The 44,996-nt window shown below is 51.6% G+C and carries 40 protein-coding genes and 1 tRNA gene (1 of these 41 cut by a window edge); 32 read left to right on the top strand and 9 right to left on the bottom strand.

Translation table 11 applies throughout. The features are described from left to right. Positions 1–932 carry the 5' portion of a threonine aldolase family protein gene (locus KJB30_RS09340; protein WP_214298384.1) on the bottom strand. It extends 145 nt beyond the left edge of the window, so only the first 932 of its 1,077 coding nucleotides appear in the window; it begins with the start codon at positions 930–932; the stop codon falls past the left edge of the window. A 186-nt stretch (positions 933–1,118) separates the two neighbouring features. Here KJB30_RS09340 and KJB30_RS09345 point away from each other — a divergent pair, with 186 nt between their 5' ends. Then, complete coding sequence (locus KJB30_RS09345) at positions 1,119–2,000, top strand: L,D-transpeptidase (protein ID WP_214298386.1); 882 nt, start codon at positions 1,119–1,121, stop codon at positions 1,998–2,000. A gap of 103 nt (positions 2,001–2,103) precedes the next feature. On the opposite strand, the gene hemB is transcribed toward KJB30_RS09345, so the two are convergent. Further along, on the bottom strand, positions 2,104–3,078 hold the full coding sequence (gene hemB, locus KJB30_RS09350; RefSeq protein ID WP_214298388.1) for a porphobilinogen synthase: 975 nt from the start codon (positions 3,076–3,078) through the stop codon (positions 2,104–2,106). 220 nt (positions 3,079–3,298) lie between these two features. Here hemB and KJB30_RS09355 point away from each other — a divergent pair, with 220 nt between their 5' ends. After that, the gene (locus KJB30_RS09355) at positions 3,299–4,594 is read left to right on the top strand and encodes an OmpA family protein (RefSeq protein WP_214298390.1); all 1,296 of its coding nucleotides are present in this window, start codon (positions 3,299–3,301) and stop codon (positions 4,592–4,594) included. An 84-nt stretch (positions 4,595–4,678) separates the two neighbouring features. Here KJB30_RS09355 and KJB30_RS09360 read toward each other — a convergent pair whose 3' ends face one another. From KJB30_RS09360 to KJB30_RS09370, 3 genes are all read right to left on the bottom strand, one after another. Then, the gene (locus KJB30_RS09360) at positions 4,679–5,938 is read right to left on the bottom strand and encodes a lactate racemase domain-containing protein (protein WP_214298392.1); all 1,260 of its coding nucleotides are present in this window, start codon (positions 5,936–5,938) and stop codon (positions 4,679–4,681) included. A gap of 115 nt (positions 5,939–6,053) precedes the next feature. Next, on the bottom strand, positions 6,054–6,296 hold the full coding sequence (locus KJB30_RS09365; protein WP_214298393.1) for a YtxH domain-containing protein: 243 nt from the start codon (positions 6,294–6,296) through the stop codon (positions 6,054–6,056). Positions 6,297–6,392: 96 nt separating this feature from the next. Further along, a complete protein-coding gene (locus KJB30_RS09370) occupies positions 6,393–9,365 on the bottom strand; it encodes an NAD-glutamate dehydrogenase domain-containing protein (RefSeq protein ID WP_367618958.1) in 2,973 nt (990 codons plus the stop codon). A gap of 191 nt (positions 9,366–9,556) precedes the next feature. Here KJB30_RS09370 and KJB30_RS09375 point away from each other — a divergent pair, with 191 nt between their 5' ends. The 14 genes from KJB30_RS09375 to KJB30_RS09440 all read left to right on the top strand — a co-directional run bounded on the left by KJB30_RS09375 (position 9,557) and on the right by KJB30_RS09440 (position 20,022). After that, entirely contained in the window at positions 9,557–10,324 is a 768-nt protein-coding gene (locus KJB30_RS09375) for an enoyl-CoA hydratase/isomerase family protein (protein ID WP_214298395.1), read from the top strand. Position 10,325: 1 nt separating this feature from the next. After that, positions 10,326–10,850: a cob(I)yrinic acid a,c-diamide adenosyltransferase gene (gene cobO, locus KJB30_RS09380; protein WP_214298397.1), complete on the top strand. Its 525-nt coding sequence runs from the start codon at positions 10,326–10,328 to the stop codon at positions 10,848–10,850. Positions 10,851–10,912: 62 nt separating this feature from the next. Then, a complete protein-coding gene (locus KJB30_RS09385) occupies positions 10,913–11,317 on the top strand; it encodes a cobalamin B12-binding domain-containing protein (protein WP_214298399.1) in 405 nt (134 codons plus the stop codon). Between the two features lie 57 nt (positions 11,318–11,374). Continuing rightward, entirely contained in the window at positions 11,375–12,118 is a 744-nt protein-coding gene (locus KJB30_RS09390) for an enoyl-CoA hydratase/isomerase family protein (protein ID WP_214298401.1), read from the top strand. Positions 12,119–12,132: 14 nt separating this feature from the next. Beyond that, complete coding sequence (gene meaB / locus KJB30_RS09395; RefSeq protein ID WP_214298403.1) at positions 12,133–13,092, top strand: methylmalonyl Co-A mutase-associated GTPase MeaB; 960 nt, start codon at positions 12,133–12,135, stop codon at positions 13,090–13,092. A gap of 41 nt (positions 13,093–13,133) precedes the next feature. Next, positions 13,134–13,847: a cobalt ECF transporter T component CbiQ gene (cbiQ, locus tag KJB30_RS09400; protein WP_214298405.1), complete on the top strand. Its 714-nt coding sequence runs from the start codon at positions 13,134–13,136 to the stop codon at positions 13,845–13,847. A gap of 2 nt (positions 13,848–13,849) precedes the next feature. Continuing rightward, positions 13,850–14,701 carry an energy-coupling factor ABC transporter ATP-binding protein gene (locus tag KJB30_RS09405; protein ID WP_214298407.1) on the top strand — a complete coding sequence of 284 codons (852 nt, stop codon included), beginning with the start codon at positions 13,850–13,852 and terminating at the stop codon, positions 14,699–14,701. Between the two features lie 104 nt (positions 14,702–14,805). Then, on the top strand, positions 14,806–15,201 hold the full coding sequence (locus KJB30_RS09410; RefSeq protein WP_214298409.1) for a DUF948 domain-containing protein: 396 nt from the start codon (positions 14,806–14,808) through the stop codon (positions 15,199–15,201). Position 15,202: 1 nt separating this feature from the next. Continuing rightward, a complete protein-coding gene (locus tag KJB30_RS09415) occupies positions 15,203–15,517 on the top strand; it encodes a YtxH domain-containing protein (RefSeq protein WP_214298411.1) in 315 nt (104 codons plus the stop codon). 337 nt (positions 15,518–15,854) lie between these two features. Then, entirely contained in the window at positions 15,855–17,345 is a 1,491-nt protein-coding gene (locus KJB30_RS09420; RefSeq protein WP_214298413.1) for a lytic transglycosylase domain-containing protein, read from the top strand. A gap of 54 nt (positions 17,346–17,399) precedes the next feature. Continuing rightward, positions 17,400–18,134 carry a tetratricopeptide repeat protein gene (locus KJB30_RS09425; protein ID WP_214298415.1) on the top strand — a complete coding sequence of 245 codons (735 nt, stop codon included), beginning with the start codon at positions 17,400–17,402 and terminating at the stop codon, positions 18,132–18,134. 61 nt (positions 18,135–18,195) lie between these two features. Further along, positions 18,196–18,756 carry a nitroreductase family protein gene (locus KJB30_RS09430; protein ID WP_214298417.1) on the top strand — a complete coding sequence of 187 codons (561 nt, stop codon included), beginning with the start codon at positions 18,196–18,198 and terminating at the stop codon, positions 18,754–18,756. Between the two features lie 138 nt (positions 18,757–18,894). Next, a complete protein-coding gene (trxB, locus tag KJB30_RS09435; protein ID WP_214298419.1) occupies positions 18,895–19,845 on the top strand; it encodes a thioredoxin-disulfide reductase in 951 nt (316 codons plus the stop codon). A 3-nt stretch (positions 19,846–19,848) separates the two neighbouring features. Then, positions 19,849–20,022, top strand: a complete 174-nt coding sequence (locus tag KJB30_RS09440) for a hypothetical protein (protein ID WP_214298421.1) — start codon at positions 19,849–19,851, stop codon at positions 20,020–20,022. 73 nt (positions 20,023–20,095) lie between these two features. Here KJB30_RS09440 and KJB30_RS09445 read toward each other — a convergent pair whose 3' ends face one another. Then, positions 20,096–21,649: a cytochrome c3 family protein gene (locus KJB30_RS09445; RefSeq protein ID WP_214298423.1), complete on the bottom strand. Its 1,554-nt coding sequence runs from the start codon at positions 21,647–21,649 to the stop codon at positions 20,096–20,098. A 271-nt stretch (positions 21,650–21,920) separates the two neighbouring features. On the opposite strand from KJB30_RS09445, the gene KJB30_RS09450 reads away from it, so the two are divergent. Genes KJB30_RS09450 through KJB30_RS09465 form a run of 4 tightly spaced genes read left to right on the top strand, consistent with a single transcriptional unit; the run spans position 21,921 to position 26,333 of the window. Next, positions 21,921–22,418 carry a cytochrome C gene (locus KJB30_RS09450; protein ID WP_214298425.1) on the top strand — a complete coding sequence of 166 codons (498 nt, stop codon included), beginning with the start codon at positions 21,921–21,923 and terminating at the stop codon, positions 22,416–22,418. After that, positions 22,415–23,200, top strand: coding sequence for a 4Fe-4S dicluster domain-containing protein (locus tag KJB30_RS09455; protein ID WP_214298427.1), 786 nt, complete (start codon positions 22,415–22,417; stop codon positions 23,198–23,200). Before KJB30_RS09450 ends, KJB30_RS09455 begins: the two co-directional genes overlap by 4 nt. Before the next feature lies 1 nt (position 23,201). Beyond that, entirely contained in the window at positions 23,202–24,455 is a 1,254-nt protein-coding gene (gene nrfD, locus KJB30_RS09460; RefSeq protein ID WP_214298429.1) for an NrfD/PsrC family molybdoenzyme membrane anchor subunit, read from the top strand. Between the two features lie 6 nt (positions 24,456–24,461). Beyond that, positions 24,462–26,333, top strand: a complete 1,872-nt coding sequence (locus tag KJB30_RS09465) for a DUF2339 domain-containing protein (protein ID WP_214298431.1) — start codon at positions 24,462–24,464, stop codon at positions 26,331–26,333. Between the two features lie 128 nt (positions 26,334–26,461). Here KJB30_RS09465 and KJB30_RS09470 read toward each other — a convergent pair. Next, positions 26,462–26,548, bottom strand: a tRNA-Leu gene (locus tag KJB30_RS09470). A 129-nt stretch (positions 26,549–26,677) separates the two neighbouring features. Between KJB30_RS09470 and KJB30_RS09475 the strand changes: the two genes are divergently transcribed. Then, the gene (locus tag KJB30_RS09475) at positions 26,678–29,164 is read left to right on the top strand and encodes a TIGR03960 family B12-binding radical SAM protein (RefSeq protein ID WP_214298434.1); all 2,487 of its coding nucleotides are present in this window, start codon (positions 26,678–26,680) and stop codon (positions 29,162–29,164) included. A 23-nt stretch (positions 29,165–29,187) separates the two neighbouring features. Continuing rightward, on the top strand, positions 29,188–30,708 hold the full coding sequence (locus tag KJB30_RS09480) for an Rne/Rng family ribonuclease (RefSeq protein ID WP_214298436.1): 1,521 nt from the start codon (positions 29,188–29,190) through the stop codon (positions 30,706–30,708). Between the two features lie 91 nt (positions 30,709–30,799). On the opposite strand, the gene KJB30_RS09485 is transcribed toward KJB30_RS09480, so the two are convergent. Then, positions 30,800–30,985 (bottom strand): ribbon-helix-helix domain-containing protein, encoded by a 186-nt coding sequence (locus KJB30_RS09485; RefSeq protein ID WP_214298438.1) that lies wholly within the window; start codon positions 30,983–30,985, stop codon positions 30,800–30,802. A 433-nt stretch (positions 30,986–31,418) separates the two neighbouring features. On the opposite strand from KJB30_RS09485, the gene KJB30_RS09490 reads away from it, so the two are divergent. Beyond that, a complete protein-coding gene (locus KJB30_RS09490) occupies positions 31,419–31,778 on the top strand; it encodes a hypothetical protein (RefSeq protein WP_214298440.1) in 360 nt (119 codons plus the stop codon). Between the two features lie 17 nt (positions 31,779–31,795). Here KJB30_RS09490 and KJB30_RS09495 read toward each other — a convergent pair whose 3' ends face one another. Then, positions 31,796–34,066, bottom strand: a complete 2,271-nt coding sequence (locus KJB30_RS09495) for a sigma 54-interacting transcriptional regulator (RefSeq protein ID WP_214298442.1) — start codon at positions 34,064–34,066, stop codon at positions 31,796–31,798. Positions 34,067–34,295: 229 nt separating this feature from the next. Here KJB30_RS09495 and rplU point away from each other — a divergent pair, with 229 nt between their 5' ends. The 9 genes from rplU (at position 34,296) to KJB30_RS09540 (ending at position 44,800) form a co-directional block, all read left to right on the top strand. Further along, the gene (rplU, locus tag KJB30_RS09500) at positions 34,296–34,604 is read left to right on the top strand and encodes a 50S ribosomal protein L21 (RefSeq protein WP_214298444.1); all 309 of its coding nucleotides are present in this window, start codon (positions 34,296–34,298) and stop codon (positions 34,602–34,604) included. Positions 34,605–34,631: 27 nt separating this feature from the next. Beyond that, positions 34,632–34,886 carry a 50S ribosomal protein L27 gene (gene rpmA, locus KJB30_RS09505; RefSeq protein ID WP_214298446.1) on the top strand — a complete coding sequence of 85 codons (255 nt, stop codon included), beginning with the start codon at positions 34,632–34,634 and terminating at the stop codon, positions 34,884–34,886. 189 nt (positions 34,887–35,075) lie between these two features. Beyond that, entirely contained in the window at positions 35,076–37,163 is a 2,088-nt protein-coding gene (locus KJB30_RS09510) for a methyl-accepting chemotaxis protein (protein ID WP_214298448.1), read from the top strand. Positions 37,164–37,266: 103 nt separating this feature from the next. Further along, positions 37,267–38,094, top strand: a complete 828-nt coding sequence (locus tag KJB30_RS09515; protein ID WP_214298450.1) for a response regulator — start codon at positions 37,267–37,269, stop codon at positions 38,092–38,094. A gap of 51 nt (positions 38,095–38,145) precedes the next feature. Further along, positions 38,146–40,149 carry a proton-conducting transporter transmembrane domain-containing protein gene (locus KJB30_RS09520; RefSeq protein ID WP_214298452.1) on the top strand — a complete coding sequence of 668 codons (2,004 nt, stop codon included), beginning with the start codon at positions 38,146–38,148 and terminating at the stop codon, positions 40,147–40,149. A gap of 25 nt (positions 40,150–40,174) precedes the next feature. Further along, positions 40,175–41,083: a respiratory chain complex I subunit 1 family protein gene (locus tag KJB30_RS09525; protein WP_214298454.1), complete on the top strand. Its 909-nt coding sequence runs from the start codon at positions 40,175–40,177 to the stop codon at positions 41,081–41,083. 4 nt (positions 41,084–41,087) lie between these two features. Further along, a complete protein-coding gene (locus tag KJB30_RS09530; RefSeq protein WP_214298456.1) occupies positions 41,088–41,729 on the top strand; it encodes an NADH-quinone oxidoreductase subunit K in 642 nt (213 codons plus the stop codon). A gap of 114 nt (positions 41,730–41,843) precedes the next feature. Beyond that, entirely contained in the window at positions 41,844–43,295 is a 1,452-nt protein-coding gene (locus KJB30_RS09535) for a proton-conducting transporter transmembrane domain-containing protein (RefSeq protein ID WP_246545602.1), read from the top strand. Then, on the top strand, positions 43,292–44,800 hold the full coding sequence (locus tag KJB30_RS09540; RefSeq protein WP_214298458.1) for a hydrogenase large subunit: 1,509 nt from the start codon (positions 43,292–43,294) through the stop codon (positions 44,798–44,800). The genes KJB30_RS09535 and KJB30_RS09540 overlap by 4 nt, the downstream gene beginning before the upstream one ends. Positions 44,801–44,996: the final 196 nt, after the last annotated feature.

Below are 44,996 nucleotides of genomic sequence, written 5' to 3' on the forward strand. Positions count from 1 at the left end.
GAAACTACTGGCGGCATTTCCACAAAGAGTGAGTTGGACTGGCAGGGATGCATGATACGAATGCCCTTGATGTCGGCCAGTTCTTTCTCCAACAAACGAGCGCAGCTGTTGGCATGGCGTGCATTGTCCAGCCAGGCTCCACTCTCGAGCATCCCATTCCAGGGAGCAGCCATGAAACGCATCTTTGAGGCGAGTTGGCCTGACTGCTTGCAACGATATTCAAACTCGTCCGCCAATTCCCGGTCGAAAAATACCACCGCCTCACCGAGCGCCATACCGTTTTTGGCTCCCCCCATACAAAGCACATCAACCCCGGCTTTCCAGGATATGTCGGCTGGATGACAGTCAAGAGAGACTACGGCGTTGGCAAAACGCGCACCATCCATGTGCACCCGCAGGCCGTGGCGCCTCGCCAGATCCGTGGCAGCAGCTACTTCTTCCGGGGTGTAGACTGTCCCCAGTTCCGTACTCTGGGTCATACTGAGCACACGCGGCTTGGGATAATGGATATCAGTACGACGGATAATTAACTGCTCGACTGCCTCCAGGTCAAGTTTGCCGTCGACTCCGGATGCAAGCATGATCTTGGTACCATTGGAAAAAAATTCTGGAGCACCGCATTCATCTGTCTCGATATGAGCCATTTCATGACAGACAACACTGTGGTAAGACCGGCAGAGTGCGGCCAGGGCCAGGGAATTTGCTGCGGTGCCGTTAAAAACGAAAAAAACCTGACAGTCGCAGGCAAACAGCTCGCGGATATTCTGACAAGCTCGTTCTGTCCACTTGTCGTTTCCATATGAGGGAACAAAACCTCTGTTGGCTTCATTCATAGCCTGCAAGGCCTGGGGACAGATACCGGCATAGTTATCACTTGCAAATTGGTTGAAGATTGGTATCTCAGGAACTGAAGTAGCGAGTGTGTCGGTCATAAATGGTCCTCATACTGAAGTGTATTGAATTATGCACAGACTGCAGAAAGTCAGAAAGGCCCTTACCGTACCACGCAAGCAGCTGATATGCCAAGCATTATGGGATGTGCACGGACTAATGCTTGATCAACTTCGCATTAATGAGTAAAGTACTTCTTTTATTTTCTGCAGCAAGAGGATTTTTTAATGCGATACAGTCGGATGCGGCTCTCTCACAGACTCGTCCTGATCTTTTTTGTAACAACTCTGCTTGTCTCAGTAACTGTCCTGCGAGCACCATCACTTACCTCAGAACCGGCTGCATCTCCACTGGACAAGGCGAGGGAAGATCTCTCACGCGTCGAATATCCCAGCCTGCAATCAATAAAATGGCATCCTCATTTTATCAAGCCACATGAGACGCTTGAATCTCTTTTTGGCGAGGATTGGATCTGGGTAGCCCGCTTCAATCGCATCGATCGCCGCCATGTCTATCCGGGCATGACCATCAAGGCTCCTGATTCGATCGACGATATCCGTGACTATACCCCCTTACCTCTTCGTTACGAACCTGCCCGGCGCCATGAGAAATATATCCTGGTGGACATAACCGAGCAGTGGATGGGAGCCTATGAACGTGGCAAGCTGGTATTTTCCGCGCCCGCGGCTACCGGCAAAGCAGGCACCGAAACACCGGTCGGCATTTTCCACATCGACGCACGACACCTTACCCACACCTCATCGCTCTACAAAACCGCAAACGATGAAGACCAGTACCCGATGGACAACGCCATGCGTTTTCATATCGGCAGCGATAATGTCTCCTATTGGCTGCATGCACGGGATCTTCCCGGGCGCCCGGCATCCCACGGCTGTATCGGCCTCTACGATGAAGAGATGCAAAACCGGATGTTCGGCACCCCATCACGTCCGGTGCTGCTTGACTCGCAGAAACTTTATGAGTGGGCCGCCGGAGAGTCCGAGTACGGCGATGATTATGGTGAACTTGACGAATTGGAGGATGGGCCCGTGGTCGAAGTGCGTGGTACCCTGCCCCGCTACCTGAACCCGGGATTGCCGGCGACCTGAGATAAATAGCAGCAGTTGATGTCAACCTTTTTATCATAATAAAAAGCCCCGTTTAACCTTGTGAGCAAGGGTAAACGGGGCTGAAGTAAAATGTAAAATAGGCTTATTTTTTAAGCCAGCGTGCCACATCCTTGGCGTGATACGTAATAATGATATCAGCACCCGCCCTTTTGAAGCCTGTCATCGTTTCCATCACAACACGCTCTTCTTCGATCCAGCCATTGGCTGCCGCTGCTTTGATCATGCTGTACTCCCCCGAGACGTTATAAACCGCCAGAGGCAGATTGTACTCATTGCGCAGATCGCGCAGGATATCCAGATAGGGCAGTCCAGGCTTAACCATTATTATGTCTGCGCCCTCCTCGATGTCTGAAGCCGCCTCCCGCAACGCCTCCAACCGATTACCCGAATCCATCTGGTAGGAGCGGCGATCCCCAAACTGGGGGGTTGATTCGGCCGCCTCCCGGAATGGGCCGTAATATCCCGAGGCGTATTTAACTGCATAGCTCATCACCGGAATAGCATCATAGCCATTTTCATCGAGTACTTCACGAATGGCAGCCACCCTTCCATCCATCATATCCGAAGGCGCTACCATATCGGCACCTGCCTTGACATGTGAAAGTGCCTCCTTTGCCAAAAGCTCCAGAGTAGAGTCATTGTCCACGTCACCGTCGATGATCAGACCGCAATGACCATGATCCGTGTACTCGCAGAGGCAGACATCGGTGATCACAGCCAGACCGGGAACCTCTCGTTTTATGGCACGGATGGTTTCCTGAATAATACCGGTATCCGAGTAAGCGTCACTCCCTACGGAATCCTTTGTTTCGGGTATGCCAAACAGCAAAACCGCTGGAATGCCGAGTTCCTTTACTTCTTTAGCCTCTTCTACAATATGTTCAATAGATTGCTGGTAGATTCCGGGCATGGAAGAAATTTCTTTTTTGATCCCAGTGCCAAAGGCTGAAAACATGGGGTACACCAGATCATTAACAGAGAGGGTGGTCTCTCTAACCATCCGCCGAAAGGTCTCATTTCCACGGATTCTACGGGCCCTGAATTGCGGAAAATACATTTTACATCCTCCCTCGTAAGACTGATTGAACTTTTAAAAGTGTAATGCATGCTGCCTGTAAAAAGCAAGCGCCCCAGACGCAAGCATGCCATGTTTTGGCTACTCGACGAGCATGGACTTTCTCTCCGGCCGTTTCAGGCTTGAATTTAAAAAAGTAAAATGGTAAAAACAATTTCATTTTAACTGCAGATGTACACATCAACTAAAACAGGAGGAAAACATGAAGAAGAAATTAACACTGCTTTTAGCTGGCTCTCTCATGGCTGTCGCAACCGCTGCAACAGCAGCCAACATGCCGGAAACTTTTTACTTATCACCCGTCGTAGGTGGTTATACCTTTGAAGGCAAGCAACATATCAAGACTGCTCCCGTCTACGGCCTCAAACTCGGCTACAATTTCACCGAGCATTTCGGCCTTGAAGGTGCATTTGATTATGCCGCCACAGAAACCACCCGGACCAACAAGGACCTTTCATTTTACAAATACGGCGCTGACCTCATCTACAATTTCAGACCTGCCACAAACCTCGTACCATTTATCGCTGCAGGTTATGGCGGGTACAATTTCAGCGGCGCTGGCCTGGACAAAAAAGCACGCCCTGCTTTCGACTACGGTCTGGGCTTGAAATACTTCCTGAACGACAATTTTGCGATTCGCGGAGATGTGCGCCACGTCATTGCCTCTCTGAATAACGAAGTTCACAACAGAAACGCACAAAACATCGAGTACACTTTGGGCGCTTATATTCCCTTTGGTGGTACACAGCCTGTTGCCAAGGCAGTTGCTGCTCCGGCAGTTGAGCCTGCTCCTGCTCTCAAACCGGTAGTCGTGCCTCCTCCAGCACCGGCTCCCCCTGCTGACAGTGACCGCGATGGCGTTATCGACGAGAAAGACAAATGCCCCAACACGCCTCAGGGCGTAGTAGTTGATGCAGATGGCTGCCCTGTGGATGCAGACAAGGATGGCGTTGCCGATTACCTTGACAAATGCCCCGGCACTCCTGCAGGAGCGAGCGTAGATACTAATGGCTGTCCGCTGGATTCTGATAAGGATGGCGTGTTTGACTATCTGGACAAATGTCCTGATACACCGGCCGGCGTAAAAGTAACTGCAGATGGATGCCCAGTGCCTGTTGCAGCGCCCCAGAAACCTGCTGCTGAAAAATATTGCAGCAAACCGGCTGTAGTTGATGTTCGGTTCGCAACCGGCAAGGCTGCTGTTGATCCCAAGTTTCAGGATGATCTCAAAGCTCTGGCCGATTTCCTGAAAGAATTCCCAAAAGCTAAAGGTGAAATTTCAGGCCATACCGACAATGTTGGCGGAAAAGCCATGAACCAGAAGCTTTCCCAGCAGCGCGCAGACAGCGTCAAGAAGTTCATCGTAGACACCTACGGAGTTGACGCCAATCGCATTACCACCAAAGGATACGGTTTTTCCAAGCCGATTGCCGACAACAAAACTGCAGCAGGCAAAGCAAAGAACCGTCGCATCGAAGCAAACTTCACCTGCGAATAACTCGCACCGCCTAGAATGCAAAAAGGCCCTTCCTGAATTTTCTGGAAGGGCCTTTCTAATTGATGGACCAACTGAAGTAACGACCTACCTGCAGACCGGAAGAATGCTGCCACCTTCAGGCATCACCAGCACCTTCCACCCCTCCGGCAACATTCCCTCAGCCATATTCAATGCCTCATCCAGGGAAGTGGCGGGCATCATCCCCATCGACTCTACCTGATGACTACTTAAACGTGACACCAGGATTACCTTGAAGCGCTGAGCTTTTTGCAGTGTGGAATAGGCTGTCTGACCGTTGATTTCGTAGCAGGCCCGTAAAGCAGCCTCAAATTCATCCAACCGCTTGTGCTGAAACCAGTTGAAAAAAGTTTCATTACCAAAACCATCCCGGCATTCAGCCAAAAGGATCATCACTCCACCATCACAAAGCGCCTGGGAAGCATATTCCATGGATTTATGTGCCTGAATGAAGTTGATATCTTTGGGAAACCCGCCACAGGAGACAATAACCATATCCGCTTTGGAGTCTACCGGATAGGCAAAGTGCTTTTGATAGAACCTGCATCCCGCTTCGTGGGCGGTCTGCCAGTGGCCCGCGTAGGCGGCAATGATTCTTTTATCCAGCGAAAGAACTGTATTAAAGATAAAAGCGGGCTTGGCCATGGCACATGCCTCAAGCATGGCATGGTGCACCGGGTTGTTCTCTAGAGTGCCGGTGGTGGCCAAAGGATTCTTGCCACTTCCAGGTAGAGGATTGAGAACTGCAAAATGACTGGCCATGCAGGCCTGTCGACTGGCAATACCAGGCATCACCGATTTTCTGCCACCACCGAAACCGGCAAAGTAATGAAAGCCGATCACCCCGGTCAAAATCAGCCTGTCAGCCTCCACAGCACGGCGGTTGATGCTGACCTCAATACCATTACCGGTTTTGCCCAGAACAACAAGATTTCTCGGATCATCGCAATCATGATCAATGACTTTGACACGACCATAAAGCGGTCCAAGAATCTTTTCATGCTCATGAGAAGTTTGGCTGCGGTGGATTCCAAGAGCGATCAGAACCTGGATATCCTTGTCCGGGATACCTTGTCGATTGAGACGCTCAACCAGCAGGGGAAGATAAATTTCACTGCCTGTGTAACGAGTGATGTCGGATGTAACAATCACTACTTTTTCGCCAGGATTAAAACCGGCAATGATTGCCTGGCATTCATCCAGTGCACGTGAAATGATTTCCCGCGGGGAAGTCGACGGCAGGTCAAGAGCCGGTTCTATAACCCCGGCCAGACGGTGAGAAGGAAGGTTTAGCGGAAACGAGGCAGAGCCATATTTAAGGTACATGATGTACACCCTTATTCGTCAACCGGTAATAAAACGGGGATGCACAAGATAAGGATGCTGCAGCAATCCTCCCGTACATCCCCGTTAGATGATACGCCATCTGAAACCGGCGGGATCAGATCCAGGCATCTCCGCCATCATACTCAAACTCTTCCGGCTTGGACTTTGATGCTACTTTAAACTTTGCTTCGCGGGCAAGGCGCTTCACCTTTTCCGCAGCGCTTTCCCCGATCTCTGAAAGTTGTTCACGGACCTCACGGCCTGATTTGGGGGTCAGCAGAAGTGCGGCGGCAGTACCGAGAACGGCGCCGGAGACAAAAGCTATCACAGCTGCTGCGGCATTATCGTTGGAAGACATGGCAAACTCCTTTAACTGTGGTGTTTATGGTGTCAGACTTCAGTATACAAGGATTTGTTTCTAGCACAGCCGGACATGGTAATAAAAGCACTTTTTTCAAAGAGTCCGTGCCAAATGCCTCCTGACCATCTCCTCAAAATCCGCATCACGATTACCTGTGTACACCAGAGAGGAACCTATTTCAGCGGCAAGAATTGCACACAGATACTTGATCGGCAGTTTTCTGATCCGCCTCCTGAATGGAGACTTCTGCAACAGGGCCGGCAGATGGCTGAGTACGGTCTGTCGGAAAGGTCGCTGCAGGCATAACTCCGGTCGTGCTGAAAAAAATTCGAAAAGACGAGTATAGAAGCCATTGATGTTGTGGCTGATTGTATCGGAGATCTCGGTATATAGTAGCGTTCCTCCATTCTCGCGGTAGCGCTGCAGGATAAGGCGTGCTTCATCCTCGGCCCTTTTTTCCAGGATGGTCAGCACATCCCTGACATATTGCTCCTTGTGCTCCAGGAACTCCCGTTCAGAAAGCAGCAGATTGGCAATAATTTCGTAGGAGGAGGAGATCACGCCACACTTGTTAGCCGAGGCATCCCGCATGATCACAACGCCCTGTTTCTGGAGTTGCACTCTCGCATCAGGCGTAACGTACGAGTTGGCTCCTTCAACGATGACCCGGGAGGTGGCTTTACCCCGCTCATCCAGAAAAAGGTTCCAGTTTTGACTGTCGATAGTTTCCGGCCGACCGCCGGCTGGAATAAACAGGTCTGCCTTGGTAGTAAAGATCAGGCTGTTATACTCGCGATAGAATTCATCGATATCCAGCCATTCCTCAAGCAGCACGCCGCCAGTACGGGTGACCTTACGATGGGTTTCTCTAAGTCCTTCCATGCGTCTACCGGTGCGGTAGAGAATAAAATCTCCCTCACCGAGAGACTCGGGGCTGAAAGCATCGAGATCGTGAGCCAGGCACAGGCGCTGCAACTCACTGCTCTGTATACCGCGGGAGGAATACACAGCAGCAGTGCCATCAAGGATCAGGCGCACCTGCAGACCTGGAGCTGATTCAAGCAATATGCGCAGAGAATTGCCTGCCACATCGCCATTTGGGCCACCTGTCATCTTGAGTGAAAAAACATCGCGTGTGAGATCTATACCTGCCACATCTGCCATGGTGATACGGGCAAAAGCAACCACGCCGGTTGAGGTCACGCCATATTCCTTGTGATTGATGCCGATACGCTTGCTGGACATGATGCCGATACCGAGGATATAGCCGCGCTTTCGGGAGAGATGGGCAATAGCTTCAATCATGGCATCGTGCATGTTTTCATCAGGCCCAAGCTCGATCGGCTCGTCATCACGGTAATAATCAACCACGCGCGGATCCCGAACGTGACCTTTTTCAGTCACAAAAATATCCAGAAATGCATTGATAATGCCGTACTGCAATTTATAAAGCCGGCAGGTTTCCTCTTCACTGTTCGCTTGATCGAGATCCGAGGCATCAAGCACCAGCCCCATTTTGGAGCCCCCCTCATAAATATCCTTATTCTTGAGGTGCTGGGTGTTAGCCAGAACGTAAACTTCACGGAAAAGAGTATTGGCCGCGGTAATAAAATCGTCTGCACTACGCGCAATGATAGTTCTCCATCCCCCCCTCGCAATATCAGAAAACCCAACATGATAACCTGAGCCAAAACGGCTGAAAAAGAATGTGACCCGGAAAGGAAGTGCTTCGGGCAAATCGGCAGTAAATTCATTACCCAGCTTGCGCAAATAGGCCGGATCCAACCTGAAAGCCAGCGCCTGTTTCTCAACAACAAAAAAGTTTGTTTTAAGGCAGTGGGTGATCATCAACAGAGAGCAACGGTAGACCGTGCGGCGGATATCATCCAGCCAACGATGCCCGGTATTGTAACCCTCCACCATCGCTTCTGTTTCAGCGAGCAATGGCGCGTAAAGGGACTCACGGTTCTCCAGTTGAGGAGTGAATCGTGTCCGGAACAGACGAACCATGAGTTGCCCCATCTCGGGATGATCGTAAAAGGCACGCTGCACATCCTCCAAGCCAAAACGCTCAGGCTGGTTATGAGCCAGACTGGTATGACAAAAAGCAATGAAGGCGTTGATCAGAGCGGCATCTTCACCCGACAGCAGCCCCACTGTCACGAAATCACGATATACGGCTGAATTGGTGGCAATGATCTGGGTGGTGCAAAGCTCACTGGTGAGACGTGCTGCCAAATCACTGCCAGGCGTCAGATCCTCCCCCTGACGACTGACCACGAAGAAGGAACCAAGAAAATAGGGATGGATCCCATTGGAAATGGTCTGGCAATAAGCCCTGCGAATGCCGATATCCAGACGGTTAAAAACCTCAAGCACCTGCAGCAGAAAGTCCTCCTGATGTGGATTTCCCACCGCAAAGAGCACTCGTGTTTCCGATCTCCCCTCCCGCTTGATTTCACTGATGTCCAGAAATAGACCACCGGTGGCATTGCCACGGTCAAAGAGCCAGATCAGCCAGGCAATGCGTGATGGAGGTGACATCAGCAAGTAATTTTCATTATTCAACCAGAGTATTTTCAGCAGCATCTCAAGCCGGGTCAGATCAAAATCGGGAAAGGTGGTGCGAAGTTCCGCACGTATTCTGCGCACCAGAGCGGCCGGGATGGCAACTTCCCGCTTCAGATCTATTTCGCTGTTCGGCCGGCGGTCGAACTCGAAACGCTGCACCTCCAGTTCTTCCTCCATACCGGGCATGGGGGCGTTGGAATGAGAGAACATGGCATAGGATATTTTTCTTTCACCGACGCGGCGCAAGGTGTCGTAAAGGGAGCCGGGAAGATTCACACAGGCCAGAACGAGCAAGGTGTCACGATCCACCAGTATTACCCTTTGGTTCAGTCGCAAACGGGACATGCCACGCGCCAGCCAGGCCAGCGAATCCTGTTCATCGGCCATGGCTTGAAAAAAATAAGGGCTCATGTGCTGTTGAAGCCATGATGCATTGGCCTCGGCAACCTTGCGTTCCTGGCTGGCAGTACGTCGAATGATTGCAGGCAGATCCACGTTAACCTCCTGATGAAGAGAGAATGAAAAACACCGCCTACCTAGTGTCGCATGCCCTCATGTTATACTCACAACGCATGCCCGGCAATGACAGAAATGGCATTTGACGCCGCTAAAGCTTTGCTTGACCCTCTCGGGCCGAATTTGGTATACACAAGAACTCTGTTTTACTTTTTTAATCAGGATACAGGATGCCGCAACGACTCTGCAAAATTGAATTAAAGGAAAAGGGAATCGCCATTCTGGAAATTCCGGGGAGCGAGGCCACAACAGAACGGCAACTACTGGAAGCGATCCGGCGCCAGATCACCCACATTACCGATACCAGCGAGATTAAAGGTGTCATCGTAACCTCCAGCGACTCTCATTTCTGTACATGTGGAATTCAGGAGTACCATCCATCTCCCTATACTGCTGCAGAACTGTCCTCCTTTGGGCAGCAGGTCACGTTCCTTCTGGAAAAAACAGGTAAACCGTGTATCGCAGCAATTGCAGGTGAATGTACCGGAGTCGGTCTTGAATTGGCTTTGGCATGCGATTTCATTGTGGCAGAGAGTTCCGCCCGCTTCGGCTTCCCCGGTATAGAGGAAGGCAGGCTCCCCTTCTGTGGAGGCACGCAACGGCTGTCGCGACTGGTGGGTAAATCCAAGGCAAAGGAAATGGTTTTCGGAGGTGAACTGCTTTCAGCCGAGGAAGGTCTGGCTATTGGACTCATCAATCGCCTGTACGATGACAACCTGCTGTCCCATGCACAGGCACTACTGGAAAAAATCTGCACCCGCAGCCCGCTGGCTATTCGTATCGGTGGCGAAGTGATCAATGCGGGTTACGACATCGATCTGCAGACAGCCTGCATGCTGGAGCGAGACGCCTTTGCCCTGATCTTCTCCAGCCACGATCAAAGCGAAGGAATGCAGGCCTTTCTGGACAAGCGCAATCCTGATTTTAAAGGAAACTGATATGCTGGAGCGGGGATGCATACAGGTGTACACCGGAAACGGTAAAGGCAAGACCACCGCTTCCCTGGGCTTGGCACTGCGTGCAGTCGGACGAGGCCTGCGCGTCTGCGTGTTCCAGTTCATCAAGGGTGGCGGCCCCTATGGCGAGCACCTGATTGCCGAAAAACTGGCCCCATTTCTGACTGTGATCCAGACAGGCCGACCCGGCTGGGTCAACACCAACGATATCAGCGAAGATCGCCGGCTGGCCCAAGACGCACTCCAACAAGCCACTTCCTTGCTGAGCAGCGGGGAATACGATCTGTTCATTCTGGATGAGATCAATGGAGCCGTCGGCTTTGGATTAATCGATGTCGAACAGGTGCTGGAGCTTATCAAACGAAAACCCGGCAATGTCGAGCTGGTTCTGACAGGCCGCAATGCCCATGAACAAATAATCGAGGCAGCCGATCTGGTAACGGAGATGCGCGAGATAAAACATTACTACAAGTCAGGGGTACCGGCCAGGACAGGCATAGAAATGTAGGACACACAAAACCTTATTACAGCAATATAATATAATCATTTAAATTTCCGGAGGTATAACACATGTCTGAAAGAACATTGCGAATCCTGGTTGGCAAACCTGGCCTGGATGGTCATGATCGCGGAGCAAAAATAATCGCGCGAGCGTTTCGCGATGCAGGATTTGAGGTAATTTACACCGGTCTTCATCAGACTCCGGAGCAGATCGTTTCTGCAGCAATCCAGGAAGATGTCGACTGCGTCGGCCTGTCAATCCTTTCCGGTGCCCATAACACACTTCTACCCAGAGTCTGTCAACTGCTTGGTGAAAAGGGAGCTGACGACATCAAAGTATTTGGTGGCGGCGTGATTCCTGAGGATGATATTGCTGGCCTGAAGAGTGCCGGCATCAGTGAGGTTTTTACCCCAGGAACCTCAACCGAAGATATCGTCAAATGGATCGGCACCAACATCAGGCCACGGGCGTAAACAGGAGCGGGCCCATCCCTGGGAAAACTTTCCCGGGCTGGCCTGACCGGATTCCACATGCCGTTCAAGCACCTTCATCTAGAAACGGAAAACCAGGTAGGCTATCTCCTACTAGGCGCAGGCACTCGCTTTAACAAACTGAGCGTTACCACCATCCGTGAGCTCAAGCGTGCTCTTGGCCAAATGGAGCAGGACGGTACGATAAATACCATCGTTATCTCCGGCTACCCTGGTGAATCTTTTGCCGTGGGTGCAGATATCGGGCAGATGCTGCACTTTTCTCCAACCGATGCCCTTCGCTTTGCACAGCTGGGGCAATCCCTCTTTGACCAGATCGAGTCCTGCTCAAAGCCGGTTATCGGTGCCCTGAACGGGATTACCATGGGAGGCGGTTGCGATCTGGCCATGGCCTGCGACATCCGCATTGCCGTTGACACTCTGCAGATAGCCCATCCCGGAGCACGCATTGGGATCATCACCGGCTTTTGCGGCACCCGTAAACTTCCCCGCATTGTGGGTAAAAATGCCGCCCGTGAGATCTTCATGACCAGCGAACCGTACACCGCCTCCGAAGCGCTCCGCATGGGACTGGTGGACCGGGTGCATCCGGAAAAAGACTTCTGGCCAATGGTCAAACAATTTGCAGCACGGATCGCCGCCCATCCTGCAGAAACGCTTAGCACAGCCAAGAAAGTACTGAACGCCAGTGAAGATATCGATCTCAAGAGCGGCTGTGCACTGGAAGCTGCCCTTAACGGTACCCTCTGGAATACTCGCTCAACCTCCAACCCTACTCCCTGAACAGGATTAACCCAATGTCTCTCTCAGAAAAAGTCCTCACTGGCGATGTTCGCGCGGCGGCCCGTCTCATGCGGGATATCGACGACAATCGTCCATCAGCTGTTACTGAGCTTAAACAGATTTACGCCCGCACCGGCAATGCCTACATCATCGGCATCACTGGTCCGCCCGGTGCGGGAAAATCGACCCTTGTGGATCAACTGACCGCCTCCTTTCGCAAACAAGGTAAAAAAGTAGGTGTAGTTGCCATTGATCCAACTAGTCCCTTTACCGGAGGCGCAATTCTGGGCGACCGCATCCGCATGAACCGCCACGCCACTGATGACGGAGTCTTTATCCGCAGCCTGGCGACCCGCGGCGCCCTGGGGGGCTTGTCGCGCTCTACCTCTGATGTCGCCCTTGTTTTGGATGCACTGGGCATGGATATCATCATCATCGAAACCGTTGGCGTCGGCCAGGATGAGGTGGATATTGTCAAAGCCGCTCACACCACGTGCGTGGTAATGGTTCCGGGAATGGGTGATGATATACAGGCCATAAAGGCTGGTATACTTGAGATCGGCGACGTTTTTGTGGTCAATAAGGCTGACAGGGAGGGTGCCGACAGAACTGCCCGCGAATTGGCTGCAATGCTGGAAATGCGTGACACCCCCCAAGGGGACTGGCAGCCGCAGGTATTTAAAACAGAGGCACAACGCGGTACAGGAATTGATGAACTGGTGGGCGAGATCCTGACACACCGGGATCACCTCTTTTCCAGCGGATTGATCGAGACATTTCTGAGAGAGCGCAACGAACGGCACTTTGTGGATATCCTGCGGGACAGCCTTTACAAGCATGCCATGGCCTTCATGGACCGCACAGCCACACTGCCCCGCGTACTTGACGGCATGGCGGACAGCAGCATTGACCCCTATTCCGCTGCAGAAGAGGTGATTGCAGAAATGCTGGGATACGACCCGCAATCAGTATGAGACATTCTCTTCAACACCAAAAATCCAATACAGTTGTGGCTATGATAGATCCGCGCGTTAGGTTCCTAGCGGCTCTCCTGCTGCTCCTTCTGGTTATCAGTTCAACCGGCATTGCATTTCCATGGTTGATCGTCAGCGTGTGTCTTCCGGTTGCACTGGTCACCGGGATTCAGTTCCGCACTCTCTGCCTGCGCATGCTGCATCCATTGTTTCTATCCCTGATCATACTGCTGTTCAAGACCTTCCTTGGTACCGGCAGCTCATCGGCACTTCAGGTTATCGGTGATTACACCATCATGGTTCATCAGGCAGGACTTAGCGAAGGGATTCTTATTACCTCCCGTATCATGGGGGCCGTTTCAATAGTTATCGCACTTGGCCAGATACTGACTTTTACCGAAGCCATGGCGGCCTTGTCCTGGCTGAGAGCTCCACGTGGACTGGTGGATGTCTCGCTTTTTGCATGGCGTTCGCTGTTCATGCTTTATGACGATGCCGGCGTGGTTTACAGCGCCCAGAAAAACCGTTTAGGGTACTGCGGATTTGGTCGCAGTCTCCGTTCCTTTGGCGCTATGGCAGGCATGCTGACTGTCAGAGCCCTTGACGACAGCCTTTCCATGACCACAGCCATGAGCCAGCGCGGCTATGACGGCTCCTTACCGCTTTTGCGAAAATCACCTCTTACCGCTGCCCAGATCGCGGGTCTTGCTGTTTTCATGCTGGCAGTCGGCCTCGTCTGGAGACTGCAGAACTGACCATGCCTCCAGCCCGCCTTTCAGCGCAGATCAATTCATTCCAATATCCTGATGGCACTGCAGCCCTTTCCCAGGTAACCCTGGACATCGAGCAAGGAGAATTTTGCGGCATCCTCGGCTCTAACGGCTCGGGCAAAACCACTTTGCTCAGGCTACTGGATGGCATGATCAAGGATTTCTCCGGCCAGATGCTTCTGGATGGAGAAGATATCCGTCGCCTCTCTCCCCGTGAAATCTACAGTAAAATCGGATTGGTTTTTCAGAATCCTGATGATCAGCTTTTTGCCCAGTCGGTTTATGAAGATACTGCCTTTGGTCCCCGCAATATGGGGTTAAGCGAAACCGAAGTGTCACGCCGCGTAGAGAGTGCCCTGGAAGCTGTAGAAATGCATGAACTTGCGTCCAAGAATATCCACAATCTGAGTTACGGTCAGAAAAAGCGAGCCTGCATAGCCGGATTGCTTGCCATGGGTCACGAAATCCTGTTGTTGGACGAACCCACCGCCGGCCTCGACCCAATGGGCGAATATCGCATGATGGAGCTTCTTACGCGCCTGAATCGAGACAACGGTGTAACGATCGTCATGGCGACACACAGTGTCGATCTGGTGCCGGTTTTCCTTAGCCGTCTGCACATTCTCAGCAAGGGCCGGCTGGTGCGTAGCGGCTCTCCGGAGGAGGTCTTCAACTCAGGAGAAGAACTAGCCAGCGTAAAACTGCGTCTGCCCTACATTGCTGAACTCATCCACCGTCTGAGAAGCGGAGACAACCTCCCATTCAAACGCCTGCCCTTAACAATCGGTGAAGCACGTCGCGACATACTGGAAGCCTTTGGCCGAAACGGCAGCCTGTGAGTCGGTGCGGCACCCCTCGTGCAGTTTATTCTTTTGAATTACCGGCATTCTGTTTTATAATCAAATCGTTTGAAGCCCTTAACTGATCCTATTGGAGACACAAGATGACTCTCACCGGAATTGCCCTGCTTTTTGTTGTGATTGCTTTTGGAGCTTTGGTACTCGTACTGATTCCGACTCTGCTTACCGTCAAGCGTACGGCAGCCTCGGTCGGTTCACTTGCTGAAATGGTTACTACAGAGCTTCGACCTACTCTCAAGGAACTGACTTCTGTCCTTGTGGAACTTAGGTCTGTTGGTGAGGGAGTTGCCGATCACACCGAAGACGTCAAACGCTTTATGGCAGCCTTGGGAGAAAGCGGCGAAAAATTGCATACTATTAACCGCACAGTTGGAGCAGTAACCGGTGTACTGAATACCACCTCAGTTTGGGCAACGGGTGCCAAGGTGGCAGGAAGATATTTGTTGGAGCGTTATACTAAGAAAAGAGGAGGGAAATAACATGTCTGAAGAAAAAGGTATTTCCACTGGTACAGTACTTGTTTCTTTCGTAGCTGGTGCTGCCATAGGTGCTGGGTTGGCCTTGTTATATGCGCCCAAAAGCGGTGAAAAAATGCGTGAAAACCTGACTGATCTGGCTGAAGACGCGCTGGACAAGATCAAGGAATACACGAAGGAAGCTCAGGAAAAAATCAAATCAGCTATGGAGGACGGCAAGGAGATCCTTGGAGAGAAAAAATCAATCCTTGCCTCGGCAATTGAAGCAGGTCGCGAAGCCATGCAGAAAGAGAAAGATCGGACCCCATCATCGCTCTAGAATCCTGTCATTCGTGTTTTCAAAAAACCCACCTCTCTCGGTGGGTTTTTTTTCGGGAGACAGTTCAGAGCATTTAAAAATGGCAGCATCGAAAGATTCCATAGGTTGCATTGGCGCGAAAACTGCCGATCTGGAAATGGTTAAACGATTTTTGCGTCGCTATACAAGATGGACAATGTCCTCGGAAATTGGAAGTCGTTCATCATCCCAGATCATTCAGCCACAGCCGCAATATCATACACAGGCCCCACCCACAAGCTTCTCCCCGGGACCCCGCGCCAGAGAAGGAGAGCTAAGATTGACTTTGGGGGGTAACCCCGTTATACTGCAATAACTTATGCCAATAAATCCTGCCATTAAATATGGAGTAATCGTTACCTCAGTGTTGCTCAGCAGTCTTCAGGCGCATGCCGTAGAACCGGCCCAAGCATTGCTTAATGAATTGGCTAGACCTAATGTAGCACTGCCTGCAGGGTCCGGAGCACCTGCTCTTGCAGCGTTGGATGATGAATTGAAGGCTGAAGAGGACCTTCCTCCAGCAGACTTTTTCACTCTCGAAGAAGCCAGGGAAAATACAGAGAGAAATACAGAGCTCGTACTGCCTGACATTGATCTTCCCCTGTCTGATATCCCTCTTACGCTCAACAATAAAGTCGAATACTTTATTTCCTATTTCCAAACATCAGGAAAACAATCTTTTTCTCGCTGGCTCTCGCGCTCATCGCGCTACATACCGATGATGAAGGAGATCCTCAAGCGTCAGGGCATGCCTGAGGATCTTGTTTACGTAGCTATGATTGAAAGCGGTTTCCATATGCATGCTAAATCCTGGGCAAATGCAGTGGGACCTTGGCAATTTGTATCCGGCACTGGACGACGTTACGACTTGCGGATTGATCAATGGATCGACGAGCGTAAAGATCCGGTCAAAGCGACTACCGCTGCGGCCCTGTACCTGAAGGAACTTTATGGCATGTTCAAGGGCGACTGGTATTTGGCAGCAGCTGGTTACAATGCAGGTGAGAACAAGATCCTACGTGCTATAAACATGTATAACACAAGCGACTTTTGGGAAATTTCACGCGGTTCTTACCTAAAACGGGAAACCAAAGAATATGTCCCCAAACTGCTGGCCGCAGCAATTGTCGCAAAAGATCCAGCACGTTATGGCTTCTCCGACATCGCCTATCTACCACCAATAGAATTTGACACAGTAATAATACCATCTCGTACCGACCTGGAGTTGGTAGCCAAACTGGCTGGTACCACCTATGACGCGGTTCGTGATCTCAACCCAGACCTTCGTCACTGGAGCACTCCGCCTAATTACCCTGATTATGAATTAAAAATCCCTAAAGGGACTAAAAACCTTTTTGAGATGGAATATGCCAAAATACCGGCTGATAAACGTTTTACCGAAAAGGTTCTCTACACTCGCTATGCAGTACGGAAAAAAGACTCGCTAAAATCGATTGCACGTCGCTTTGGCACCACTCCTGAAATGCTATCCGAATTAAACGGCCTCTCTCAAAAAAGCCGTATCGTCGGAAAATCATTGGTAGTTCCGATTAGGAAAACTGTCGATTTCAGCAACGAAGGACGCACTGCGCGTCGTTCTACACCTGGAGAAGCGTTTGCCAAATATTATGTCGTGAAAAAAGGGGATACCCTGACATCACTCTCCAAACAGTTCAACATCTCTCCCAAGCTTCTGTCTGCCTGGAACAACATTAAAGGCAAATTAGCCCTTAAACCAGGCAGTCGCATCATCATTGCCCGTTTTATTGAAAAAAACGGTGAAATGATCCCCGCTGGAGAAAAAAGCTGACTTCCTCATAACACATCATCTCTCAATGCAATGTTAACGTGAAAGGATGGACCGATGTACAACATACTTACAGCAGCAGGGGCTGCACTGGCAGTTCTGCTGATCTTGCTTTTCGGATTCAAACTCGCCTGGTGGGGCTCTATTTTAATTTCACTTGGTGTTTTTGCCGCTGTATTCGTTTTATTTTCACGCATTACCATGAAGAAAGTCATGGCAGCAATCGAGACAGCAGGCAAAGATCTTCAAGCCCAGCGATTCGAAAAAGCTATTCGTGAACTAAAAGAAGTGCTTCACTACGGCAAGTGGCAAGTCTATGTCGGCCCACAGATCAACTCCCAGATCGGCATGATTTATTACATGAAGCGGGATTTCTCAAATGCATTTCCACACCTTGAAAAATCCTTCTTCAAAAACTGGGTTGCAATGGCAATGCTGGCTATCTGTTACATGAAGCGCCAGAAAAAAGATAAAATGATCGATACTTTCGATAAAGCGGTCCAGTGGAATTCAAAGGAACCGTTGCTTTGGAATATCTATGCCTACTGTCTTGTAGAAACTGGTGAACCGACCAAGGCTCGTGAAATTCTTGAAAAAGGTCTTAAAAAGGCCTCGGATAATGCAAGCTTGCTCGAAAACCTGGAAAATCTGAAACAGGGCAAGAAGATGAAAATGCGCTCCTTCGGCGATATGTGGTTCCAATTTCATCTTGAAAGTATTTCCGCTATCCAGAAGCACCAAATGGCCTCCATGGGTGGACGAATGCAGCACCGCAGAACAGTTCGGAAATAGTCTGAACTTCGGATTTATCCCCGCTTTTAATGGAAAGTACCGTGCGGTACGGGAGTTTCTCATGGAAACACTACAGGCAATCATTACCAGGCACAGCGTGCGCAGGTTTTCTGACCGACCGGTGGAGCCGGAAAAACTTCAGATAGTATTGGATGCTGCGAGTCGTGCCCCATCATGGGCCAATTTACAATGTTGCCGATTCATCGTAGTACAAGACCCTGCCACCAAACGCAGGATCAGTGAACTGTCCTATGTGGACTCTTTTTTTGCTGCAAAAGGCTACAAAACCAATCCTTCCCAACTCGCACTGGCTGAAGCACCTGTCGTAATCGTTGCCTGTGCCCTCCCCAATAGTTCGGGAGACATTCGGGGACAGCAGTACTACATGACCGACATCGGCCTCGCGGCAGAGAACCTTATGCTTGCGGCACATGACCAGGGACTTGGTTCCGTTTTTGTCAGCATTTTTGAAGAAAAAGTGCTGGCGGATCTTCTGGATATTCCTGCCTATGTAAGCATAGTCGGATTATTCCCCATTGGCTATCCGCTGCAGGAATCGGTCACAGGTGCTCCTCGTAAGCCTCTTGAAGAGATAGTCTTCCATGACCGCTGGAACGCCTAACGAGTCCCCTCCTCTGCGCATCATTCACTTCAAGACTCCTTGACACTCAGCCCTCGGGCCTCCTGCGCACTATCACCTTTGTATTGGCAAACGTGCCCTTTACTGGTACATTTACCCATTATTTTCAAGGGGGAATGCATGGAAACACAGCATCACAAGCTAATCATTCTTGGTGCAGGACCGGCAGGATATACTGCGGCAATTTATGCAGCACGGGCAAATCTCAAACCCGTAGTTATCACTGGCCTTCAGCCGGGGGGCCAGCTTACAACTACAACAGAAGTTGACAACTGGCCGGGAGCCCACGAAGGGGTGCAGGGCCCGGAACTTATGGAGCACATGCGCCTTCACGCGGAGCGCTTCAATACTGAACTTATATATGATGTCATCACCAAGGCTGACCTCAAGCAACGACCATTCCTACTAAAGGGCGATGCCGCGACATACACCTGTGACGCATTGATCATTGCAACCGGAGCCACTGCCAAATACCTCGGGCTTCCGTCAGAGGAGGCTTTCAAGGGCAAGGGTGTGTCTGCCTGTGCCACGTGTGACGGATTCTTTTATCGCGGCAAAGCAGTTGCCGTTATTGGCGGTGGCAATACCGCTGCAGAAGAAGCACTTTACCTTGCCAATATTGCCAGCCATGTAACCGTAGTGCATCGCAGAGACCAGTTCCGTTCTGAAAAAATACTCTCTGATCGCCTGATTGAGAAAACACGAACCGGGAACGTAAGTATTGAATGGCACCATGAACTGCAGGAAATATTGGGCGACGAGAGCGGAGTAACTGGAATCCGGATACGCCACACCAGCGGTTCAACCAAGGATATACCTGTTCACGGAGTTTTCATTGCCATTGGACATACACCAAATACGCATATCTTCCAGGGACAGCTTGAAATGGAAGGCGGTTATATCACAACAAATTACAGTGTCGAAGGCAATGTAACCGCCACGAATGTTCCCGGAGTATTTGCTGCAGGTGATGTACAGGACAGCGTCTACCGCCAGGCAATTACCTCTGCCGGCACAGGCTGCATGGCTGCACTGGATGCTGAACGCTACCTTGAGATGCAGCACCCCTAGCGCATGTCAGCCCAACCTGACCAGGAGCTTGAAAAGCTTCTAAGTGAAGTTCGCAAAACCATAAGCGATAATGATCGGTTCCTTAAAAGTTTGATTTATGATTCTGCTGGTGCAGATGATGAACAGGAAGAGGATGTCGTTGAAGTTGAAAAGGAAGAGGAATTTGAGGAGCTATAGCATTCTTTGAGCTACATGATGGAATATAAAAAAAGGGCCCCGGGAATTTCCCGGGGCCCTTTTCCATTGGCTATTAATGTTTTTTGTTTGAAGCATGCTTTCCTTCAGCAGGTGCTTCATGCACAGCGGCAGAGTGGCACTCGCTGCAGTTCGTCTTATAGAGTTCATCGCCGATGTCGACAGGATGAACAAACTCTCTGACATCCTTGCCGGCAGGGATGTTTTCCTGAACCTGGCCCAGCATGTCATGGCATATCTTGCAGTCTTTGGAGATGACCTTGCCAGTGGCAGTCTTGTGCTTGCCGTCATGGCAGCGGAAACATCCTGGTGTATAGAAGTGACCTATATGATTGGGGTAGGTATTCCACTGTACTTTCATTTTAGGGAAGAAGTTGCGTGAATAGATATCCTTGACCTGTTCTACGGCCTGGTTGATGGCAGCACCTTTTTCCTGTGCAACCTTGGGATAATTTTTGGCATAGTATGCAGGAATATCCTTAGTAATGGTGGCAAAAGCCTCTTCCTTGGTCTTGTAAGGACGATTCAAAATTTCTACAGCTACTTTCTTCATGAAAGGAAGGTTTCTGTCAATGCGATTGGACACGAAGTTAAGATCCATCTCCTCATCAGGAGAATGATAGATATGGGTCGGACGGTTGTGGCAGTCGGTGCAATCCATGAGACGTTTTTCTGCTTTTGCGATCTCATCCTTGGTGAGCGTCTTGTCGGTGCTCATATATTCTACAAGACTGCCGTCCTTCTCCTTGACGACAACATATGGTATATCGAGCCGTTTTTTGTCGTTGGCGATGAAACGGACTTCCTTGCCTATGTGCCAGTGAATACCACTCGAAGTTGGTGACTTGGGGTTGCTTCCGATATGAATCAGCATGTCGACCTTGCGCGGAGAGTTCTGCTCATTGGGCGCAAAATGATAGAAAAGTTTCTGGCGACCAGCATAAAATTTCTCGGGCCAGTGACAATGTTCACAAGTTTCCCGTGCAGGACGAAGATTTTCGATAGGTGTGTGTATCGGCGTGGGGTATGTATTGAAGGCAACTGCATACAGCTGACGCATACCTGAGATCTTGGCCTTGACGTACCAGGCTGCGCCGGGACCAACATGGCACTCAACGCACTTCACCTTGGCATGAGGCGAGTTTCTCCAGGCAGTGTGTTCCGGTTCCATTACCGTATGGCAGACTTCACCGCAGAAGGTGGTGGATTCGGTAAATTCAAAACCTTTGATCGATGCCAGTGCCACAACCACGACAAAGACAAACGAAGCCAGGATGAAGAAAATAAACATACGACGACGGTTAGGGTCGTTCAGGTCAAGGCGTGGAAACTTGGGGATCTCCTCATCGAGGGAGAGCATTCCCTCCAAAACCGCTTTGCGACGCTGGGTACGGACCCTGTAAGCCCCGATGGGAACCAGAACCAGACCGAATATGAGCATGCCCGGAAAGAGGAAATAAGTCATCAGCCCCAAATAGGGGTGGTCGATGCCGGTAATCATCTCAAAGGCAGCAAAGGCAATAATCAGACCTGTGGCTGTCAGCGCTAGAATGATACCGATAAGACTGATAAGGTTCCAGGCGTACCCGGCGGTTTTACGAATGGCCATGTGAACTACTCCTTACGATCGATGTGACTGGGAAAAATGGTATGTTATTAAACCTGATAACTTACAGCAGCAACACGCCTTTGTCAAAAGCTTTTTTAAAAAGAATCCGAGTTTTTAAGAGGAGGTGAATACTCTTGCAGCAAAAACTTTTGTTGACAAAAACGATAGTGATGCTAATTTAAACAACGTTATAAAAACCTCGCGGCTAGCTACACCTATCAGCAAATAAAAATAAAAGCAAATATACTCGCAGCATAAGGAGGTGCATACTTTGAAAAACCATGTGTGGCGTCCCTTGTTCCTTGTGGTAGCAATCGTGGCCGGAATTCTTTTTACTAGAACACTGTTAGTTCCATCCGATTTTGGCGTGTATGAGCGCGGTTACATGTACGGATGGCATCGTAAATCCAATGAGGATGACTGGAAGAAAATACGCGTCAAATACAAGACTTCCAGCGGTTGCCCCGAATGCCATAAGGACAAGTATGATGACATTAAAGCCTCGCCTCATGCCATCATCAGCTGCGAGAACTGTCACGGACCTGCCTATGACCATCCCAACGATCCGCAAGGTCTGCACATCGACCGTTCCCGCGAATTATGTATCCGCTGTCATGCCTATCTTCCTTACAAGAACAACGTTCGGGGCAACATCCCCGGGATTGACCCGCAAAATCACTACCCCCAGGCGCAATGCATCATGTGCCACTATCCACACAATCCCGTTAAACCGAATCTGAAATACAAGAAAACGGAGGTGAAGCCATGATAAGCCGCAGGTCATTTTGTAAAAAGGCGATGATCGCGGCCGGCGGAATAATGATTCCCCTTGCTGCACTGGAAGTTTTCAATCCCCAAAGACTGGCAGCCGAGAAGGACGGCACAGGAAAAGTGCGCTGGGTGTTTCTCGTCGATATTCACAAGTGTGTTGGCTGCGGCTTCTGCGTGAAGGCCTGCAAAACCGAGAATGAAGTGCCCTATGAAGCCAATGTTACCCGCACCTGGGTGGAGAGGTATGTCGTCACCAAAACGGGAAAAACCCACATTGACTCACCCAAGGGGGCCCGCGACGGATTCACCAGCCAAAAAATCGATCAGGCACATCATGGGCTGTTGGAGGTTAAAGAAGAGGAGATTGCCAAGGCTTTTTTTGTGCCGAAGCTCTGCAATCAGTGTGAGAATCCCGCCTGTGTTCAGGTCTGCCCGGTCGGCGCAACCTATCAGGCTGCTGATGGCGTTGTACTGATAGACCGCTCCTGGTGTATCGGCTGCGGTTACTGCGTCATGGGGTGCCCCTATGGGGTGCGCTTTTTTCATCCTGTCTACCACGTGGCCGAAAAGTGCAACTTCTGTTATCACCGCCTGGCCAAGGGGATGAAGAGCGCCTGCGTGGATGCCTGTCCATTTGGGGCACGCAAAATAGGCAATATTCGGGACCCGGAAGATCCGGTCACCAAGATCATCACTACCGAGCAGGTAAACGTGCTCAAGGAAGAATTCGGAACCAAACCGCAGGTGTTCTATATAGGACTCTCAAGGGAGGTGAAGTAACATGGTACATGGTGAAGCCTGGACACTGAAAGAATTCTTCGTCTATCCCAACGAATACATCTACTGGTCTATCCAGATCGTGATGTACCCGTTCATGACCGGTCTGGTGGCAGGGGCCTTCGTGCTTTCATCCCTGTACCATGTCTTCGGCGTGAAGCAATTAAAAGATATAGCGCGCTTTTCGCTGGTTTTTTCCCTGGCCCTGCTTCCGGTGGCCATGATGCCGCTGATGCTTCATCTGCAGCAGCCCCAGCGGGGCATCTACGTCATGATGACACCCCATTTCACCTCTGCCATTGCCGCCTTCGGCATCGTCTTTACCACCTATGCCATGATCGTATTATCCGAGATCTGGTTTGTTTATCGCCAGTACATCGTAGAAATGGTGCTGGACCTGCGGGAAAAACGCAGGCGTAAGCCGCTCGACTCGGTGCGACTGGCATTGTACAGCGTGCTCTCAATGGGTGCCATGGATCTCAGCCCCGAAGCGCTGCACAAGGATGAACGGGCAGTGGGAATACTGGCCGGAATCGGCATCCCGGTAGCATGCTTCCTTCACGGCTATGCCGGCTTCATCTTTGGTTCCGTTAAGGCCAATGCCCTCTGGATGACCCCCCTCATGCCGGTCATCTTCATCTGTTCAGCAGTAGTCTCAGGTATCGCCCTCTGCATCGTTACCTACATCATCGTGATGGAACTCCGCAAATTGATCCTTGCCTGGAAGCGCAAGAACAATCCCCGGCTTCCCTCCAGCGAGGAAATCAAGAGCGCAGAGATCCATACTGTTACCATCACCGCTAAATATCTGATCATGTTCATGGTCCTGGCACTCACCCTGGAACTACTGGACCTCATCTTCCGTAACTACACTGCCGTCAAATCGTGGGATATCCTGCGCAGCGTGATCTACGAAAAAGACTTTTTCAAAATATTTATACTGCAGTATGGGTTGGGCAATATTGTTCCATTCATCATCTTCCTGTTGCCTGGGCTGACCATCAGGCGTGCGCTCCTCGGCGGTTTGCTGGTTTTGATGGGTGTATTCATGATGCGCTGGAATGTCGTTATTGGAGGACAAGCTTTCTCAGCATCCTTCTCCGGGTTCATGGAATATCAGCTTCCCATCTGGCCTGACAACATGGAGACCTTCAAGGAAGGGTTGTTCGGTGCGCTGACTGTTATCATCACCCCCTTTGTACTCTTCTTCTGTGTCACAAGAGTCCTGCCGGTGATCGGCGTGAAGGATTCGCATTGACCATTGGTGGAAAAAGCGGAAGTAGCCGACGTGGAGGTGCTGCAGATGACGGCAAAAGGGCAGACCCTTGAAGATCAGGTACAGGAACTGGCACTCCGGGTACAAGCACTGGAAGGCAGCCTCGAGAAGTTGACCGCCCGGCTCGCTCAGGCCACACCAGTTGAATTAGCATCCGCACAAACTGAGGTAAAAACCAGACTGCCTCCGGTGCTGGACGAACCGGCCGACGTATCTGAGGAAATGCTGAGCTGGGCTGGCCGCAACGCCCTCCTGCCGCGTGTATCCACCATCTGTTTTCTGCTCGTTGTGGCGCTGATCCTGAGAACCATCACGGACAGCGGAATGATCAACAAGCTTTTCGGTTCTGCCCTTGGGATGGGTTTTGCTGCCACCCTGATGATTGTGGGATGGCAGAGATATGCTCGTTCCAGCCCGCTTGCTCCGGTGTTTGCGGCCTGCGGCGCCATCCTCATGGCCACCATAGTGGTAGAGACCCACACCCACTTCAAATCGTTGCCCCTGGTACCTGCTTACCTTACTCTCATGGTTACGGGCATCGGTATGGCTTTTATCAGTCGCCGATTCAACGCATTCACCCCCATCTCATTCGGTATCCTTGGCATGTGCCTGGCCGGTGCGGCCATTGACTATCCTCATCCACATTTTCCCTATCTCTCCCTGGTACTATGGACGGCAAACCTGCTCGGCTTCATGGCCGCCAGACTCAAACGCTGCTCCTGGCTGCGCTGGATCGTAATGCTGGTCAGCATGGTCATGCTGCAGCTGTGGGCATTTCGCATAGGAGTGGCTCTACGCCAGGGAATCCAGCCACCTCCCGAACTGGCGGCTTCATTGTTTTTGCCGGTCCTGGGAGTGTTTGCCCTGACCTACCTGCTGCTTGCATTGTTCGGCATCATTCAGAGCGGGACCGAGCGGGTTTCACGCTTTGATCAGTCCCTGCCGGTCATCAACGTACTCTGGGCTTTTTCATCAGCCTTTTGTGCCATGTATACCAAGGACACCCCTCTTCTTGCACTCGGGATAGTGGGAATTATGGTAGCACTTCTCCATCTGGGAGCAAGTTTCTGGCTGGCCCGGCGCGCTGTCATTGGTGTACCGGGAACCGCTGCGTTTACCTTTGCCTGCGGCGCATTGCTGGCACTGGCTCTCCCGGTGGCAACGGGCAAACTCATTCTTTCACTGCCCGCGCTCTCTCTGATTGGCATCTTCATGGCCATCTTTTCACGGGAGTGGAATAACGGCTCGGTGCGCGCAGTCACCTATCTCTTCCACATCTACTCTTGCGCCGCACTCTTCGTAGCGGTGCGAGGCGATAGCCCCCAACAGATGGATGCCGTCAACATCCTGCCGGCCATCCTGCTTTCCTGCATCATGGTGTACCAATATCTATGGTGCCGCTGGTGGCCCCCTCCCCCCGGCTCATCCATCCTCTTCAAGCTGGATGAAGAAGATCGCAGCGCTGTGATGCTGTTGCTTGCCGGTTTACTGTGCGGCTTCCTTGCCATGCGCATTGGAATTTTTCAGGTGGTACAGCTTACTGCCGGAGCAGGTCGTGAAGAGATTTTCCGGTGCGCCCAGTCGGTGCTGATTAATGGGGCTGCCGTGTTCCTGATGGTGTGGGGGTTTATGCGACGGGACCGGGAAATCCGGAATGTAGCGATAATGGTGACATTAATAGGGGCGGGAAAAGTTTTCCTGTACGATCTGCTTGGCACCCACGGGCTGCCGCTGGTCTGCAGTGTCTTTTCCTTCGGTGCGGCAGCGGCGGTGGAATCGGTCGTGCTTGGCAAGTGGCCAAAAACGGAGATAAAACCAGTACAGGATCTGGCGGCCGCCAATGAGACGGTGAACGAGTAGGCAATTTGTAGGGTGAAATATACAGGCTACTGCGAATAAATCGCACAAAAAAAGCCCTTGAGTTCTCAAGGGCTTTGCTTCTTCGATGGACACCTACGGACTATCCCGGAAGGTCCTTTGCTATTTAGTGGTGCCGAGAACTGGAATCGAACCAGCACACCCTTTCGAGTACCAGAACCTGAATCTGGCGCGTCTACCAATTCCGCCACCTCGGCAACGAAGAAATTATATAACATTGACCTGATACTAATGCAAGAAAAAAATCAGGTTATTCCCTTGCCATATTCAGTTGTGATTTGGTACAGTTAGAACTTAACTTTAATTATAGGAATACAGCACAATATATGAATTTGCTTGCCGTTGAAAAACCAGCCCGCTACATGGGCGGAGAAATGGGTTCTGTCAGAAAAACCGTAGCGGAACTCCGTATTGCCCTTGCTTTTCCCGATGTATATGAAGTCGGCATGAGTCATCTTGGACTGCGCGTCCTGTATCAGATACTTAACTCAGCCGAAGACATTGCTGCAGAACGTGTTTTTGCCCCCTGGCCCGATATGGAACGCCAGATGAAGGCGGACGGCGATCGCCTAGCCACTCTGGAAACAGCGACTCCTCTCGCTGAGTGCGACCTGGTCGGATTCACTCTTCAGTACGAACTTTCCTACACCAATATCCTCTCCATGCTGCGTCTTGCCGCCATACCCCTGCTGGCAGCCGAGCGCAACGCCTCTCACCCACTGATTATTGCCGGCGGTCCCTGTGCCTATAACCCCGAACCACTGGCACCTTTTTTTGATGCAGTGCTGCTGGGTGACGGTGAGGAAGCGATTCTGGAAGTAGCTGCCGCCGTACTGGAGTCCAAGCGACTCGGAGAGGACCGGGCAGCCCAACTGGAACGCCTGGCTGCCATTGAAGGAATGTACATCCCCGCCTTCTTTGTGCCGAGCTACAATGATGACGGCACGGTATCGAAGATCATCCCTGTCAAGCCGGAACAGGCCAGAGTGCGCCGCCGTTTTTTGAGTAACCTGGACGAAGCCCCCTACCCGACCGAGCCGGTCGTCCCTTTTATGAAGACGGTTCATGATCGTGTTGCGGTGGAGATCGCACGCGGCTGTACTCGCGGGTGCCGCTTCTGCCAGGCCGGTTATATCTACCGTCCACTCAGAGAGCGTTCCCCCGAGACGATTCTGAGCCATGTACAAAAATCGCTGCGCGCCACCGGTTATGACGAAATCTCGCTCCTCTCGCTTTCCACCGGCGACTACTCCTGTATTTCGCCGCTGATCAGCGAAATGATGTCCCGTTATGCCCATAACCGGATTGCGGTATCCCTTCCGTCGCTACGGGTCGGCACACTGACCGAGGGCTTGATCGAAGACATCAAGAAAGTTCGCAAGACCGGCTTCACCCTGGCACCCGAGGCGGGCAGCGAAAGAATGCGGCGAGTAATCAATAAAGGTATTACAGAGGAAGATCTTCTGGAAACTGCCTTTAACGTTTATCAAGCTGGCTGGCGGACCATCAAGCTCTATTTCATGATTGGGTTACCCGGAGAAACAGTCGAGGATGTTACCCAGATTGCCGCGCTGGCCCGCCAAGTAAAAAACCAGGGTAAACTCTCCGGCAATCCGGGTGAAGTCAATGTTGCGGTCAGCACTTTTGTCCCCAAGGCCCATACCCCTTTTCAGTGGGAGCCCCAGATCTCAACGGATGAGGTACTGGACCGCCAGTACCAGCTGCACACAGAGCTAAAGCAGCGCAAGCTTCGCTTTAAATGGCAGGATGCGCCGCTCTCTTTCCTGGAGGGCGTCTTTGCCCGCGGCGATCGCCGGCTGGCAGCAGTGTTGATCCAGGCCGTTGATCTCGGCTGCCGCTTTGATGGCTGGAGAGAACATTTCTCTCAGGAACGCTGGCAGCAGGCATTCCAAAAATGCGGCGTGCAGCCGGAATGGTACCTGCGCCGCCGGGAAACCAGTGAAATTCTCCCCTGGGACCACCTGGACTGCGGCGTGACACGCGATTTTCTGCTTGCTGAGCGCGAAAATGCTCTCAAGGAAGCTGCAACGCCGGATTGCCGTTTTGGCCGGTGCAGCGCCTGCGGCGTCTGTGATTTTACCAGTGTGACCAACAAGCTCTCAACTGATGCAACTATTTCTGCAGAAACCGCTTCGGAAGCAGCTGATGAGAATGCAGTTCGGGTACGCCTTCGTTTTTCAAAAACAGATGCCATGCGTTACCTGAGCCACCTGGAACTTTTAACTGTTTTCACCCGCGCGGTCAGTCGTGGTGAGGTGCCCATCCTCTTTTCACAAGGATTCCATCCTCACCCTCGTTTTTCTTTTGCCACCGCCACCTCGGTAGGAGTTGAATCCACCGCCGAATACATGGATATGGTAGTTGCTGCGGGCATGGGCGCCGACGAAATAAAATATCGCCTGAATGAAGCTCTTCCTGCGGGCATTGCGATAATGGAAGCAGCTTTGATCGACGTTAAAACACCAGCGCTTTCCACCCTCATTGAAGCGACTCGCTACCGAATAATCTTTGATTCACTATGGTCTGAGAAACTCCCGGACCTATGTGTGCAATTTATGGCACATGACAGTTTCGTCATACAACGGACCAAGAAAAAAGGTGAAGTTCAGACCGTTGATCTGCGCAAGGAAGTTTTTTTACTAAGCGCGTCCGGCTCCGCACTTGACTTGGTAGCAGGCAGAGGTAAACCTTTGGAGTTTGCCAGAGCCATATCCGGTAACCCGGAACTCCAGTCAGATGATGTTCGCATCCAAAAACTGGAAGTGCACTTTACTGCCGTTCATACTATTTAATTTTATATACTAGGGGCTTAACCATGGGTACTGAACTGGTCATCAATGCCACTTCTCATGAGACACGCATAGCGTTGATTGAAAATGGCACAATCGCCGAGCTCCACATCGAGCGGACTCGGGAAAAAGGAATCGTCGGCAACATCTACAAGGGGCGCGTCATCAGGGTTCTTCCTGGAATGCAGGCGGCCTTCGTGGATATAGGCTTGGAAAAGGCTGCTTTCCTGTACGTAGCCGATGTTTTTGACGCACTTGAAGAATACGAATCACTGCTTTATGACGGCAAGAAAGAGCATGAGCCAGGAGGCGAACCACACGCGACCCACCCGGACTTCAAGCCTCTGCACCCAATCGAGGAACTGCTGCAGGAAGGTCAGGAGCTGCTGGTCCAGGTATCAAAGGAGCCGATTGGCACCAAAGGTGCGCGCATCACCTCCCATATCTCTTTGCCGGGACGACACCTTGTTTACATGCCGACAGTTGACCATGTAGGGATTTCACGTCGAATTGAGGATGAAGTTGAGCGCGAACGTTTGCGCGAGGCAGTGGAACGGCTCAAGCAGCCCGGCTCCGGTTATATCGTCAGGACCGTGTCAGAAGGTAAGAGCGAAGAGGATCTTCTCTCTGACATGCAGTATCTGTCCACCCTATGGGATGAAATCGTAAAACGCAGGGAAAAAAGCGCAGTTCCTTCTCTGATCCATTCCGACCTGGACGTGATTCAAAAGGTAGTGCGGGATATCGTTACCGAGCAGGTCGACAAGATCATAGTTGATTCAAAGCCGGATCATGACCGTATCGTGCAGTTCATCACCACGTTCATGCCGAAGATGAAATATTCAATCGAACTCTACGAAGACGAAGAACCCATCTTTGATCATTACGGGCTGGAAGTTGAGATCAGCCGTGCCCTGGGGCGCAAGGTATGGCTCAAGTCGGGCGGCTACATAATCATTGAACAGACCGAGGCACTGACTGCTGTCGACGTCAACACCGGGCGCTTTGTCGGTAAGCACAACCTGGAAGATACCATCCTCAAGACTAATCTCGAAGCTGTCAAAGAAATTGCGTACCAGTTGCGGTTGCGCAATATTGGCGGCATCATCATTATTGACTTTATTGATATGGAAAAAGAGGTCAACCGCGAAAAGGTTTTTGGCGCCTTGGAAGAGGCGTTGAAATCAGACAAATCCAAAACAAATATCTTAAAGATATCCGAGCTCGGACTAGTAGAAATGACTCGTAAACGGGTGCGGGAAAGCATTGGCCGCATGATGTGCGAGCCCTGCCTCTATTGCGAAGGACGAGGATACATCAAATCAAAAACCACGGTATGCCATGAAATTTTCAGGGAACTTCGCCGGGAAATGCTGGATATACGTGGCGTCAAGGCCACCGTATCGGTGCATCCGCAAGTGGCTGACCTTCTCTATGACGAAGAGCGGCGTGGGCTGGAAGAACTAGAAAAAAAATTCAAGAAGCGGATTACGGTGCGGGCCAAGCCTGGTTTCCATCAGGAGCAGTTTGAAATTCTGATCAACTGATCGGCTCTTAAAATGACTAAACGACAAGAGGCGGGAGAATTTATTTCTCCCGCCTCTTGTCGTTTACTTCACTCAATTGAGCCTGAGCGAATCAGGCAGCCTTACGCTCGCTGTCGATGCGATCATAATTTGCCGCAAAAAATTCCATCGCTTCACGCATGATATCAGAGATACTCAAATGAGTCCTCTCCATGATGTTTTCCAGATGTTCACGCTCTTCGTCGCTGATTCTCATCGAAATAACATTGTACCTCGGATTCTCTCTCATTCTTCCCATGACTGTTTCCTCCTTTTTTATTGACTTGTATGATTTTTGTGCTGTTCATTTTGAACATTGATTCTGCTTATTATGCCACAACCATGCCAAGCCGAATAAAAAGAAGTTTATGTAAAAAATTCAACAACTTATTAAATAAGATAATATTAATCTTTTAAAGTATACGGAAAATATGTGCTAAATTTGGCACACATGTGGCCAAAAGTATACACAATTTTGTAACAACCAAAGATGACTTACACCCTCCTTCAGGAATGTACGAAATACCTATAATCCAGTTCCCCGGTAATCCCTTTCGCAGGCCCCTTGAGAGTCCCCCTCTTGGTGCGACCAACGCACCCCGACCTTCGTTCCTGACTGTTTAAAACCCAAACCCACTCTTCAAATGCCGGTTTTCCAGATAGCGATATACTTATGTAGGGAGGAATTAACCATGACAGAGAAACGATGTGGAGTATGCAGAAGAGAGGCGTGCGGGTGGCAAATTGCTCCAGCAGACGGAGATCCGATAGCTGCACTTAAGAAGCAGGGAGTTGATCTGGAAGATTCTTCATCCGTAGCTGCCGCAATCGATGAAAAGAAAATCCTTTTACAGCGAAACCATGAAAAACTGGAGGTTCAGCACTCCTTTGGAGTCTCGCCCGAATTAAATGTAAATGCCGAATTGGAAGCACTGATAAAGGAAGGGCATTGGCTGATGAACCAACTCACCATCCTTGGAGTCCCGGAAAAGGAAATTGAAGACATGTTGCACAAGGGGGGACTGCATTACCCCAACTGGGGAGCAGAATAGCCTCTGCGACACCTCGTTCACTTGCCCACCCTTTGAACCTCAATGCCGTACTTGTTCAGCAGCCGGTAAAAGGTCCGTCTGGGGATATTGGCCAGGCGGGCCGCTTTGGCAACGTTGCCGCCCGATTCTTCCAGATAACGCGCGATGATATTCTTCTCCGTCCGGCTGACATGGAGTTCCCGCTCTGCCTTGAAAGAGACCCGCCGCCGGTTGACATCGCTGTCCAGACTACGTTCAAAGGTTTCTGCAAAGATAGTGGGCAGATTCTCCAGCCGAATAACCCCCTCCTTGGCAAGCACCGAGGAGCGCTCGATGATATTCTGCATCTCTCTGATATTGCCTGGCCAGGAGTAGCGCTGCATTGCCTTAACCGCGCGCTCTTCAATTCCGTCAATTTTTTTATTGAGTTTTTTGCGGGTCTTCTCAAGAAAATGTTGGGCAAGGCTCGGGATGGATTCCACCCTGTCGCGCAGGGGTGGCAACAGGATGGAAAATACGTTGAGGCGATAGTAGAGATCTTCTCGGAACCACCCCTCGCGTACCCCCAGCTCCAAATCCTTGTTCGTGGCAGCGATCAGACGCACATCTACTTTTTTAGCCGTGGTGCCGCCTACCGGACGAACTTCCCCCAGATCCAGCAGACGCAAAAGTTCCGCCTGCAGCTTCGGAGTTATGTCACCGATCTCATCCATGAAAATTGTGCCCCCGTCGGCCGCCTCAAAAAGTCCTTTCTTATCGGCAATGGCACCGGTAAATGCTCCTTTCTTATGACCGAAAAGCTCACTTTCGAGTAGGGAATCCGTGATGGTGGTGCAGTTGACTGTAACAAGCGGTTTATCATTGCGCAGACTTAGACGCTGGATTGCTCGTGCGGTCAATTCTTTGCCGGTGCCGGTTTCTCCTCGAATAAGGACCGTTGTCGGGGTGGGTCCCACCTGGCGAATCAGCTCCAGCACTTCCTGAATACCCGGGTCGTCACCCACAATTGGATTATCTCCCATCTGGCGATCCAACTCACGCCGCATCAGTTCATAGCGCTGCATCAGGCGACCGCGATCCTCCTCAACCTGCTGCAGGTTATGGGGCAGGCACATTTCTATATCCGCCAATCCCTGATATACGGCAACTGCATGCTCCCGACAGGTGTTGTAGCCACAGGCACGACAGTTAAGTTCATCACCGTGAGTATATTTCTTGGTTGAATGCATGATCCGCTTGATGTCGTCTTTGCCTGGGCTGGGCAGTTTGAGCGATTTGTCCGAAAAGGAGCGCTGCAAATCAGGCATACAGGCACTTGAGCGGTAATGCGGCGCAGCAGGATAAGAGTTCTCCTTATTCCTGTAGTCAACAATCACTCTGCGTTTGAAAAAATGGTTAAGTTCCCGGTCCCGTGCCGGGCCGTCAACGCACCCACCGTCACAGAAGCGCAAATCAACATAAGAAGGGGAAATTCTTCCTGCATTCAGATCACGAATAATATCGATAGTATGTGATTCACCCTCTGCACTGAGTATTTCCGTTTCCAAAAAGTCCGATTCAATTCCCAGGACCTTCATTGACCCTCCGGTAAGACTGAAGACACGGCCGTCACCCGGATTGATACCATCAAAATCCACCTCATTCATACCCTGTGGATTTATGCCGCGGCTCTTGAAAAGTTTATCTATCTCCTGATAAGTCAGCACCACATCGATGGCTCCGGCTGACTCATCAGACTGAACTTCAAATTTTGCTGCTATGCAGGTACTTACATAGACTACCATTGTCTCTGCTCCCAATACCTGTTTGATGAAACGCCCCATAGCAATCATGGGTGAAACAGTCCCCACCAGATTTGGTAGCAGCCTCGGAAAATGTCGTTCAACAAGATCCACAACCGCAGGGCAGTGGGAGGCGATTAACGGAGCATCAGATGCGGCCAAAGCTTCATGATAGCTGCCGGCAATCAAAGTTGCACCGTAAGCCCCTTCATGGACCTCGAGAAACCCGAGGCTTTTTAGACCGGACACCAATTGGCCAGGGGTAATGGTATGAAAAAAGGCCGGAAAAGAACAGCCAAGCACCGCCACTACCGGCGCACCGGAAGCCAGCAGCTCCTGGGTCCTGACCATCCTGTCCACCACAACCTTTGCGTTTTGAGGACATGTAAGACACTTGCCGCAGCCAATACAGCGATCATACATTATCTGTGCAAAACCTTGATCGACCTTAATGGCTTTAACCGGGCAGGTGCGTACACATGAATAACAACGACGACAGCGTTCCCTGTAGGTAATGATGGGTTCCATGCAAATCCTTTTTCCTATTGATGTAATGCAGTGTGCAACAATTGGCACAGACCTGTAAATATATAAATGGATCGCTCACACGCCCCAGTGCGCAGCTGTTAAACACCAGACCCTCTTTTGTCCGACAAGATCGATTGTCATATTGAATTTGATATTTATACTTGACACGTCCCCCGCACTTGACTATAGTCCATAACTCTTTTAAAAATGATGCACATGGAGATGGCATATGTACGCAGTTATAAAAACAGGTGGCAAACAATACAAGGTTAGCGAAGGCGAGTTCCTTAAGGTTGAAAAACTCGACGGCGAAGTGGGCGACAGCATCGAATTTGCCGAGGTACTCATGGTCGGCGGAGATACGACGGTTGTAGGCGCACCTCATGTGGCCGGCGCTAAGGTTACAGCCAAAATTGCGGTTCAGGGCAGAGACAAGAAAATTCTTGTTTTCAAGTCCAAGCGCCGCAAGGGCACCCGCAAGCTGCGCGGTCATCGTCAGTACAAGACCGTTCTCAAGATCGAAAAAATCAGCGCATAAAATAAATTTTTTCCAGGAGCTAAGGAAATGGCACATAAGAAAGCGGGCGGAAGCTCACGTAACGGCAGAGATTCAGACGGTCAAAGACTTGGCTGCAAAAAATTTGGCGGCGAGACAGTCAAGGCCGGCAATATCATTTACCGCCAGCGCGGCACCCAGATCCACCCAGGTAACAACGTGGGCTGCGGCAAAGACCATACACTGTTTGCTCTTATCGAAGGAATCGTAACCTTCGAACGTTTGGGTCGTGATCGTAAAAAGGTCTCTGTCTACCCTAACTAAAAAATCAACAATATCAGCTTCAAAAGCCTGGAAGATCCTCTTCCAGGCTTTTTTGTTTATATAACTATATCTAAAACACTGTTTATTATATTGCAGCGCCGAGACATTTGAGATAAATTATAGACATTTCAATAATTTAGACTTTTTAATTTGTCATTTACATGTATTGATCTGAAAGGAATGATTCCCATGTTTCGATCTATCCTCACTCGCAAAATTCTGGTTGTTATTGCAGCCATTCTCTTCGTCGGTTTTGCAGGCATGGGGATATCTACCCTTTATCTGCAGTACAACTCATCTCACAAACTGCAGCAGCAAAATATCAAAAATCTTGCTTCCATGGCCACCCACGACATCCTGGCACTGATGATGAGGGGTGACATGAAAGAGTTCGATGCCTACCTGAAGGGTCTTCAGAATAATGAGAACGGAATAGCCATACGCATTTTTAAAGCAAGTGGCAAAGAACGTGGCACAAACAATATAAGTAGTGAAATGGAAAATGTGCTACGCACAGGCACGACTCAGGAGTTCTCCAGCAAGTCCGATGGCAAAAGAATGTTTAATACCGCCATTCCTTTGCCCAATGAGGAACGCTGCCGCACCTGCCACAAAACAAGCGACGCGTTTCTCGGCGGAATCCTACTGAGCGTTTCAACAGAAAAAAGCACATCAAATGCCTTGCACCTGGCATTAATAATGTCAACAATTGGGCTGTTTACTTTCTTTGCCATTCTGGTTTCACTGTACCTCTTTTTCCAAAAAATCATTATAAAACGGATCAACAGACTACATGCACAAGTCGCTGACTTAGCCGGTAGTGAAGGAGATTTGACCAAGGTATTACCTGTTTCTTCCGACGATGAAATCGGACAGCTTGCCGTCGAAATTAACCAGCTCACCTCAAAGCTTCGCAGCACCATCTCTCTGCTCTATCAGCAAACCTGCCTGATTGGAACAAGTGTATGCAGGTTGGCTGCAAGCACTGACCAGACCCTGCAGATGACACAGGATCAAAAAGATCAGGCCACCGCTGTTGCTGTTGCCTCAGAAGAAATGTCCCTCACCATCAATGATGTAGCCCATAGTGCCCACCGAGCAGCAACCCTCTCCACAGAAGTGGATGCCGCGGCCCATGGAGGCATGGCTGTCGTGGAAGAAACCTGCGGTTGCATGCACCAAATCAGCGAAAGCGTTAGCGGCACCTTGGAAACGATTCGCCACTTGGAGACTGCTTCCGCAAAAATAGGCGAGATGGTCATACTAATCGAAGACATAGCAGATCAGACGAATCTTTTGGCACTGAATGCATCCATTGAGGCCGCCCGGGCCGGAGATGCGGGCAAGGGCTTTGCTGTTGTGGCCAGTGAAGTGAAGGGGCTGGCTGAAAAGACAACCCGGTCCACCCGTGAAATTAAAAAGGTCGTAGCTGCAATTCAGCAGGAAAGTCGCACTGCGGCGGATATGATTTCCCAGGAGAACCTGCTGGTTCAGACAGGTCTTATGAATGCAGAAGAAGCGCGCCAGCGTCTGTTAAATATTCAAGGGCATGCCGCTGATTCCCGTTCCCAGATTGTCCAGATTGCCACAGCCACAGAAGAACAGAGTGCCACCACTCAGGATATTACTGAAAAAATTCACCACGTTTCAGAAGCTGCCGTTGCCACCTACACCACGATGAAGCAATCAGCTGATGCTTTTGCCACCTTCTCTGAGGTAGTTGAAAATATCTATGGCACTGTAGGTAAGTTTTCTGTCGGTAACTACCATGATCTGGCTAAGGGATATGCCAGGGAACTGGAGGAACAAGTCCAAAATGCAATTGAAACTGCTGTCCGCGAGGGGCGATTGACAACACAGGATTTGTTCGACCGCAACTATGTTCCTATCCCCGCTACCAACCCGGTTAAATACACCACTAGGTTTGACAACTTCTTTGACCGTGTTATAGCTCCTTTTCAGGAACAGATTATCTCCAGAGACAGCAAAGTTCTATTTGCTATCTGTGTTGACAACAACGGCTACTGTCCCTGCCACAATTTGCGCTACACTAAACCTCTGACCGGCAATCTGGAACAAGATAAGAATAATAACCGCACCAAGCGCATTTTCAATGACCGGACCGGACTGCGCAGTGCCCGCAACACGGATGGTTTTCTGCTGCAAACCTATCGTCGCGATACAGGTGAAATTCTGAATGACATGTCGATTCCCATTTTCATCAACAATAAACAATGGGGTGCCATTCGAATCGGCTATCTTGTGCCGACTGAGTAACCTTATTGACCGGGTTCTTATCTTAGCTGAGAAAAACCTACAATTCTGACAGGCGGTGTGGTAAAAAGTGCTTAATCATGAGTAATCTGTGGGGAAATCAATTATGAAACACCTTGGCGACATCCTCGTTGAGTCCGAAATCATCAGCAAAAAGACACTCGAACGAGCGCTGGAACGCCAGAAGTTTGATAAACAACGCATAGGCGTCATCCTGGAAGAAATGGGTGTGATTACCGAGGAGGAACTCGCCGAAGCCCTCGCCAAACAGTTCAATTTCAAAACCGTTAAAAACTTTATCAATCACCATTTCCCCCAGGAACTGCTGGATCTGATCCCGTCTGATCTGGCTATGAAGAAACTGGTCTTTCCGCTCAAGCAGAAAGAAAGCATGTTGGCAGTGGCAATTACTGATCCCTTTGATCTTGAAACCATGGAATCCCTCACCCGGATCACCGGATTTCAGGTTATTCCGGTCATTTCTACCCGGAAAGAAATCCTGGATGCCATTGCAAAAAACTATCTGAAGAGCGCCATTCACTCCGAAGGTGTTGAATCTATTCTGATAGTGGAAGACTCCGCGCCGATAGCTACGGTTATCCAGGTCGCTCTGGCCAAAGAGGGTTTTAATGCCCTGATTGCCCATGATGGATTGGAAGGCCTCAAGCTTGCTTTGTCGGAACGGCCGCAACTCATCATCACTGACTCAATCATGCCACGAATGGATGGCTATGGTTTGTTACGGGCCATAAAAGCCAATCCCATGACCTCGCATATTCCGGTTATCATGCTGACTTCCAAGGCCTCCACAGAAGATGAACAGAAAGCGCTTGAGTTCGGGTTCATCGACTTCATTCCCAAGCCTGTACAGCCGATGCGGGTAGTTTCACGTGTCAAACGGGCTCTGGAACTAGTCAAGAGATACAAACGCTAACACCTACAGGAGATGTCACGTCATGACTAACCAGGGAACAGGCTTGCTGTAATGACCGGCCCGGGAGAAGTTGTGCCGAATCTTGCCCTCCTGATTGCCGCAATCATTCTTCAGGCATGCTCCACCCTTCCCTTGCTGTTCAGGCGTTCCGCCCTCTCCCAAAAAATTTCAGCCTCCTTGATGGTACTGGCTTCCATGATCGGTACTACGGGAGCTGTTCGATCTCTCACTGATCCCGCCGCGCATTCTCTTCTGCTGGACTGGAGCCTCCCATTTGGCCCGGCAGAAATCGGTATCGACCCCCTTTCGGCCTTATTTCTGCTCCCCATTTTCATCATTACGGGCTGCAGCGCCCTTTACGGTGTCGGCTATTGGCCTGCCCAGAAACATCCCCACACGGTTACACGGCTCACCTTCTTCCTCGGCCTGCTGGCTGCCTCGCTCACAACGGTTGTCATGGCCAGAAATGCCATCCTGTTCCTGATCGCCTGGGAGATGATGGCCCTTGGTTCTTTCTTCAGCCTGACTACCGATGACAAACATGAAGAGGTCAGGGATGCCGGCATCCTCTATCTGATCACCACCCACCTGGGAACACTGGTACTGTTTGCTCTGTTCTCCCTGCTTTCGATCAATGGCAGTTTTCTGTTTCCGGCTGCCGCCTCACTGTCCGCGCTGCACCCGTTGGCCAATGCAATCTTCATCACCGCACTGATCGGCTTCGGGGTCAAGGCAGGGATGATGCCGCTGCATGTCTGGCTGCCGTCGGCCCATGCCAGCGCACCGAGCCACATCTCGGCCATCATGTCCGGTGTTGTGCTTAAAATGGGCATCTACGGCATGGTGAGAGTTTTTTCTTTCTTTGCCCAAGTCCCGCTCTGGTGGGGAGCCACCATCCTTGTCCTGGGAATGATTTCAGGAGTCGTGGGAGTTGCTTTCGCGCTCGGCCAGCATGATTTGAAACGTCTGCTGGCCTACCACAGTATCGAGAATATCGGCATCATCCTGATGGGCATGGGGGTCGCACTGATTGGTCAGGCGACAGGATCACAGGCCATGATGCTCCTGGGAATGGCCGGCTGCCTACTGCATGTGCTGAATCACGCCCTATTCAAGGCGCTCCTGTTTCTGGGAGCCGGATCCGTCATCCACGCCGTCGGCACCCGCGAAATCGATCTCATGGGGGGTGTTGGCAGGCGCCTGCCGCTGACAGCCTCGCTGTTCCTCGCCGGATCGGTTGCAATCTGCGGACTGCCGCCGCTCAATGGATTTGTCAGCGAGATCATGGTGTATCTCGGCTGCTTCCGTGGGGTGGCTTTCTCCAACGGCAGCGCGGTCGGCCTTACGGCCCTGGCTGTTCCTGCCCTGGCCCTGGTGGGAGGATTGGCGGTAGCCTGTTTCGTGAAAGTATATGGCACCGTATTTCTGGGGATACCACGCACGGAGGAGCACAGCGGTGGTCATGAAGCTCCGGGGAACATGCTGGTTCCAATGGGAGTGCTGGCCGGCTTCTGTGCCGTTATCGGCCTGGCACCCTGGCTTGTCGCCCCCCTGCTTGCCGGTGCCGTCGCGGGATGGCACCCTTCCCTGGCAAACAGTACAGCCGCGCTGACCAGCCTGGTTCCCTTCAATTGGATCTCTCTGTTGAGCACCAGCCTGACTCTCTGCATACTGGTTGGCACATGGGTCATTGTCCGGCGCACATCCGGCAACGAACACTCCACAGCCCCCACCTGGGGATGCGGCTATCTCCGGCCCACGCCCCGCATGCAGTACACCGCCACATCCTTTGCCGAAATGCTGGTGAAATACTTTCGTGATCTGCTCCGGCCACAGGAGTATTCCCCTGAAATAACCGGCATCTTTCCGGCTCCCACCCGCTATTCGAGCCATATCACCGAAGTTGTACTGGAAGGACTGTATCTTCCCTTCCTTGAATACCTTTACAGGAAAACAGCACCATTCCGGCGATTACAGCATGGCCGGCTGCACCTTTATATCCTGTACATTCTGGTGACGCTGGTAGTGCTGTTGGTGGTGACGGTTAACTCTTAGCAATTACCCTTTTCACGGAAAGATTATGCCTGATACGCTGCTCCACATAGTGCTTATCGTGGTAATGCCTCCCCTGCTGCTGGGGGTCATCGCCAAGACCAAGGCCGCGTTTGCCGGACGAACCGGTGCGCCATTCCTGCAACCCTACTATGACCTGTCGCGTTTGCTGCGCAAGGGAACCGTAACCAGTGACACCACCACCCTGATCTTCCGGAGCGGGCCGGTGATCACGCTTGCGGCCACTCTTTTCGCGGCCCTGCTGGTCCCGCTGGGTAAACATGCGGCGCCTGTCTCCTTTGAGGGGGACATGATCCTCTTTGCCTACCTCTTTGCCCTGGGGCGCTTCTTTACCACCCTGGCCGCACTTGATACCGGTTCCAGCTTTGAAGGGATGGGGGCTGCCCGAGAAGTCAGCTTTGCCTGCCTGGCAGAGCCGACGCTCTTCTTTGCCCTGATCACCATGACCAGGCTCAGCGGCACCCTCTCCCTCACCCCCATGCTCAATTACCTTTCACCATCCGTCTGGATGGGTACCGGTGCCGCTCTGCTCCTGCTGCTGGCCGGACTCTATATCGTGTTGCTGGCGGAAAACTGCCGCATACCCTTTGACGATCCCACCACTCATCTCGAACTGACCATGATCCATGAAGTCATGGTGCTTGATCACAGCGGCCCCTACTTCGGCTGCATTCTCTATGGCGCAGCTCTCAAGCTGTACCTGCTCGGGGCGCTCTTCATGAATATCGCCCTGCCGCTGACCAGCGGCAACTCCGTGGCGGACTGGGGGCTGTTCATTCTGTCAATGCTGATTCTTGCCGTTTCCATCGGTATTGTCGAATCGGTAATGGCGCGGCTCAGACTGATCCGTATTCCGCAACTGCTAATAGCGGCCATGATTCTGACCGCATTCTCATTTGTTCTGGTGGTGAGGTAAATCTATGACACTGCTGGCCGACCAGTTGCTGGTACTGTCGCTGCTGATCAATTTTGTTGTCCTGGGCACCAGCCGGATTGCCTTTGCAGTTCGGGCGGTGGCCGTCCAGGGAATACTACTCGGAGTGCTGCCGGCCCTGGTTCACCCTTTTTCGTGGCATCTGGTAGGCATTGTATGCGGCATTCTGCTGGCAAAGGGGATCATCATTCCCTGGATGATCATGGGGGCCATTAAAAAAGCAGAGATTAAACGCGAGCTCGAGCCCTTTATCGGTTACACCTCCACCCTTGTCTTGGGAGCCGTTTTCACCTCCCTGGCCTTCATGTTCGCAGCAAAACTGCCCCTGGCTCCCGAACACAGCGGACTGATCTTCGTTCCCGCATCGATCGCCACCCTGCTGTGCGGATTTCTGGTGCTCATGTCCCGGCGCAAGGCGATCTCCCAGGTGATCGGCTATCTTGTCATGGAAAACGGCATTTTCATTTTCGGGCTATTGCTGGCCAACGCAATGCCGGTAATGGTTGAAGCGGGGGCCCTGCTCGATCTTCTGGTGGGAGTATTTGTCATGGGGATCGTCATCAACAACATCAACCGCGAGTTCTCGTCTCTGGACACCTCCCGGCTGAACACCCTGCGGGAGGAATAGCACCATGCAACACTTAATATTTCGCACCAGGGTTTCCCCCCTCCCAACCTCCCCCCGCTGGGTGGAGGAGCGTATTCCCTCCCCTGGAGGGGGAGGGTTAGGGAGGGGGTTTAGATGTTACAGGGCACTAGCGTGATCTCTCTGTTTCTGCTGCTGCCACTCTGCGGAGCCCTGCTGGCCTGGCTGATTCCGGACAACCGCCGACGCCCGCTGGTACTGCCTCTGTTCTCACTGCTGCACCTGAGCATGACCGCTCTGCTGGTGATTGATACCCCGCCACCTTCTCCCCAGGGCTGGATAAACCTGGACTCTCTGGGCAAGCTGAATCTCATCTCCATCAGCACGCTTTTCACTGTCTGTTCCATTTACTCCGTCGGCTACCTGCAATACCGCCAGGAACGTTCCAACCGTACCCTCTGCATGTCGCTGCTGGTCTGCCTTTCGGCCATGTCCCTGGTATCGGTTTCCCACAACCTCGGGCTGCTCTGGATAGCACTGGAAGCCACTACCGTAACCATGGCTCCTTTGATCTATTTCAATCGCAACGCCCGATCAATCGAAGCCACCTGGAAATACCTGCTGATCTGCTCGGTCGGCATAGCCATCGCACTGCTGGGGCTCTTCTTTCTTGCCTATTCCACAATTGTCGCCAAACAGGATGTGACCCTTCTGCTTGGATCACTGATTGAGGATGCACCCCATCTCCACGCCGTATGGCGCCACGCTGCCTTTATTTTCCTGCTGGTCGGTTTCGGCACTAAAATGGGCCTGGCACCGCTGCACACCTGGAAACCGGATGCCTACGGCGAGGCACCCGGTCTTGTGGGCGCTCTGCTGGCTGGCGGTCTGTGCAACTGCGCCTTCCTGGCATTACTCCGGGTCTATCAGATTGCGGTTGCTTCGACCGAAGCATATCTCTTCCAGGAGGTGCTCCTGGTCATGGGCCTGATTTCGATGGCTTTTGCCGCTGTCTTCATGGTGCGCCAGAACGACTTCAAGCGCATGCTGGCCTACTCCAGCGTCAAGCATGTCGGCATCATGGTCATCGGCCTGGGGCTCGGCGGACAGGCTCTCTACGGTGCTCTGCTGCACATGCTGGCCAATGCGCTCACCAAGGTGGTGCTGTTTTTGGCTGCAGGCAACATCCACCGCGCCTACAACAGTAAAAGTACGGAGTTCGTGCGGGGGGCCCTCCGGCGAACTCCCTGGTCAGGGGCGCTGTTCCTGGCCGCGTTTCTGGCCATCAATGGTTCACCACCCTTCGTGCCCTTTATCAGTGAATTCATCATCATCAACAGTGCCTTCGTCCAGGGTAACTTCCTTACAGCAGGCCTGTTTCTGCTGTTGCTGGCAATTATCTTCATCGGAATGGCCTCCAGCGTACTGCCGGTGGTCATGGGCAGGATACCAGCCGGGTTGCCGGCCACCTCCTACCGCGACACCCCACATACCATTGTGGCGCCGCTGGTGCTGATGTGCGTGATCCTCGTACTTGGTTTGTGGATACCCCAGCCGCTGCACAACCTTTTGCGGGAAGCTGCCGGACTTTTGAGGGGTGGCACATGAGATCTTCCTTCTACACACTCAACAATGGTTCTGCAGTCCCCCGCAGAGATATTCCCGATCTCGACCGTAATGATTTCCTGCAGCTGATTCTGGATGCTCTGGATCATGGCTGGCGCGCATCATCCTACTTCAGCCTGCACCATGGCGACGGGTGCCAGCTCTATTGCGTGCTGACTGCTCCGGCCGGCCTTGAACTCGGCATCATCAGCACCACCGTGACTGACGGCACCCTCCCCTCTCTCTCCACACTCTGCCCGCAACTGCACATGTTCGAGCGGGAAATTGCGGAACAGTTCGGCCTCGCCATTGAAGATCACCCCTGGATGAAGCCGGTCCGTTTCCAGCGCCCCATGGAACGACAGGGATGCAGTGGTCCGACCGGAATGACCCCGGGGGTAACCGATTTTTATCAGGTCCAGGGTGCACAGGTTCACGAAGTAGCAGTCGGGCCGGTGCATGCCGGTATCATCGAACCCGGGCATTTCCGCTTTCAGTGCCACGGAGAAGAAGTTTTCCACCTGGAGATCTGCCTCGGCTATCAACATCGGGGACTGGAACAGATGCTGCTCAACGGGCCCCACCCCCTGACCATGCGCCAGATGGAGGCCATAGCAGGCGACACTACCATCGGTCATGGTTTGGCCCATGTCATGACCCTCGAGGCCCTTTCAGGATGCGCTGTTTCCGACCGCGCCCATGCCCTTCGCGGAATCGCGCTGGAATTGGAACGGCTGGCCAACCATACCGGAGATATGGGGGCCATCGCCGGTGATGTCGCTTTCCTGCCGACATCCTCCTTCTGCGGACGGATTCGGGGGGACTTTCTCAATATGACCGCTGAACTGTGCGGAAGCAGGTTTGGTCGCGGCTTTCTGGTGCCGGGTGGCATCGGTTTCGACTGCAGCGCCGGGCAGGCTGAATCTCTTCTCAGCCGGCTCGCTACCGCAAGGAAGGATCTTGGAAATGCGATCGAGTTGCTCTGGAATACACCATCTGCTACCGGGCGTCTCGAAAATACCGGCACCCTCAGCAAAGAAACTGCCCGTGAACTGGGGCTGGTCGGTCCAGCAGCCAGAGCCTGCGGCCTGGAGCGCGATGTGCGCAGGGACCTGCCATTCGGAATCTATGCCACCCAACCAATCCCGATGGTGTGCGCCTCAACAGGCGACGTGCATGCCCGAACCCTGGTTCGCCGGCTGGAAATTGAGGCATCTCTTGATTATCTGGAGAAATGTCTGGCTGATCTGCCGGATGGAAATCTGCACCTGCAGCCGGCAGGTCTGGCCCCCGATCATCTGGCCGTAGCACTGACCGAAGGTTGGCGCGGGGAAATCTGCCATGTGGCGGTGACCGATTCCAGGGGGAAGTTCGGACGATACAAAATAACCGACCCTTCTTTTCACAACTGGACCGGACTGGCCATGGCACTGAGAGGGCAGCAGATCTCGGACTTTCCGCTCTGCAACAAGAGCTTCAATCTGTCGTACTGCGGGTTTGACCTTTAGTAGGCCTTGAAAAGCTCAGATTGTTCAAAAATGGTCAGATCGTCGCCCCCCGGAGAAAGCCCCGCGGAGACAGCCCCCTCTCTATCTCTCCCCCAAAGGGGGAGAGCATGCCTTGCCCTCTTGTATATTCAGAGGTAGAGGGTATGGTTTTCCTTAACAACGGTGCACGGGACATGGCAGCACGACTGCCCTCTGG

Source organism: Pelotalea chapellei (assembly GCF_018531195.1).
Lineage (GTDB): Bacteria > Desulfobacterota > Desulfuromonadia > Geobacterales > Pseudopelobacteraceae > Pelotalea > Pelotalea chapellei.

Excerpts from the sequence above, each read along its gene's own strand:
- KJB30_RS09345 (WP_214298386.1), top strand. The coding sequence starts at position 1,119 with ATGCGATACAGTCGGATGCGGCTCTCTCACAGACTCGTCCTGATCTTT.
- KJB30_RS09385 (WP_214298399.1), top strand. The coding sequence starts at position 10,913 with ATGTCTGAAAGAACATTGCGAATCCTGGTTGGCAAACCTGGCCTGGAT.
- rpmA (WP_214298446.1), top strand. The coding sequence starts at position 34,632 with ATGGCACATAAGAAAGCGGGCGGAAGCTCACGTAACGGCAGAGATTCA.
- KJB30_RS09375 (WP_214298395.1), top strand. The coding sequence starts at position 9,557 with ATGCCGCAACGACTCTGCAAAATTGAATTAAAGGAAAAGGGAATCGCC.
- rplU (WP_214298444.1), top strand. The coding sequence starts at position 34,296 with ATGTACGCAGTTATAAAAACAGGTGGCAAACAATACAAGGTTAGCGAA.
- KJB30_RS09490 (WP_214298440.1), top strand. The coding sequence starts at position 31,419 with ATGACAGAGAAACGATGTGGAGTATGCAGAAGAGAGGCGTGCGGGTGG.
- KJB30_RS09520 (WP_214298452.1), top strand. The coding sequence starts at position 38,146 with ATGACCGGCCCGGGAGAAGTTGTGCCGAATCTTGCCCTCCTGATTGCC.
- KJB30_RS09445 (WP_214298423.1), bottom strand. The coding sequence starts at position 21,649 with ATGGCCATTCGTAAAACCGCCGGGTACGCCTGGAACCTTATCAGTCTT.
- KJB30_RS09440 (WP_214298421.1), top strand. The coding sequence starts at position 19,849 with ATGTCAGCCCAACCTGACCAGGAGCTTGAAAAGCTTCTAAGTGAAGTT.
- KJB30_RS09525 (WP_214298454.1), top strand. The coding sequence starts at position 40,175 with ATGCCTGATACGCTGCTCCACATAGTGCTTATCGTGGTAATGCCTCCC.
- nrfD (WP_214298429.1), top strand. The coding sequence starts at position 23,202 with ATGGTACATGGTGAAGCCTGGACACTGAAAGAATTCTTCGTCTATCCC.
- KJB30_RS09540 (WP_214298458.1), top strand. The coding sequence starts at position 43,292 with ATGAGATCTTCCTTCTACACACTCAACAATGGTTCTGCAGTCCCCCGC.
- KJB30_RS09390 (WP_214298401.1), top strand. The coding sequence starts at position 11,375 with ATGCCGTTCAAGCACCTTCATCTAGAAACGGAAAACCAGGTAGGCTAT.
- KJB30_RS09415 (WP_214298411.1), top strand. The coding sequence starts at position 15,203 with ATGTCTGAAGAAAAAGGTATTTCCACTGGTACAGTACTTGTTTCTTTC.
- KJB30_RS09485 (WP_214298438.1), bottom strand. The coding sequence starts at position 30,985 with ATGGGAAGAATGAGAGAGAATCCGAGGTACAATGTTATTTCGATGAGA.
- KJB30_RS09535 (WP_246545602.1), top strand. The coding sequence starts at position 41,844 with ATGTTACAGGGCACTAGCGTGATCTCTCTGTTTCTGCTGCTGCCACTC.
- KJB30_RS09405 (WP_214298407.1), top strand. The coding sequence starts at position 13,850 with ATGCCTCCAGCCCGCCTTTCAGCGCAGATCAATTCATTCCAATATCCT.
- cbiQ (WP_214298405.1), top strand. The coding sequence starts at position 13,134 with ATGATAGATCCGCGCGTTAGGTTCCTAGCGGCTCTCCTGCTGCTCCTT.
- KJB30_RS09365 (WP_214298393.1), bottom strand. The coding sequence starts at position 6,296 with ATGTCTTCCAACGATAATGCCGCAGCAGCTGTGATAGCTTTTGTCTCC.
- meaB (WP_214298403.1), top strand. The coding sequence starts at position 12,133 with ATGTCTCTCTCAGAAAAAGTCCTCACTGGCGATGTTCGCGCGGCGGCC.
- KJB30_RS09480 (WP_214298436.1), top strand. The coding sequence starts at position 29,188 with ATGGGTACTGAACTGGTCATCAATGCCACTTCTCATGAGACACGCATA.
- KJB30_RS09425 (WP_214298415.1), top strand. The coding sequence starts at position 17,400 with ATGTACAACATACTTACAGCAGCAGGGGCTGCACTGGCAGTTCTGCTG.
- KJB30_RS09495 (WP_214298442.1), bottom strand. The coding sequence starts at position 34,066 with ATGGAACCCATCATTACCTACAGGGAACGCTGTCGTCGTTGTTATTCA.
- cobO (WP_214298397.1), top strand. The coding sequence starts at position 10,326 with ATGCTGGAGCGGGGATGCATACAGGTGTACACCGGAAACGGTAAAGGC.
- KJB30_RS09360 (WP_214298392.1), bottom strand. The coding sequence starts at position 5,938 with ATGTACCTTAAATATGGCTCTGCCTCGTTTCCGCTAAACCTTCCTTCT.
- KJB30_RS09430 (WP_214298417.1), top strand. The coding sequence starts at position 18,196 with ATGGAAACACTACAGGCAATCATTACCAGGCACAGCGTGCGCAGGTTT.
- KJB30_RS09530 (WP_214298456.1), top strand. The coding sequence starts at position 41,088 with ATGACACTGCTGGCCGACCAGTTGCTGGTACTGTCGCTGCTGATCAAT.
- KJB30_RS09420 (WP_214298413.1), top strand. The coding sequence starts at position 15,855 with ATGCCAATAAATCCTGCCATTAAATATGGAGTAATCGTTACCTCAGTG.
- KJB30_RS09510 (WP_214298448.1), top strand. The coding sequence starts at position 35,076 with ATGTTTCGATCTATCCTCACTCGCAAAATTCTGGTTGTTATTGCAGCC.
- hemB (WP_214298388.1), bottom strand. The coding sequence starts at position 3,078 with ATGTATTTTCCGCAATTCAGGGCCCGTAGAATCCGTGGAAATGAGACC.
- KJB30_RS09355 (WP_214298390.1), top strand. The coding sequence starts at position 3,299 with ATGAAGAAGAAATTAACACTGCTTTTAGCTGGCTCTCTCATGGCTGTC.
- KJB30_RS09410 (WP_214298409.1), top strand. The coding sequence starts at position 14,806 with ATGACTCTCACCGGAATTGCCCTGCTTTTTGTTGTGATTGCTTTTGGA.
- KJB30_RS09455 (WP_214298427.1), top strand. The coding sequence starts at position 22,415 with ATGATAAGCCGCAGGTCATTTTGTAAAAAGGCGATGATCGCGGCCGGC.
- KJB30_RS09475 (WP_214298434.1), top strand. The coding sequence starts at position 26,678 with ATGAATTTGCTTGCCGTTGAAAAACCAGCCCGCTACATGGGCGGAGAA.
- KJB30_RS09515 (WP_214298450.1), top strand. The coding sequence starts at position 37,267 with ATGAAACACCTTGGCGACATCCTCGTTGAGTCCGAAATCATCAGCAAA.
- trxB (WP_214298419.1), top strand. The coding sequence starts at position 18,895 with ATGGAAACACAGCATCACAAGCTAATCATTCTTGGTGCAGGACCGGCA.